The sequence below is a fragment of the Streptomyces sp. NPDC048415 genome, from assembly GCF_040651675.1.
GTDB lineage: Bacteria > Actinomycetota > Actinomycetes > Streptomycetales > Streptomycetaceae > Streptomyces.
In genome coordinates, this window is sequence record NZ_JBEZKJ010000042.1 from 1 (window position 1) to 57,671 (window position 57,671).

Below are 57,671 nucleotides of genomic sequence, written 5' to 3' on the forward strand. Positions count from 1 at the left end.
CGTCGCCGTCGCCGTCGCCGTCGCCGTCGCCGTCGCCGTCGCCGTCGCCGTCGCCGTCGCCGTCGCCGTCGCCGTCGCCGTCGCCGTCGGCGTCGCCGTCGGTGTCGCCGTCGGTGTCCTCGTCCTTCGGCCCCTGTGCGGCGGGGGCCCCCGGTGTGTCGGCGGCCGGTTCGGGGGCCTCCTGCCTGAGGCGACGGCAGGGTGGCGGGCAGCATGCGCAGTCCGGACGGGTCGGTGGTGGCGGCGAGCAGGGCCGGGAAGATGTCGCCGCTGGCATCCGCTGCCGATGCCGCTGCCGCTGCCGGCGCAGGGTTCGTGCCGGTGGCGGAGGCGGGCCGGGTGGATTCCTCGGGCTGGGGCTGGTGCACCTGGTCGGGCTCGTTGGGGACGGTTTCCCACGGGCCCTGCGCCGGGTGTGCCGGCTGCGAGGAGACCATGAGTGCGGTGGTGATCTGAAGGTAGGCGGCGTGCTGCAGGCGCTGCACTGTGATGTCGGTGCCGGCCGTATCGAGGTGCTGCGGGTCGCTGAGTGAGGTGTTGATGATTTCCGCCTCCGGGAAGTGCGCGGCGGCGGTGTGCGCCGGGGCGATGAGGGTGACGGGAAGGGTTCCGGCTTTGTCGATGAGGTCGGCGAATTCCCATGCGGTGTCCGGGTGCAGCGGCGATGCGGACAGCAGCAGGTAGGGCTGATGCTCGGTTTCGGGCAGTTGGTGAGCTTCCAGCAGCCGTTCGCTCAGGTCGCGCAGCGCGTGCTGGGCGTGGCGCATGTGCGCGATCCGTGCGGTGGGCAGCAGTTGCGGCAGGTCCTCGCCGAATCCCACCGTGACGACCTCGACGTTGCCTGCCCAGGGGCTCATCGCGTACTCCAGGGCGAGGGAGGTGCATACCTCGGTGATGTGGAGGGGATTGCCGTCCAGTAGAAGGGCGGGCAGCCGGGCGAGGTTGAGCAGTAGAAGGTCACCGCCTTGGGTGCTGCCGGCTGTGACCAGTCCCGGGTACGGTGCCGCCACGTCGCGGGCGGCCTCTTCGTCCAGCAGGGCGGCGTCGGCGGGCAGGACCCACCAGCCGGTCTTCCCCGCGACGAAGGGCGCCTGCGGCTGCTGGGCCAGGTCCTCGGGCAGTACCTCCAGGGTGCGGGCACCGATCCGCGCGGCCCGCACACCCGGCAGGACCGCAGCAGCCTCCTGCTGAGCAGCCTGGTGGGCCATGGTCCGCAGGGCTACATCCAGGCGGGCGGCGCCGCCCGGGTTCGCGGCCGCCGCCAACTGGGCCTCCGCCGGGGAGGTCTTTGCCGCGATGGCGATCTTCTCGCCCGGCTTGCGGCGGCGCCGCTGCAGCATCCGGCGCACGGCGAGAGCGCCGGTGATGGCGGCGGCCAGCAGCGCACCGGCGCCCACCACCGTGCGCAGGTTCAGCGGACCGTGCGCCGGGGCCGGCGCCGGTGCCTCGGATGCCGTCGCGGCGGGGGAGGGGGCAGCGGAGCCCGACGCCTCGGCCGACGCCGACGCCGACGCCGACGCCGACGGCGACGGCGACGGTGATGCGGTAGAGGGGGAGGCGCTGCTGGTGGGCTGCGGCGTCGCGGGAGCCGTCGCGGTGGGAGAGCCGGGGAGCTGCTCGGCGGGGTGGCTGCTCGGTGTGCTGGGAGCCGACGACTTGGGCGCGGGCGTCGTGTTCTGGTCCGGCGTCGGCGCGTCCCCTGTGCTGTCGCCCGGTGTCTGCTCGCCTCCGGGCGTCTGCTCGCCTCCGGGCGTCTGGGAGGCCGCCGGGGGAGCGGTCTCCTGGCTGCCCGCCTCGTCGCCGTCATTGCTGTCCTGCGGGGCAGCGGGCTGGGCGCCGGGCACGGTGACCTGCTGCCCCGCGTAAATCATGTCCGGGTTGGTGATCTCCGGCAGGCCGTGCGGCTGCGGTTGGCCTTGACTGGCCTCGAACAGCTCCGGCCATTCGTCGCCGTCGCCGAGCTCCTTCTCCGCGATCTTCGACAGGTAGTCGCCCGCGTGCACCGTGACGGCGTGCTCGCTCTCCTTGGACGCGGCGGGGGCGTTCTCTGCCAGCTGCGTACGGGCACCTCCGTCCGGGATGCCGCTGTTGGGCATCTGCAGCTGCCAGCCCGGCTGGAGAAAGCTGTTCGCGCGGAAGACCTGGCCGTCGGGCATGACGCGGCCCTCGTTCAGCGAGGCGATGTCCCGCCACCGCTCGCCGTCGCCCAACTCCCGTTCGGCGATGCCCCACAGGCTTTCCGCGGGCCGTATCTCGCGGACCGTGTACGACGTTGGGGACGCTGTGGAGCTCGCGGTGGACGTGGACGGTGGGGCCTGCTGGGTGGCGGCTGCCTGCGGGGCCTGGGCCTGGCCGGGAACGCGGGCCGCCGAGGTGGCCGGGGCGGCCTGGGCGTCGGAGGCCAGGGCTGAACTCGTCGGCAGCAGTACGAGAATGCTGCCGATCAGGAGAGCCGCGGCGCGCTGCGAGATGCCCATTCCTCGCGGGGCATGCCAGTGCCGGCCCCGCAACTGCGCGGTCAGCTCGCATACGGCGCAGAAGGCGAACTGCGCCCACCCGATCCACCCCACCGCGACGAGCAGCAGCAGGAATGCCCCACCGGTGTCCTGCCGGTCCAGCAGGTGAAGAAGGTCGTCACTGCTGGATGCCCAGATGACCGGGGTGAGCCAGGCGAGCAGCAGCGGCAGCCCGGCGACCGCGTGTTATATCGCGCTGGAATGTCGCGACGTTCTCTCATTTGAGTGTCACTTGATGGTCAGGGTGAACTGGGCAGTTGCTGGCCTGGCGTGACATCTAGTGAGAGATGATCTTGACAAGTCATGCGAAAACGCAGGACATTCTTGTGCCGCCCCCATAAGGGGTTTTGCCTCATTGAGGCGCTGGTCTGTGGTCTGCCGGATTGGTGGGCAAGCGCTCTGGCGCAGTCGACCCGCGGCGGTTCGACGTTGTATCTCTGCTTGCGCGGCAGGACCCTCTCCTGGCCTGTGGTCGACGCGGCCCATGCTGTCTCAGCATGCGTTGCGGAACGAACTATGGCCTATGGACTGACGTCACTGACGTGTACGGCTCATCTCCGCGTGTGCGGGAGGAACGTGGGCGGCGTCGATGATCCGGGTGATCATCTCGGGCTCATCTCCGCGTCCGCGACAGGAATTCCCCACTGGGCCCCAAGACCGGCTCATCTTCGCCTCGGCGGCAGGGAATTGAGATGGGTGGCATCGCAGAGCAAGTGGCCGACTCATATCCGCCCGTGCAGAGAAGACATGAACCACGCCCAGGCCACGGACCTGGCCGATGGCACGGCTCCGCGCGTGTGCAGGAGAAGCAACTGTCCGGCATTGCGACTTGGCTGAGCGACGGCGCATCTCCGCCTGTGCGGAAGGGACTAGATCCTGGGTCGCGAGTCCTCGATCTCGTGCGACACATGTTCGCGTGTACGGAAGGAACGGGCATCTGCGGCAGGTCCACCGAGGCGTACCACGACGCATCTTCGCGTGTGCGGCGGGAAGGGCATCCGGCGTGGCGCCATGCTGGCGGACCGCGAACCATCGCCCGCGTGCGCGGTGGGAACCTCTGATGGCTGCAGACCACTCCGTCGGTGCCGATGCGCGCAGTAATCCTTCGGCGTGCCGTGCGGTTGAGCGGCAGCTCAACTTCGTGTGTGTTGTTGGGAGGTGTCCGGTGTGATCACGATGGTCTCGCCGGGCGAAGCATCTCGGCGTGCGCGGGAGGCACGGGTGCAGCACGGGCACGATGGCCGACGCGATCGACTCAGCTCCGCGCGTGCGGGAGGAACGAGTTCGCCGTCTACGAGATCCGCCGCCTGACCGACGCATCTCCGCATGCGCGGCTGGAACGCCGTCGACAACTCGGTGTGGTGTGCCTCGTCCCGCTCGTCTCCGCGTGGGGGTAAGGGGCTCACACTTGCCTTTTCTTCCGTCTCCGCCTCAGGGCCATACCCACCGTGCGGCCGGTACCTCCCGTGCGGCGTCCTCGGCTGCCGCGTCGATCGGCACATTTCCGCTTGTGCGGAAGAGACTGATGCAGCACTCCAGGCTTGTCGAATGCGGCTGACTCAGCTCCGCGCGTGCGGAAGGGCCGATCGCGTCGGCGGTGGAGGCCCGCACGAAGGCGGGTTCAGCTCCGCGCGTGCGGAAGGGACGCCAACCCCCGGCCCGGGCTGCGCCGCTGGGTCGGCTCAGCTCCGCGCGTGCAGAAGGGACCCTCAGCGAGCTGCGACAATGTGTCGGCTTTGCCGAGTTGTGATGTGCAGGTGCGGTTGTTCACCGGTTCGCTTGCGTCTGTGCGGAGTGCGGCAGATCCGGGTAACGAGTCTGTCCTGCCTGGCCTTTGCCGGTGTGGTGGGTTTTCCGGGAGTACTGGCAGCCGGGTGGGGTGATGCTGGTGAGTCTCTTCGGTGGGTGCGGAACCTGAGCGCGGCGTCACGGCGTCGGGGAGCCTGCCCGGGGCGCGGGAGCTGGATGCATGGTCGCTCTGTGGTTCACACAAGTGGGCGGTACGCGGCGGGAGATGGGGCGTGGCTGGTGCTGTTCGGGTATAGGGAGCCCGTTCGGTTGCCGACCGGTGGGAGAGCGGGCGTGGGCGTGGTGGAGGAGGGCCGGCTCGGCGGGCTGGACCTGTGCCTGTGGGGGAAATATTGCAAACGGCACGGGGCGATCTACCCGGTGCTGTTTCACATGCTGGATGTGGCGGCCTTGGCGGGGGAGTTGTGGGACCGGCTGCTCGTCGCGTCGCAGCGCGCGGCGATCGCTGAGGGACTCGGCGTGAGTGAAGCGCAGGCTCGTTGTCTGGTGATGTTCTTCGCGGGCTTGCACGATGTGGGCAAGGTGAGCCGTTTCCAGGCGTGCGAGCCCGTCCCGTGGGCACGGGTGGGGGATGCGCTGCGGGCGGATACGCACGGCTGGCGGCTGATGCGGCACGAACGAGCCTCCATGCACGCTCTGCTGGGGCTCCTTGCCGAAATGGGCTACGAACTGTCGGGTGACGGCAGCCCGGCGGTGCGGGTGGCGCAGATCGCTGGCGGCCACCACGGCCGCTACCCGCAGGTCGATGTGTATGGCGCGGCAAGCCCGCAGCGGGTGCGGCGAGACCTGGGCGGACGGCTGTGGCAGGAGCTGCGCCGCCAGTATGCGGACCAACTGCGTCATCTGACCGGTGCTCAGGCGGTGCCGTGCCGGGTATCGGTGACGGCATCGGTACTGGTGACCGGGCTGGTGATGGTGGCGGACCGGCTGGCCAGCCAGCAGCGGGTGTGGCTGCCGCGGGCGCTGATGCCCGCCTACGGGGCGGCCGAGCACTTCTCCTGGGCGCGCTGGATGGCCAGACAGGCAGTGGAGCAGTCGCAACTGTCCCGGGTACAGCTGCCACGGCTGCCGTTCACCGCCGCTCACCCGCACCTGCCCGGACCGAACGCTCTTCAGGCATCCGTGATGCGGCAACTGCCGCCACTGGCCCGCACGAAGGGGCCCGGCATCCTGCTGGTCACCGACGGTACCGGCGCGGGCAAGACGGCGACCGCGCTGCAGGCGGCGCAGATCCTGAACGACGCCTGCAGCACCCAGGGCATCTGCTACCTGCTGCCCACCACGGCGACAGCCGACGCCGCCTACGACACGCTGCGCGCCTATGTGAGCGCCCACCGCCCCACGGCAGCGGTCCTGACGCTGGTGCACAACCACAGCTGGCAGAACGCTGCCTACACCGACCAGGCCCTGGCCCCCGGTGACGCTGCCACCTGCACCGGTGACGACCCGCACGAGGACGAGGACGCCTGGGACGAGGACAGTGCCGTCCTGCCCGACGAAGAGGACGGCGGGGGAGGCCGACGGTGGGTGCCCGATGGCTGGCTGCGCGGCTGGGACCGCGCGCTGCTGGCCCAGTTCACCGTGGCCACCGTGGACCAGGCCCTGATGGCGGCACTGCCGGTGCGCTACAACGCCCTGCGCATGCTGGCCCTGTCCGGGCGGTGCGTGATCGTCGACGAGGCGCACGCACTGACCACGTTCAGCCAGCGCATCCTGCAACGGCTGCTGCACTGGCTCGGAGCCCTGGGTACCCCGGTGGTAGTGCTCTCGGCGACTCTGCCCGGCCATGTGGCGGCAGAGCTGGTGTACTCCTACCTGGCCGGAGCCGGACACAAGCGATCCGAGCTGCGCTCCCGCCCCTTCACCGTGCCCTACCCCGGCTGGCTGTTCGCCGATGCCTCCACCGCCCATGCTGCCGTCATCGACGAGAGCCCCCGCGCAGCGCATACCGCTGCCCAGCGCCGCACCCTGCAGGTGCGGATCCGCCCGGTGCGCTACCGGCGTCTGGGCGATCATCCCCGCCGCGTGACGACGGGGGAGCGGCTGGCCCGCATCACCGCCGAGATCAGCCCCGTGGCACAGCTGGGCGGATGCGCCGTGGTGGGCTGCGCCACCGTCGCCGACGCCCAGGACACCTACCTTCACCTGCGCCACACACTGAACTGGCCCGACGGCCCCAAGGATGTGGTGCTGCTGCACGCCCGCTTCCCCGGCCGTCAACTCGAGCAGGCCCTGTCCCGGGTACGCGCCCAGCTCGGCCCCAACGGACCGCGCCCCGACCGGCTGGTGGTGGTCACCACCAGCCTGCTGGAGATGAGCCTGAACATCGACGCCGACATCCTGGTCAGCGACCTCACCTCACTGGCCCGGCTCATCCAGCGCGCAGGCCGGCTGTGGCGTTTTGAACAGGCGTGGCAGCAGGAACGGCCCCCCGGCGTCCCTGAGCGGCCCGCCTGGATCCAAGCACGAGGCGCCCGGCTGACCGTGCTGCACCCCGTCGACGCGGACCGCCGCACCATACTGCCCGGAGCCTGGGCCTGGGCCGACACCCCGTACCTGCAGCACGCCACCGCCCACCTGCTCACACGCCCCGACCTGCACCGGATCACCCTGCCCGAACAGGCCCAGCACCTGGTCGAACTCATCCACCAGTCCGGGCAGCCCGCCTCCTGGTCACCCGAGTTGGCCACCCTTTACGACCAGCAGCAGGCCGCCGACCGGGCCGAGGAACACGCCAGCACCATCCACCTCATCCCGCCGCACGACCGTGTCGCTTCCCTGGCCGACCTGCACCGCCAGCAGCTGACCGCCGCCGAGGCCGCCACCCGCCCGCACGATCGCCCTCGTCGCGTGCTCGCCTGCTACCGCCACCCCGGCGGTCCGGTCACCCTCGACCCGGCTGGCCGCCACCCGCTGCCCCAGGGCCCCAGCCTGCGCCCTGCCGACGTCCGGGCCGTCCTCCAGCACACCCTGCCCGTCCCCGCTACCTGGGTCGCCGCCCGCACCCGCCATCACCAAGGCCCCGACGCCTGGCAGCAGCACCCCCTGCTCGCCGACCTCGTCCTCCTCCCGCACGATACGGCCTGCCCGCAACCCGTACGGTTCAGCCGCCACCAGCTGCATGTGGACGATGAACTCGGCCTGATCCACGACGAGCTGCAGCCCGTCCCGCGATAGGACACCAGTCCACCCGCCGGGGGCACCCTGATGCCTCATCCGCCCCGCGGGCCCGGCGCCGCGGCAGACCGCCCGACACCGGCCCCACCACCGCAGCCTCCCCAAGACCGGAGCCCCCGGCGCGTGCCGGCCTTCCGGGGGCGTACACGGCCCTCTGCGCGCGCCCCGGCCCGCACGCCAGGCTTTCATCGCACTAGTTCGCAGGGACTGTACGACGGCTCGCCGCGGATGCTTTCCTTGATCCACGTCACGGTGCGTATCGCCCGTCACGGTTCGTGTCCCCTGCCGTCTCTGCGACGCCGTCCGCCGCCTCCCGTCTCAGGGCACCCCGCTCGGGCCGGCCTGGGCGGGGCGTGCTCTGACGCCGATTCCCGCTCACCCCAACCTCGTTGAGGCCTGAGCATGCCGCTCACGCCCCGTCGCTACCTGGCCTGCCCACGCGGCCATGTAAGAAGGGGAGTTCCTCCATGCCGCCGCCGAGTTATCCCATCGACAGCCGCGCCTGCATTCCGGTCCGCTGCGGCACCCGCACCGAATACGTCGGCCTGCGCACACTGCTGGTGAACGCGCACCGCATCGACGACCTGGCCCTGCCCCTGCCACCGGCGCAGTCCGCCCTGTATCGGAACCTCGCGCCGATCTGTGCCCGCATCACCGGCCTCGACGACCCGGAGATGCCGCTCGGCGCGTGGCTGGAGCACCGCAAGGCCCTGCTTAACCGCACGGACGGCTTCCCGGCCCAGCAGGTGCACGCCTACTTCGACACCGACAAATATGTCTTCGATTTGTTCCACCCCCACCGGCCGTGGCTGCAGGACGCGGCCCTCGCCGCACAGTGCCCCAAGCGCAGCGGAATCAACGCCCTCGTCTACGGCCGCCCGGCCGGCCGCAACCTGGCCTGGTTCAACGGCGAACACACCGACACCGACCCGCAGCCGCTGCCCACCCGGGAGGCGCTGTGGCACCTACTGGCCCACCACTCCTACGGGCCTGCCGGCCGCTGCAGGGTTCGCAAGGCCGGCTCCCTCAGCAGCGGCCAGGCCCAGGCCGGCCCACTGCGCTCCACCGTCTCCTTCCACCCCCACGGCAGCACGCTGTACGAGACTTTGCTGCTGCACCAGATCCCCTACCGCGGCGACGGCCAAGACCCAGACGCTGACAAGTGCCCCTGGGAAGAGCCCCACGCCCCCGACCCCGTGCGGGTGCCGCCGGAAGTGACCTGGCCGGGACGGCTGTTGACCGGCCGCTCCCTGCACGCGGCGCTGCTGATCCCCGACGCAGACGGCGAGCACGTCACCGACACCCACCTGACGTGGGCCACCCAGCACCCCAAACTCCCGGCCACAGACCCCTACCTCGTCTACGACCTCGACCCCGCTGCCCCGGCCGACCGCCGCCGCAGGCCGCGCCGCGCAGATGCCGACCGCGCCGTGTGGCGCGATCTGGACGCCCTGCTGCTGGCCGGCGACGAACACCGCCCCGGCTGCCGGCCCGAGGCCTTCACCACCCTCAACAGCCTGCCCGAATCGGTACGTGCCCGGCTGCGGGTGCGGGTGTGCGGCTTCGACCAGGACGGCAAGGTCAACAACCGGATCTGGTACACCGCGCTCACCCCGCCGATCTGGGTGTGGGCCCAGGAACACGATGCGGCCAAGGCCACCCGGATTGCCCACTGCCGCCTCGCCGCCGAGAGCCTCGCAGGCACCCTGCACAAGGCGGCCGGCCGCGCCTGGAAGGAAACCACCGGCCGCAGCCGTGGACAGGACAGCGGCGGCCTGTGGGCCCGGCAGGCGCTCGCCGGGTACTGGCCGCGGGCCGAGCGCGCCTTCTGGCAGCTGATCGACGACGAGCGGTCCGCGCGCGGGGTGTTCGCCGCCGAGGCCATCCGCGCCCTCCACCAGGCCACCGCCCCAGCCCTCAACCACTTCCACAAGGCCGGGCCCGCCCTGGCCCGCGCCGTGCAGGCCCTGCGGGCCGCCGGCGCACCCCCCAGCGACACCCGACGGCAGCCAGCAGGAGGCGCGCATGCCCAGCCGTGACGAACGCCGCCGCCACTACGACGACTTCGTCGCCCACGTCCGCAGCCTGTGCCGCACCCCGCGCATCCGCCAATTACTGGAGGAAGGCCGGGGCCGCCCTGTCATTCAATGCCCCGACCTGGACAAATACCTTGCCAAACCCTCCAGGGGCTTCGGCGCCCAGCGTGCCCACTACACGATCGCCTCCCTGATCGCCATGGAGCGCCCCGCGCCGGACTGGACTCTGACATCCCAGCCGGCCGCCCCGGAGGAACCCGGCACCACAGCCACCGCGTGGGAGGCGGCCGACTGGGCGGACCGCCCCAACCTCGGTGACACCCTCGCCCGGACCGCCTGCGCCCGCCCGCATGCTGCCTCCGGCCTGGAACGCGACCTGCACTTGATGGGCCGCCTGTCCGCCGACCAGCTGCACCGGCGCCTGCCCCACGTCATCGGGCACCTGCTGAAACTCGGCGCAGCGTGCGACTTCGCCGTGCTGCTGGACGACCTCGCCCAGTGGAACTGGGCCCGCTTCCAGGTCACCAGCGACTGGCGCAACGCCTTCTACCTGAACGTGCCCGATCCCCTTCTGGAGCCGTGATGTACGACCGCTACCTCGACCTGCACGCCGTTCAGCACTACACCCCGTCCTGCCTCAACCGCGGCGAATACAACGAGCCCAAAACCCTCACCATCGGCAACGCCCTGCGGGCCACCGTCTCCTCCCAGAACCAGAAACGGAACTGGCGCCTGGAACTGGAGGCCGAACTGGACGAGCCCTCCGCCCGGACCCGCATGCTCCCGCCCCGCGTGGCGGCCGCGCTGCGCGAGGCCGGCTGGCCCGACGACCTCGCCCACTTCGCCGCCGGACAGATCGCCCGCTCCGCCATCCCCAAGGGCCTGGACACCAACCCGAAGGAAGGCCACCGCACCCAGGCCATGCTCCTCGTCGCCGCCGAGTCCATCGTCGAGGACCTGACCGCCGTGTGCATCCGCCACCGCACCGCCCTCGAGAAGGGCCTGGCCCGCCTTGCCGCGCCCGCAAAGGAGAAGAGCGCCGACAGCTCCGACTCAGGCAAGAAGCCCACCGTGCCCGCGGCCGTCCTGCCTGCTAGCGAGGTGGCCGCCCACCTGACCCGTCGCACCGCCACCATCAACCTCTTCGGCCGCATGCTCGCCGGACTGGGCGACGCCGAGGTATCCGGAGCCGTACAGGTCGCTCCGGCCTTCACCACGCATACAAGTGACTTGCAGCCGGACTTCTTCACCGCCGTCGAGGACTGGCCCGCCTCCGGAGACCGGGGCAGCGCCCACCTGGACACCGCCTTTTTGACCACCGGCGCCTTCTACCGGTTCACCACCGTCAACCTCACCGACCTGACCCGCAACCTCGGCGGCGACCACGACCAAGTCCTCCACCTCATCCGCCTGTTCACCCGCGCGTTCATCATGACCGTGCCCCCGGCCAAGAAGACCTCCACCGCCCCGCACACCGTGCCCGACCTCGTGGCCTACGCCGTACGCGACCGCCGCCCCGTCACCTACGCGGGCGCCTTCGAACAGCCCGTCAAAGCCGCCCCCAACGGCGGCTACCTCGCCCCCACCTACCGCGCCCTCGACGCCCACGCTCACACCCTCACCCGGCTGATCGGCACCCGCCACCTCATCGGCCACGGATACGCCACCGCCCAGAACGAGGACGCCGAACACCTTGGCCAACGCCACGACGGCTTCGACACCCTCATCGACACCGCCCTCCACGACGCCGCCACACTGGCCCCGGCCGCAGCATGAGTGGCCTGCTGCTCCGCCTGGCCGGCCCGCTGGCCTCCTACGGCACCAGCGCCGCCTTCCACGACCGCGACACCGCCCCGCACCCCACCCGCTCCGCCCTGACCGGCATGTTCGCCGCCAGCGCCGGACGCGAACGCCCCCAGGCCCTCGAGCCCTTCGACGACCTGCCCAACGCACCCTGCTACCAGGACCTGACCTTCACCGTGCGCATCGACCGGCCCGGCACCCCGCACACCGACTTCCACACCGTCGGTGGCGGCTACCCCCGGGAGCAGCAGCTGCGCACCAGCAGCGGCACCCGCCGCCCACCCGCCGAATCCACTCTCGTCTCCCACCGCCACTACCTCGCCGACGCCGTCTTCACCATCGCCGTCACCGGCCCTGCCCCGCTCGTCGAACGCATCGCCGAACATCTCGAACACCCCCACCGGGCCCCCTACCTAGGGCGCCGCGCCTGCGTTCCCACCGAACCCCTCGTCCTGACCGCGCCCGTGCCCGACCCCGTGGCCGAACTGCACCACCGCGTCCCGCTCAGCCTCAACCGTCCACCCCGCCCCGGACAGGACACCGTCCCCATCGACTTCATCTGGGAACATCCGCCGCCCGACGCCGCCGCGACCACCGCCCAGTACGAACTCGCCGACATCCCCGAGGACTTCACCTCCGGCCAGCACCGCCACCACGTACGCGCCCTGTGGCGCACCACCCAGCACCTGCCCGCTGACCTCTATGCCGGCCCCCACCCCCTGGACAAGCTCGCCGCCTACATGCACCCGGAGACCACATGACCGCCACCGCAACCCGCACCGCGACCCTCACCCGTATCCGCCTCAACCCGGCCAGCCGGGCCGTACGCCGCGATCTGTCCGACCGCATCCAACTCCACAAGACCCTCATGCGCCTTGCGCCCGGCCTCTGCGGTCCTCACCCGCGCCGCGACGCCGGCCTGCTCTTCCGCCTCGACACGGACGCACGCCAGCCCACCCTCCTCGTCCAGACCACCAACCCACCCGACCTCACCGGGCTGCCCGCCCACTACGGCACCGCCGAGACCCGCGACCTCACCCCGGTCCTTGACGCCCTGTGCCCCGGCCTGAGGGTGCGCTACCGCATCACCGCCAGCCCCGTCACCCACGCACCCGGCCAGCCCTACGGCCGCAGCCCCGACGGCAAGGTGCTGCGCGAGCGGGGCACGCCCACCGCCCTGCACGGACCCCATGCCCTGGCCTGGTGGCAGCGGCGCGCCGCTGGCGCCGGCCTCGCAGTCGAAGAGGCCACCCTCACGCCGCGCGTCTTCGAACGCCCCCCGCTCTCCAAGCGGCCCCCAGGCCTGCATCACTCACTGATCCAGTTCGACGGGCTCGCCCGTGTCACCGACGCGCACCTGCTGGCCGTCTCCGTGTGCCGCGGCATCGGCCGCGCCCAGTCCTATGGAGCCGGCCTGCTCAGCCTCGCCCCCGCCTGACCCCAGCCCTACCAGGCTGCTTCCAAGCCCCATCTCCGGAAGGAAGCCACTCCTTGGCGTCCTCCTCCTACCTGCGCGACGTCGGCCTACGCCGGGCGGCCGTCAGCCGGCTCATGTTCCTCGCCCACGCAAACAGCCTCACTGCCGACCACATCCGCACGGTCGCCGAGACCTTCGACGTCCACCCGCGCACAGTGCGCCGCTGGATCGACAATGCCAACCAGCACGACGGCCGCTACACCGTCCAACGCCGCACCCGCTTGACCCTCACCCAGGAGATGCGCGATGCCGTCGCCCGCTGGTGCGGCAACATCGCCGCCGCCCACCGCGAACTCCTCAAGGAAAACCGCCTGGGCAGCAAACCCCCCTCCTACGCCACCTTCCACCGCGCCGTCACAGACCACTACACCCCCGGATTCCTCGCCGGGCTGCGCGGCGGTGAACAAGAACGCCGCACATTCGACGTCCACCACACACGCGACCCCGGACACCGCAACGAGGCCTGGGAAGCCGACCACGTCGAAGCCAGCGTCTGGGTCAACGTCCGCGGCCACCGCCGCAAACCCTGGATCACCTGGTTCATCGACTGCGCCTGCGACGCCATCTGCGGCCTATGCATCTCCGCCCAATTCCCCAGCCAGGAAAACGTCCTCGTCGCCATCCGCGCCGCCCTGCAACGCGGCGGAGAATACGGCCCCTTCGGCGGCCTGCCCGGGCTCATACGCATCGACGGCGGCAAGGACTTCCTGTGCAAGAGCGTCGAAGCCGCCCTGGGCGTCTTCAGCGTCCGCCGCGTCGACCTGCCCCCCAGACACCCCGAACTCAAAGGCACCGTCGAAGCCCTCAACGGCGCCATCAAGAAAATGCTGTTCCCCAGCCTCCCCGGCTACACCGAAGCCCCCCGCACCAGCCGCAGCAAACGCATCGACCCCGACGAACACCTCCTGACCTACGAGGCGTTCGTCCGGATCGTCCTGGAGTGGGTCCACTACTGGAACTACGAACACGTCCTGTCCAAGCAGAAACGCACCCCCTACCAGCTATGGAGCGAAGACCTCACCCCCATCTACGACCCCGACCCCGCCGACCTGCACACCTTCACCCTCAAACTCCACGACAAGCCGCTGACCATCAATGCCGACGGGGTTCACTGGGGACCGCGCCGCTACCTCGCCCCCTTCATGCAGGGCCGCGCCGGTGACAAGGTCCTCGTGCGCTACATGCCCCACCACCACCGCGAAGTCGAGCTCTACAACGCCAAGGACGAGACCTACCTGGGCCCGGCCACTCTCCAAAACGCCGCCACCGACGAGCAGAAGCGGGAGGTACGGCGTGCTGCCGCCCGGCAGGCCAGCCGCCTGAGCGCCGCCCTGGACCGAGCCGAACGCCAGCGCCGGGAACGCTTCGAAGCCGACATCACCCCCACCACACCCCGTCCCGTCAGCGACCTGACCAGCGACCAGGCCGAGGAACTCCTGCGCGGCCACCAACGCGAGGACCTCGCCCGCGAGGCCCGCCCCGATCTCACCCCGCTGCCCGAACCCTCCGCCTCCTGGCAGGACGGCGACACCACGCCACCCCCCGACAGCACGGCCGCCGACCCGCCCGGCACCATCCACCCGCCGCTGCCCGACCCCTCCCCGTCCTGGTACCAGCCCGGACAGGACCCTGCCCCCACGAAGGAGAGCCCCGATGACCACGACTGACACCAGGCCCCCCATCGACCACTACCTCGGCCTCACCGGCGCCCGGCTCATGCCCACCACCGCCTCACGCCTCACCCAACGGCACCTGAGAATGGCCATCCGCGCCAAAGCCATGATCTGCATCCACGGCGACGTCGGCCTGGGCAAGACCCTCGCCGTCAACACCAACCTGCGCGACGTCGCCCCGCAGAACACGGTCTGGCTCGAATGCCGCAAGGGAGCCACCCTCACCACCCTGTGCGACGCTCTATTCCGCGTACTGGACGTGCCCGGCGAAGCCCCCACCCAGGTCGATGACTACGACGCTGTGCTGCGACCCGTTCTCTCCGCCCAGCCGCGCGTGCTCGTCTGCGACGAGGCTCAGGGCCTGTCCAAGCAGGCACTGGACTACCTGCGCACCCTGTGGGACGACAAGCGCAACCAGCTCACCCTCGTCTTCGTCGGCGGGGAAAACTGCCTCCAGCGCATCCGCAGCCGTCCCGCCCTGGCCTCCCGGATGGCCCTCTTCCAGCAGTACCAGCCGCTCACCCCCGACGAAGTCCTGTCCACCCTGCCCGAGTACCACGCTCTGTGGCACGACGTCCCACCACCCGACCTCCTCTGGGTCAACGACCTCGTCTGCCACGGCAACTTCCGCAACTGGGCCAAGGTCACCTTCCACATCCAGGACGCACTCGAAGAAGACTCCAACATGGCCTGGTTCAGCCGCGACACCATCCGCATGGTCCTCAGCTACCTCGACAGCACCGTCCGCAGCCAACCCGGCGCCCTCCCCGGCTACCTCTAACCCCCCGCACCCGCAAAGGAAGTCCCGCATGAGCACACCCGCTCCCGCCCGCCCCACGGAATCCGGCTGGTACCTCGATCACACCAGCACAGCAGACGGCCGCTTCATCATCGTCATCACCGATCACCAGGCCACCGTTCTCGCTCACCGTTCCGTCACTCGCCTCACGCCGCAGGACCTGACCGCCACGCTTGCAGACGCTTGCGCCTCCCACCCGCCACCCCACCAGCTCACCGTCGACCACAGCCCCCTGTACGACGTGCTTCAGCAGATCTGCGACCAGCGGGGCATCACCCTCACCCGCCCAGCGCTCGGCACAGTCCATATGAAGGGCCCTGCTGAACAGGCCCTGAGCCGCCTGACGTAGCGGGCCCTGCAGCCCTGACCCGCCCCGTGGCAGGTCGTGTGACCCGCATCGCCATGCCGTGGCCGACGGGGCCTATCCGCCTGGGCAGGCCGGATGGGCCCAGTCCCTGACACCGCTCAGACCAGCGGCTTGGAGTGCTGGGCCGGGCACGCTGTCGGTGACGGTGCAGCGCCCGTGACGGTCAAGCATCGCCTGGAGCTTCGTGCCGCACCGCCGGTGCAGATGCTTCATCCCTCACCCCCTGGCAAGGCCAAGGGTGGTCGTTGATCCAGTTCAGGCCGCCGAGGTCGAGGTGTCGGCGGGCGCGGGTGACGGCGACGTACGCGAGGCGGGCGTCGGTGTCGCTGACGGGTTCCGGAACGGGGCGTCCCTGGTCGTCGTGTTGGTCGGTGTCCCTGGGCGGTGGGAAGTCGTTGCCGATTTGGACGGTGGGCCATTCGCGGCCTTTGGCGGTGTGGGCGGTGGAGACGGTCACATCGGCGTGGGCCTCGTCGGAGAGTTGGTCGACGGCGGTGAGGATGGCGTCGGGGCCGTGGGTGTCGACGAGGTCGACGAAGGGCTGCAGGTCACGACCGGCAGGATCGTAGAGGGCGTAGTCCTGCACTTCGCCCCAGGAGGGGAAGAGGACGAGTTCGGGGTGGGTGGTGCGGCGGCCGTCTTTGAGGTCGCGGGCCGCGAGGGCCAGCGCAGCGAGCTGCTGTCCGCCCCGGGTGAGGGCGACGCGGTGGCCGGCGGCGAGCAGGCGCATGACTTCGGCCATGGCGCCGATGTTGGTGCGGCACAGCACCGCGTCCGGCCGGTCGAGGCTGCCGACTTCGGTCGCGATGGTGTCGGTCCCGGTCAGACGGATGGGCGCGTCGGCGAGCGTGAGCCAGCGGTTGGCCTCTTCGGCGATCGGGGGGCCGAAGCGGAAGGAGCGGGTCAGGGTGAGGGGAGTGGCGTCGAAGCCGGTCATCACGTCCCGGGCGCCGCGCCAGCCGTAGATGGCCTGGGCGGAGTCGCCGACCATGACGAGCTGGGCGTGGCCGCGCTGGGCGGCGAAGACCTCTTCGAGGACCGGGTTGGTGTCCTGGGCCTCGTCGAGGAAGAGGAAGTCGGCTTCGATCCTGGGCTCGGTGAGGGCCCACATTTTCAGGTAGTGGTCGTGTTCGAAGCGGACCACGCCCCGCTCGGGATTGTGCAGGTCGGCCCAGGCTTTGAGGGCGAACGGCAGGACCTGGTGGGAGAGTTGGGCGTGCCCGGTGGGTGTGTCGAGGCCGCGCAGGCGCGGCACGTGGTGGCGGGCCAGGGTGCGGTCGGCGGAATAGCAGTAGTGGGTCACGGTGCGCAGCACGGAGTGGGAGAGCGCCCGGGGGCTGATCTCGTGATCGCCGATGTGGACCGGCCGGGTGATGCCGAGCGCCTGGCCGGTCTTCCATGCGGGCTGGCGGGGGCTGTTGAGGCGGCTCGTGAAGCGGTGGCCGACGGTGGCGTAGGCCGTGGCATGGGCGGTCTTGCACCGCACCGTGCGCGGGAAGCGGGTGGCGGCATTCCGGGCGATGTCCTTGTTGAAGGCGAGGTAGCGGCCGCGGCGGCGGGTGCTGTCGGCGAGCAGGCCGAGCGTGCTGGTCTTCCCCGTCCCGGCGCCGGCCTGCAGGACGAGATGGTGACCGGCCCGGAAGGCATCGACGGCATGGGCCTGTTCGTTGGTGGGCGTGTGCAACAAGGGCTCCGATGAAAAGAATCGAGGAACGGAAGGCGGGGTCTGCAACCGCTGTGCCGGGGGTGTTGCGGGGGAGGAGGAGTTACGACGCTGTGCGGGTGGGCTGGTGCTGACGGCCGTACAGGAGGCCGGCGACGCAGGCCAGTACTTCGTCGGGCGTGTGGTGGGCGAGCAGGCTCTCAAGACGGTCCTCCAGCTGCCGGGCGTGTTCCTGTTCCTCCCGGGTGAGGGCCGCGGTCACGCGCCGGCGGAGCACGTCCTGGGGCCGCTGTCCCACGACAGCCGCGTCCCGGCGCAGTGCCCTGTCGGCTGTGTGGCCGAGGGCGATGTTGAGCAGGATCTGACCGTGCCGGTTGGGGTAGCGCGTGCTCAGGACGTCGATGGGCAGCAGCGCGTCCAGCCGGCGCCGCAGTGCATGCAGGGCGCCGCCGGGGCTGCGCGCGCCATGGACCGCCATCAGCCGGGTACGGTCCGCGTTCGCGGCCAGGGGCACGCCGCAGCGCGCATGCCGGAGTTCGCCGGGGGCCGCGGGTCTGGTCAGGGTGATCTCGACGGCGTGGTGCGGCGTCACGGCCGGGCCCCCTGCCGAGCGCGGCCCGTAGACCCGGGGCGCCGGGCGGGGGCGGGCAGGCGGGCGTGGATGTGCTCGTGGTGGCGCAGCGGGTCGAAGGGCTCCCACTCGGCCACCGCCAGGTCGGCGGCCGTGGGCGAGGCTGCGTGCTGCGGGCAGCGCTGGGCGCGCCAGCGCAGCTGCTCGGCGTAGGGAACGCGGCTGAGGTCGTAGACCGCCATGACCTCAGCGGGCAGGGCCAGTTGACCGCTCATCGCGGTGGCGGGCATCAGCATCCAGGTGCCGCCGGGGGCATCGGGGGCCAGCAGTGGGCTGGTGCAGCGGTGGCGGCGCCGGGTCTGGGCGACACACTGGATCTCATCCACCGGCCGGGCAGCGAGGTAGCGGACGTACAGCAGCTGCACGATGGGCCGGGCCGGACGGCAGACGGACGGCTGGGGCGCCGGGCTCTTTGGCGAGTCCGGGGGAGGGGTGAAGACGCCTGCGTCGATCAGGCGGCGGGAACGCACGGCCAGCGACCGGCGCAGCCCGGCCAGCTCGCGGGGGGACGGGGGAGTGTCCCGGGCGGGACAGACGACGGCGTGCGGCAGACGGCACCAGCTGCTGCCGTCCCCGGCCGGGTGGGCGACACCGGAGCTGACGTGCCAGCGGCAGGCGACGGGCACCCTGGCGGCCGGCAGTTCGTGCGGATGGAGGCGTACCGGCCGGCGGTTGCTGCGGTGGTACCACTCGATCCGGTTGCCGCACTCGCGGCACCGGTCGCTCTGGCCGCAGCGCAGCAGCCGGCTGACGCCGTCGGGGGTGACCTGCAGGGAACGGCGCGTGCGGTGGGCGAGGGCCGGGCTGCCGTCCCAGTGGCGGGAGCCGGGAGGTGTGGAGCGCATGCGCGTGAACCTGCCAGCCAACACGCCGCATCCGGGGCGGCGCTGCCGCCGGATCCCCCGCTTGGCCGCATGCAGTGGAACTGGAGCGCGAATGGACGGTCGCGTGTTCGAGGCGGTCTCGCCGGTTCGGGTGATCCGTGGCGGCCGCTCGGGCGGGGTGTCAGTCTTCGCCGGACCCCGATAGGTCGTGTCTGCGGCACAGGGTGCTGAAGAGCTCGTCGAGCGGGGTGTCCAGGGCGTGGGCGAGGGCGTGCCAGGTCTTCAGGGTGCCGATGGTGCGGCCCTGCTCGATCTCGATGACGGTGCGTCTGGCCAGGCCGCTGCGGGCGGCGAGCTCGTCGTAGGTCCACCGGCGCACGGCCCGCAGACGCGCGAGTTCCAACCGCAGCGCGTCGAGGTCCGGATCGGGCGGCAAGATCGTCACCCGTCCATCCGACGGTGCAGACCCCTGCCCTGTCAGTGCAGACCTCTGCCCTATTTTCCCAGGTGGCAGCGGCCATCGGAGGGCAGAGGTCTGCACTACGGTGGGCGGTCGCCCCCCACCACCAAGGACGAGACCAGCGCGGAAGCAACCGGAGGAACACGCGCCCATGAGGCTGCGCACAGCATGTCCGGCGACACCACGCGCCTGGACCGTAGAACTGCGCTCGCACCCCAGCGGGCTCGTCCTCGTATGCCAGCACTGCCCCCACGGCACCACACCCATCACCGCAGCCTCCGCTCGCTCAGCCGCCCTCGCCCACCTCGCACGACACGCGCGCGGCGACCTCCGTCCCCCGCACCTGCGGATCTGCCAATGCCACGAACGCGGCTGCCGCTGGCACTCCCGCCACCGCGGCTGCACCGGCCCCATCCGCCTCCTCCTCGCATGCGAACACGGCGGACGGCTATGGCGACTCGTCGACGCCTGCAGCGCCTGCGCCGCAGCGACAGCACAGGCCGCCGTCGTACCCGACACCGCCCTCGCCCGCGCACCCCAGCAGCCGACAGCCGCTCGGCGACGCGGCAGACGCCGCCCCAAGGGCCCGGGTGAACGGGTCCGGGTACGCGAAATGCTCAGCTACCTCGCCACCGCACTCCCGGGGGACACCTCGGCCGCCGCACACCTGCTGGCGCTGCAGTGCGCGCTCCGCATGAACACCAGAATGCAAGTCCGGCTGCCCAAGGGTGTGTTGCGCAGCCTCCGCCTCAACACCACCTCGGCTCCGTGGCGCGAGTTGGAGCACGCGCGATGGCTGCGTCCAACCCCTGGGAACGCAGCCAACGAGATCACCGCTGAACTACTCGATGTCACACTGCTCAGCCAAGCCTCAGCCTGCCCCGACCGACGGCGTGCCGCGGACTGGGCACTGCGCGCCGGCTCCTCCTCTGCAACAGGGGCAGCCGAGCCGTTGCCCCGACTGGCAGGCGTGTACCTTGCGGCGCACACGGACCCGGAATCCGGCAGTGGCCTGGGCGAGCTCGACCAGATGGCGCGCGCCTGCGGTGCCCAGCCCGCGGAACTGCTCAGCACGCTTGACCAGTTGGCGGCAACAGGACTGCTGGGGTCATGGCAGGCCTGCCCGGACTCGGGAGATCTGCAGTGGACCCTCGCACGCGGCACGGGAATCCGCGTCGGCGATCCCCGGCGGGAAACGGTCCGAGGAAACGTGCGGGGGATGGGTCGGCGCCTCTGAATAAGAGGCCCTAACAGAAGCTGTCGATCATGTGACTGTCGGTCTCGTTGCTCGTTGGTCTGGTCGTGGGGAAGAGGGAGTCGCGTCCGTGGATCGTCTCGGACGAACTGTGGTCGCTCATCGAGCCGTTGTTGCCCGAGCCGGGGCCGAAACTGGTCGAGGGCAGGCCGCGGATACCGGACCGGCAGGCGCTGTGCGGGATCCTGTTCGTGCTGCACACCGGCATCCAGTGGGAGTACCTGCCGCAGGAGCTGGGCTTCGGCTCGGGCATGACGTGCTGGCGGCGCCTGGCGGCGTGGAACGAGGCCGGCGTGTGGGACGAGCTGCATCTTGTGCTGCTGGAGAAGCTGCGGGCCGCGAAGAAGCTTGACTGGTCGCGGGCGGTGATCGACTCCTCCCATGTGAGGGCTGCTCGGCGCGGCCCAAAAGCGGCCCCAGCCCGGTCGACCGCGCACGTCCGGGCAGCAAGCACCACGTCCTCACCGACGGGCAGGGCATCCCGCTCGCGGTGTCGCTGACCGGCGGAAACCGCAACGACGTCACGCAGTTGCTGCCCCTGCTGGACAAGGTTCCGGCCGTGGCCGGCGTCGTCGGCCGGCCCAGACGCCGACCCGACGCGCTCCTCGCAGACCGCGGCTACGACCACGACAAGTACCGCCGCCTGCTGTGGCAACGCGGCGTCCGCCCGGTCATTGCCGAACGAGGCCAGCCACACGGCTCTGGCCTGGGCGTTTTCCGTTGGGTGGTGGAACGCACGATCGCCTGGCTGCACGGCTTCCGCCGACTGCGGATCCGCTGGGAACGACGCGACGACATCCACGAGGCCTTCCTCGGCCTCGCTACCTGCCTGATCACCCACCGCCACGTCCAACGCCTTTGTTAGGACCTCTAAGCGACGGCTGCTACGACGGAACCAGGCTCCGCGGCATGTAGCCGTCACGCGTCTCCGCCAGCGCCCTGACGTAGGCGAGTGGTTCTGGATCGGTGACCGGCCTGATGGAAGTCCTCCTGCTTGCCACGGAACCTCGGTGACGACGCTCGGTCGGGAATGGAGCCCAGTCTTCCGGGCGCTCCCGTGCGCCGTGTGTGCTTCTTTCACGCCCTGCGTGCGCTGCAACTCCCTCTGTCTGAAGGTGCTTTGGGCTTCGTACGTTGGTCTGTTCGCCTGCAGGGGGCGGGCTCCGGTGCTCGGCGGGCCGGGTTCGGTGGACGAACCAGCCAAGGGGTGACTCGTGGATGCCATAGTGCGGCATGCCCGTCGGGAGAAAGTGGCGGCTGAGGCGCAGCGGTGGGCTGATGCGCTGGTCGATTTCGGGCCCTACAACACGCTGTTGCACTTCAAGGACACCAAGACCGCGTCGCTGGATGTGACCGACGCTCCTCCGTCGGCCCTGGCCTCGCTCCTGGCCGGCCGTAAAACCCGTCTGATCGGCCTGTTTCCCGGAACTGCCGACCACGGTGCTGCCTGCACCCGGGCACGAAGCCTGCGCCGCAGGATGGTGGAGCTGGACGAGGAACAGGGCATCGAGGCCGGCCGCCTGGCTCTTGGCCTGCTGCGGGTTGACCCGCCGCCCACGCGCGGGAGTACGCCGGTGCCGGCGCTGCGCGCCCCGTTACTGCTTCAGCCGCTGGTCATCCAGCCGCGCACCGCTTCCGAGAACGACTTCGTCCTCGAGACGGCCGGTGAGGCGGAGATCAACCCGGTGCTGCTGTACGCCCTCAGCCGCCAGTACGGCATGGACGGCGACACGGAGGCTCTCGCCGACAAGGTGTCCGCCGCTCTGGAGGAGTGCGCGGATCCGGCCGGTCGCCTCCGCGTCGCGTACGGGATCCTCGAGGCCGACCTCGCCCGCAGCAACCTGACCGTCGAGCTGGAAGAGCGCATCGTGGCGGGCGTCTTCAGTTTCGACCGGCTCCCTATGGTCCAGGACCTGCGCAGCGCCACCGAGTTGCTGGCCGACCACCCGGTCATCGCCGCTCTGGCCGGTGACCCGGAAGCAAACCGTGCCCTGGCCGAGGACGACACCGGCTCTCGTGCTCCAGCCGGCGCCGACGACATCCCGCCCCGGTCGGAGTACCTGGTTCTCGACGCGGACGCCTCCCAGCAGAAAGTCATCAGTGCCGCGCTGGCCGGCTCCCACCTGGTGATCGAAGGACCGCCGGGAACGGGCAAGAGCCAGACCATCGCCAACCTGATCGCCACCTTTTCGGCCCTGGGCAAACGCGTCCTGTTCGTCGCCGAGAAACGCGCCGCGATCGAAGCCGTCACCGACAGCCTCGCCACTGTGGATCTGGACGGCCTGGTCTTCGACCTCCACGGCAACAAACTCAGCCGCCGCCAGATCGCCCAGCAACTGCACGAGGCCCTGGAGCGGGCCGGCCAGCAAGCTCCGCCTCACCCGGCCGACCTGCACACCGGCCTGACCCACTACCGAGAGGAAACCCTCCGCCACATACAGGAGTTCCACCAGCCGCTCGACCCCTGGCAGGTGAGCCCCCATCAGGCGATCACCCACCTGATGGGCTGCCCACCCGCCCACCACACCCGCGTCCGGCTGCGCGGCCCCGCATTCCGCCACCTCCACGGCGAGCACTACCGCCAGACAAAGCAGGACCTGCGGACGTTCGTCGCCACGAAAGGACTGACGGTCCGCCGTGGCGAGTCACCCTGGTCCCGCACGCAGGCTCGCACCGAGGCCGAACTGCGCGCCGTGGTGGACGGCCTCGACCAGCTCACCGGCACGCAACTGAGCGATACGCGCCGGATTCTGGAGAACCTGGTGGACACCGCAGGCCTGCGCCGGGCCGACGACCTTGAGGGATGGCAGGCCCTGCTCACCCTGCTGCACGACGTCACTACGACACTGGCCCGCTTCGAAGCGGCCGTCTTCGCTCCCGGCCTGGACGATCTCATCACCGCCACCGCGAGCCGCGCCTGGCGCAAGGAGCACGACCGGCACGTCGGCTGGTGGTCCGGCCGGAAACTGATCAAACGGGCGCGTGGCCTGACCAAGGACGGCCTGCGCGAACGCCCTGCGCTGCACGCCGCCCTCGTGCAGGCGGCCGACCAGCACACCCGCTGGCAGTCACTGGCCGCGACCAGCAGCGCGAACCCCTGGACCGTCCCCGGACTCTCCCGCGCCCTGGCCGCCTTCACCGGCCTGCAGAGCCGTCTGGCCGCGATAGCCCTGTGCGTGCGCTGGGACGACTGGGAGACCGCCCCCGCCGACGACGTAGACAAAACCATTCAGCGCCTCGACGGTGACCGCGACACCCTGCTGCGCATGCCCGAACTCAACCAGCTCACCGACCGGCTCGAAGCCGCCGGACTCGCCGGCCTCCTCGACGAGCTGGCACACGCGGACGCCGACCCCGATACGGCCGTGGCCACCCTCCGCTATCTGTGGTGGTCGTCGGTGCTGGAGGAGGCGCGCATGCGCTCCGCCTACCTGCGGTCCTTCACCCGTCTCGAACACGACCACGTCGTCGAGCAGTTCCGCCTCCGTGACCGCGACCACCGGGACAGCAACCCCGCCCGTGTCCGCTACGAGGTCGCCACCCGGCTACGGAAGGTCCGCGACGCTCACTCCGACCAGAACACCCTGGTGCGCACCCAGGCCCGCCGCAAGTCCCGGCACCTGTCCCTGCGCAGGCTCGTCGAAAAGGCCCCCGACGTGCTGCTGGCCGCCAAGCCGTGCTGGGCCATGTCGCCCCTCGTCGTCAGCCGTGTCCTGCCGGCCGCCCGGCTGTTCGACGTCGTCATCTTCGACGAGGCCAGCCAGGTCCTGCCGCACGATGCGATGACCTCCATCATGCGCGCACAGCAGGTCATCGTCGCCGGAGACCCCCACCAGCTCCCGCCCACCACCTTCTTCCAGCGCGTCCTGAGCGGCACCCAGGAGCACACCGACGACGACCTCGACGACGATGCGCCACCCGACTACGAGTCACTGCTGGACCTGCTCTCCAGCCGGCTGCCCCACGTCCACACCCTGAAATGGCACTACCGCAGCCGCGACGAACGCCTGATCGCCTTCTCCAACCACACCATCTACGACGACCGGCTCGTCACCTTTCCCGGCACCACCCTCACCAGCCCCATCCGCCTGGAGACCGTCGACGGCCACGCCAGGCCCGGCCAGAGCGGTTCCGTCCCCGAGGAAGTCGAACGCGTCGTCGAGCTCGCCCTCGATCACGCCACCCACACCCCTGACCTCAGCCTCGGCGTCATCACCATGGGCCAGCGCCATGCCGACCGCATCACCCTCGCCCTGCGCGACGCCCTCCAAGACCGTCCCCAACTTGAGGAGTTCTTCAGCCCCGACGCCGGACCCCGACGGCGTTTCTTCACCAAGAACCTCGAACAGGTCCAGGGCGACGAACGCGACGCCATCATCCTCAGCATCGGCTACGGCAAAGGCGCCAACGGCCGGCTGTCCATGGCCTTCGGCCCGCTCAACAACGACGGGGGAGAGCGCCGACTGAACGTCGCCATCACCCGCGCCCGCCAGAAGATGACGGTCGTCAGCTCCTTCACCCACCACGACTTCGACCCCGGCAAACTCAAGAACACCCGCAACCGCGGGCCCGAACTGCTGCGCGCCTTCCTCGAGTACTGCTCCCACGGAGGAGACCTCCACCGCACCGGAACTGCGCGCACCGACTGGAATCTCAACCCGTTCGAACAGCAGGTCCTCACCACCCTCGAAGCCTCCAACGTCCCCGTCACACCGCAGTGGGGCGTGTCCGGCTACCGCATCGACTTCGCCCTCGGCCACCCCGAACGCCCCGGCCAGATGATCCTCGCCGTCGAAACCGACGGCGAGCGCTACCACAGCGCTCCCAGCGCCCGCGACCGCGACCGCCTGCGCCAGGCCCACCTGGAACGACTCGGCTGGCGCTTCCACCGCATCTGGGCCGCCGACTGGTTCACCAACCCGCACACCGAACTCGACCGCCTCATTGCCACCTGGCGCGACGCCGTACAACAGGCCGACGAAACCCCCAGCGCCCCCGCCGGCACGCCCCGCCCGGCAGCAACCCCGCCCCCGACGGCAGCCAAACGCCCGCCTCGCCCCGCCCTGCCCGCAGCAGACCGCATCGGCGACTACTCCGACACCGACCTGCTGACCTTGGCCTCCTGGCTGCTGAGCGACGGATTCCAACTCGACCGCGACACCCGCATCAACCAGGCCATCACCGAACTGGGCTTCAAAAAACGCGGCCGCGTCATCGTCGAACGCCTCACCCGCGCCCTCGAACAGGCCCAGCACACGGCAGACAAGGAGACCCCGCGATGAAACCCCTCGACCCCCTCACCCTCGAACGCGTCGCCCGCCTCATCGTCGACATCGACGGCCCCTTCGAACGCCGCGGCTACCAACTCACCCAGCTCCTGCAACGTGCTGCTTGGCCCCAGCTTGCCGAGTACGACGGCTCACCCCGCATCCCCTGGCTCACCGACACCCTGACCAGCACCGACGACCTGGCCGCCGTCAGCCGGCTGCTGTGCCGCATCTGCGACCCACTCGAATACGACGACGGCCTCGCCTCCGCCGACCTCATCCGCCAGGAACTCAACACCCACCTCGCCGCCGAACAGCTCACCGTCACCTACGTCTCCGGACGCCCCGTCCTGGGCCAGCCCGGCACCGACGGCCACACCACCGTCTTCACCGTCCCCGACGACCTCGAAGCCCGCATACGCCCCCTCGTCAGCAGTGAAGACTTCCTCCAGCAGCTCATGGAACGCGTCACCGAAACACAGATCTGCGAACAGCACGGCGCCTACGGCCTCACCATCATCGGCATCGGCAGCTTCGCCGAAGCACTGCTACTGGACGTCCTCACCCACCGCGACCCCACCCTGCTACAAGGCTTCCCCATGCCGAACGGCAAGCGGGTCGCTCCCGAACGAGCCAGCTTCTCCCTCCTGCTCGACACCGCCCGGACCCGCAGCTGGATCCAGATGGACGCCCACGACTTCATGAAGATCGTCCGCGACTACCGCAACTTCGTCCACCTGCGCAACCAGCAAGAACGAGGCGTCACACCCGACCGCGACACCGTCGGCATGTGCTGGGGCCCCGTCCTCGCCGTCCTCAACGACCTTGAGACCAGCCGCTAGGAGGTTCGGCATCGTCCTCTGCTCCGCCGTACGCCGGGCGACTGCAGGAGAATCCGGCGACCCCGCAGAACCACACCAGTCAGGAACTGGTGGGTTCTTGTTTGCGGCGTCGGCGGAGTTCGCGCTGGGCCTGGGCACGGGCGCATTCGCGGGAGCAGTACTTCACCCCGGTAGTGCGGTGCTGGCCGTATTCGGCGCGGCCGCGTTGGCGGACGAAGGCGCGGCCGCAGGGCTCGTTGGCACAGTGGTGGACGGTCGCGCCTTCGACGAGGTGGTTGTACAGCTGCAGGAACGCCACGGAGTAGACGGTGGGGTAGCGGTCGGAAAGATCACCGATGCCGATGCTGAAGAGCCCCAGGGCCCGGTTCAACACCTCCTGCAGCGAGGTGAGTTCGGAGTCGATGAGGATCTCCTGCAGCTCCTCGAGTGACTGCGGCCAGGGCTGCTCACGGTGCTGGCTCTGTGATCGCAGGTCGGCCAGCGTCTCCTCGGTGACGTGCGATCGGACGAGCTCTTCGAGCCCGCCCTCGCGCTGGCAGGCCAGCCATGTCGTGATCGCGTCCTGCGCGGTCCGCACGTAGATGGCCACCAGATCGCGGTGCACACCGAACGGGTAGGGCTGCTGCTCGCTGTCGGCTTCGGGGATGTCCTGCACCGCGTAGTACACGTCCTCATCATCGAAGGACAGATCGTCTCGGTCGGCGCCGAAGAGGGGTCCGTAGGCCGCCATCATCCGAGCTGCGCCCTCGAGGTCGTCGGCCGGCAGTTCCATCAGCTCGCGCAGGTAGAAGTCCTCGGGCAGCTCTACGGACGTGCGGTCCTCGAAGGGGGCGGGGGTCCACAGGATCCAGTCGCCCTTGACGCGCACGTTCTTGATGCGGCGGGTCAGGGGCGGGACCGGGATGGTGGATCCGGGCCACAGCGTGGGACGAAAACGTGGGTCAACGTACTCCGTCATGGCGGCATCATAGCCGCTACGGTGGTAATACAAAACAGTGGCACTTCGTACTACGCGAAGAGGCCGCGGACGAGGAGGCGCAGCAGTGGCCGACTGGCTGGCACGAAAGACCATCGGAGACCAGCACGAACACACCGTCAAAAATGCACTCGAAGCACGCGGTTGGACCGTCCACCCCTGCGGACAAGGCACCTACCCCGCACCCATCCAGCAAGCCCTGAGCCACACGCCCTCGGCCCTGCGCTACTTTCCCGACCTCATCGCAGCCCGCGGCAGCGAGCTCGTGACCATAGACGCCAAAGCACGCATGCCCAGCACCACCTCCCGCACCTACGCCATCTCCCACAAATGCGCCGTGGCAGGGGTGCAGCTCATGGGCGTCCAGGTACCCGTGCCGCTGTACTACGTCCTGGGCGACCTCCATGTCCTGACACCCGCGGAGGTCCTCTACGACACCTTCCACACCCTCCACCCCACCAACGGCGCCTACCACCTGGTCAGCAGCCGACTGGCCTTACCCTTCGACGACGTCTTCGGGACCAGCACCGCCTACGAGCGCGCTGCCTGACCCCGGCGGGTACCCGCAGAGCCCTCTTCCTGAACTGAGGTATCCGGGTTCGCAGTCCGCGCCAGCTCCAGCGGCCGTTGGCCAATGGTCGAAAACACCGTTGGGCTCGGCTCTGCTTCCACCGCTACGGGGGAGCAGGTCTGATGGAGCTTACCCTCCTGCCGTGTGATCAGGAGCAGGATAGTGGCAAGGCGTTGGCCAGGAGAGGAGAGCCGGTGGACGTGGGGGAGCGGTGGGCGTACCGGGTGGCGCCACACCACGGACCCGTCGCAGAAGTCGAGGTCCTGAAGATGGGCACGCAACGCCCGGTGCGGGTCAAAGTCCGCTTCGTCGCGGAGCAAGCGGAAGGCCGACAGGAGTGGGTGCCGCCGGCCCGGCTGCGTGTCGCCTGGCAGGACAAGGATGCCTGGCTGGCTCGCGAAGAGCGGTGGAGCGAGCTGACGCGGGACGGCCCGGACGACGACGACACCGCGTTCCGGGCGGTCGTCATCCTGTTCGACGAGCACCTGTGGGAGGGGCTGGTGTCCTTCGGCGTCAACTACCGTGACCGGGGCCTGCTGTACGTTGACGATGTGCCCGCGCTAGCCGCGCTCCTTGATGTCCCCGAAAGCTTCTTCTGCAGCGATCCGCGGGCGTTCACCGACACCGACGGCGCGCTGACCGCGCCTTGGCCCACCACCGTTCAGGTGGCACGGCTCCTGGCCCGCACCCGGGCCGACCACCTCATGGCCGTCGTGCACAAACACGAACGCCAGGCACGCCAAGACGCGATCTACGGCCGCTACTACCCAGGCCGCGGCAAGAATCCCGGAACCCACATCAGCCCCGAGATCTGCGCAGAGGTCGACCGCAGCTACCAACCCGCCTACAACCTATTGCGCCAGTGGTGCGGCGCGGACGTTGTCGAGAACTTCGAAGAACTCAAGGCCCTGCGTGACGAAGTCCTCCGCATCGGCCAGCTCATGGAGCAGGCTATCGGCTGCCTGCGCCAGGCCGGACAGGCCAAGGCAGCCGACCGCTTCGAGCGGGAACTCGGCATCCCCCTCGAGACGCTGCGACAGGCCGAGCGCGACGACTGACACCCCCGACCAACCGGGCACCAACGACAGGAAGATCCGTGGCCCGCACCAAGCTCAACGAGCGCCAACTCGACGCCCTGCGCCGCATCTGCCACGGCGATGCACCCATTACCTCCGACGACTCCGTCCTCGCCGCGACCGTCTATGCCCTGCGCAACCGGGGCCTGGTCACCACAATCCGGACCGACGGCCGCTGGAGCGCAGCCCCCACCGAGGCCGGCCTCCAACACCTCGCCCACACCGACGCCACACTCGCCCCACGCCCGAGCGCCTCTGCCCCGTCTACGGCACCCGACGCAGCGGAACTGATCACCAGACTCCAGCAATCCGGCGGCACCCTGCACATCGCCAACCCCACCCCGGACGAACGGGCCCGCTGGCGCCGCGCCCTGCACGCCGCACGCGCAGACCACCTGGTCCCCGACGGCCACCATCTCCAGCACACCGGACGCAACAAAGGCGACCTGGTCATCACCCTGCGCCCAGGGTCACCGCCACGACGCGCCGCGCCCCCAAGCGAGACCGTCCCCGTCCCCGACGACCTGCCGGCAGAACGCTTGCACCCCGCAGCCGCCACAGCGCACGTCCCGGTCTGCCCCGACTGCCAGCCCCGCGCCCGCCGCATCATCCACGCCCTCTGCCACACAGCCGAAGCCAAGAACTACACGGTCAGCAACCCCGAGACCGGTTCAGCAGCCAGCCTGGTGATCACCATCGGCGACAGTTCCTTCCCGCTCTCCTTCCACGAAGGCTCCTACGAGGTCCCCGACCCCAGCGGCGCGAAGTACGACTGGCAACGCGTGACCGCGCGCACCACACGCCCATCCCACGAACTCGAACTCAGCCTCGAGCACACCTACGCCCATCGAGGCCGACGCTCTCACTGGGGAGACAGGCAACGCTGGCGCCTGGAAGACAAACTCCCCGCCCTGTTCCGAGAGATCGCCCACCGCGCACAAGCCGAGTACGAACGACTGCAGGCCCAGCAGCGCAAGGAAGAAGAGACACGCCAACGTTGGCTGACTGCGATGCAGCTGGCTCGCACTGCCCTTCTGGAAGACCACCGGCTGAAGGCCCTGCGCACGCAGGTGCAGGCCTGGCAGGAAGCCACTGCCATCCGCGCCTACTGCGACGCGCTCGAAGACCACGGCGCCACCACCGACGTGGCCGAAGCAACCACTGCCTGGACCACCTGGGGCCGGGCCTATGCGGACCGTATCGACCCCGTACCTCAGAAGCCAGGACTACCGGACCCTCCGACGATCACACCAGAGGACCTGCGCCCGTACCTGCGTGGTTGGAGCCCGTACGAGGCCAAACGGGCATGACAGAGGGGTGTGTCGTGACAGGTTGGTCGGGGGCTTGTCGATCAGGTCGCGCTCGTGTGGTTGTTGATGTGGCGGACGGTATCGGCGGCTGCGCTGTTGGCTGTCCAACATCGCCTTCACCACACCCGAGCACCTCATCCAGACCATCTGGCACGGCATCGTCCCCACCTCATCGACGGATGCCTCACCGGGACCGGACTGTTCCTCACCCCAACGACTTCATGAGTCAAGCTCAGTAGGTGGAAGCGGGGGGGGAGGAGGCGGTCCAGAACGGCGTCGTGTTCTTGGAACACCACCCGCCCCACGTTGCGCAGTTCGCGGGCGAGCTGCGGGTCGATGTCTTCGGCGGGGAGCGGGCCCAGTACCACTGCGGACGGGTGGGTTCCGGCGTCGTGGAGTGTGGCCAGGTCCATGGCGACGAGTCTGGCGCCGTACAGGCGGGTGACGGTGTGCGCGATGCCGAGCCCTGGCCCGTCCAGGTCGCCTGCGTACTGCAGGGCCACGCCCTGGTCGACGGCGAGTTGCAGCAGGGCGTGGTCGACGGCGCGCAACTGTCCGCTGGTGCACGCCAGCGGCGCGGTGTGGCCGCATGCAAGGGCGGCTTCGAGGACGGAGGGGTTCTCCACCACGGTGAGCACCTGGATCGGGTCCAGACGTGGGGGAGTGCGGGTCAGGTCGAACAGGTGCAGCGAGACGGGCGCGACGGCGTCGCGTAAGCGCCGGTCGATCGGTCCGTCGCCGACTGCCTGAACGTGGTGGAGCAGCACGGTGGCGGTGAGCCGGTCAGGTACCACTCCGGTCTGCTCGAGCAGGACGCGGATCCGGTCCGGTCGTGTCGGCTCCACCTGTCCGGTCAGTTCGGCGACCAGTGTGACGAGTCGGCTGCCTGCGAGGGTGTCGAGGTCGAAGAAATGGGGGTCACCGGCGGTGTCGTGGGCGAGCTTGGGCAGCGAGACCGGCGGGTTGGCCGGCAGCCGTGTCGTCACGGCGGCGAGGGCGTCGACCAGCTTGCGCACCCCTGTGCCTTCGTTGACGCCGATCCCGGCGGCGCGCATCCGCGCGACCAGCCCCGGACACGCCGGCAGCTGCGCGGCCGCGTACTGCCACACATCCTGGCGTAGTGCCGCGTCGCTTATGCGCTGCTGCGCGCGGTCGATCACCGGCCGTCCCACAGCATGCTCCACCAGTGCCACCAAGTCCTGCGGTTCCAGCCGCAGTACCTGGCATAGCGCTCGCACCGGTACTCGTGCCCCGCGGGCGTCCATGACCACCGCGGAGGTGCCGCGCCGCAGTCGGCCCGCGTCGTCCAGCCACGCCCGCAGCGCCGCTACCCCCGCTGGCGGCAGACCGGCCACCCGCACACTCGCCACGGCCGCCGGATCCGTCCCGGCGCACAGCCGGTCGTGCACGGCTGCCCACAGCGGGGCCAGCGCCTCATCGCCCGCGACCCATTCCCATGTCGTGCCCATCAGTCGGCCATCCCGCCGTCGAAGTCCAGGTCGAGGTCCAGCGTCAGCGGCTGCGCCTCCCCGTGGCCCTGCCACAGCCACGGCACCGTCACGCGGTGCTTCCCGCTGGTGATGACCTGGTGGATGACCACCTGCCCGGCCTCTTTCTTGATCACCGGGGTCATCGAGGGCGCGGTCGCCAGCACATCGAACTCCCACCGGCGCAGCAGTCCCAGCATCTGCCGAAGGTTCGCGTCGTCGAACGCCGCGTCCAGTTCGTCGATCGACAGCAGCCGCGGCCCGCGGTACTCCCCGCTGTACATCGACCACGCGGCCGCCAGCAGGGGCAGCATCGTGGCCAGGCGTCGTTCCCCGGTCGACAACGTCTCCAGCGGGTTCATACCGCGCGGCTTGACCTCCTTGAAACGGTCACTGCCCCCATCGCTGAACGAGGAGTGGGTCACCGAGATCTTCCACTCGTGCCAGGCCCGGTAGTCGAAGGTGTGCGCGACCCTGTCCGCCCACGTGTCCCCGACGGACTCGTCCATCCGCTGCCGCAGTACGTCATACATCCGCTCGAACATCTCGTCCGAGGGGGGACTTTTCACCAGTTCCACCATGGCCTTCGCGTCCGCGTCTGTGCGCACCGCCCACTCGACCTTCACGCCCACCCGGGCCACCCCGGTACGCACATCCTCCAAGGTCTGGCCGATCTGCCGCACCAGTTGTTGCGCGAGATCTTGGCGGACCTGAACGTCGCGCTGTAGTTGGGCGAACATGCTGGTCTTGATGGCTTTCTTGATGTCGGCGCGCAGGTCTTGCTCCAGCTGGGCGACTGCCGCGCGCAGCGCCTCCACCGCTGTGCGCAGGTCCTGACCGCGGGCGGCGGCCGGGTCGGCGACCTCGGCACGCTGCCAACCGGTACCCGATATGTTGGTGAGGATGACCTGGCGGTTGAACCGGGCCAGTGCGCTGTTGGCGGTGCGGGCGGCGCCCTCGAGGGTCTTCAGCGCAGCGTCCCGGGCCCGGGACGCTGCGGCGAGCCGGTCCGCCCCCACTCCCGTGCCTGGCCCGGTGTGGCGGTCGGCCAGCAGGTGCCTGGCCCAGGCCAGTCCCGCGGTCAGGTTCGCGGGCCGGCCCTCCGGCCCGGTGGAGATGTCCTCGCCTACCAGGGCCAGGCCCTCGTCGACGAGTCGGCCCAACCGGGTAAGGCAGGCATCGCGGTGCTCCTCGGCCGCCTGGCGCAGCGGCGCGACCTCATCCAGCCGCGCCCGGGCCGACGCCGCGTCAGCAGCAGCCTCTTCCTTGGCGCGTTGCAGCTCCTCCACCCGTGCCCGGGCGCGGTCGAGCGCACCGGTGACCTCCTGCAGCGAGGCGCGCAGCTCCTCGTACTCGGCGCCGTGCAGGCGCCGCATCTCCTCGACAGCCGCCTTCTCGCGCCCCGCGTCCACGGCGGTTTGCTCTGCCTCCCGGGCGGTGTCGGCCGCCAGGGTCCGCCAGCGTTCGGCGGTTGCCGCGTCCTGGCGTGCCCGTCCCGCGAGGTCGATCACCCGCCCTGCGGCGCCCCGCCAGGCTTCGACCTGCCGGAACATCAAGGTGGTGTCCTCGCGGTGGGCGTCGGCCGCCTTCGGATCCGTGGGCAGCACGGTGCCGCCGCCCGCGTCGGCTGCCCGGTTCAACGCCCGCAGCGCCTGACGCACGGCCTCACCGGCCCGGCGGTGCCGCTCGCGTGCATCGGCCGTGCGCCTGATGGAGTGCTGCAGCTGCTCGCTCGCGTCGTCCTCCTGCTCCTGGGCCGAGAAGACCTGATCCAGCGGTGGGAAACCGGCCTGCTCGACATCGGCGTGGGCCTGGGCGTCCTTCGCCTGCTCCCACACGGCGTGGCTGGCGGCTGCGGTCCCGGCCGTCTCGCGCGCTGTGCTTTCAGCTGTTCGGGCTGCGGCCAGTGCCGTGGCCGCCACCTGTTCGGTGTGCCGTGCCTCCTGGGCCAGCAGCTCCAGCGCGGTGCGGCGCCGCGCGGCAGCCGCGTCCAGGGCGTGTAGTGCCTGCGCCAGCCCGCGTTCGGCCAGGCGGATGTCCTGAGCGGACCGGTTGCGGGTCTCCTGCAGCGTCTTGAGAAGGCCCTGCCACCTCTCGCGGGCCTGCTCCCACCCGGCGGTGGAGGGGAACCGGTCCCGCTCCATCGCGGCGGCGTTCACCCGGGCGCGAGCGCGCGCAGTCTCCTCGCGTGCCCGGTGCAATGTCCCCTGCGCCTGGTCGAGTTGCTGCTCCAGGTCGGCTACGTGCCGGAGCCGGGCGCGTTCGCGGGCACTTCGCCCGATGAACCGCGCCTGGTAGCCGGCCGGTGCGACCGCGGTCGCCACCGCGATCGTGACCTGATCGCCCGCCGACGGGTCCAGGGGAATCGACCGCAGCAGCTGGTGGACCCGCTCGGGGGCGATCCGGCCCTGCGCGTCGGGCCGAAGTACGTCCGCCAGACTCGCCCCCGACGCCGCCGCAGCTCCAGGGCGCAGGGTCACATCCCCTGCCACCGCCTGTCCGTCGGCACGGACCAGTGCGTCCAGCAGGCCACTGACCAGCAGAGCACCCTCGAGGCGATCTCTGGCCTCGTCCGTCAGGTGTTCGGCGAAGTCCACCAGCGCCCACAACGGGGTGCCGTCTACGGGCTGCCGGCTGCGCCACAGCGGTGCAGGTGGTACCGGCGCCGCCTGCTGGGCCTGCTCCAGCTGCTGCTCCAGGTCACGGACCGTTTCCTGCGCGAGTCCCGCCGCCTGGTCGGCGGCGTCCACCGCACGCTGGAGCCGCCCGGCGGCCGCTGCGTGCGCCCGCTCCAGGGACACCTGGATCTGCGCGACTGTCCGCGTGGCGTCGACCGCGGCCCCGTCCCCGGCCGGCTCCGGCACCATGCCGACGTCGATCAGTACCGCATCGCGCCGCCACACGCCGACCAGGCCCTGCCACTGCTCCCAGGCAGCCCCGGCTGCCGATCCGGCCCCGTCCGCTGCCTCCTGAGCCTGCGCGACGGCGGCCTCCGCCTGTGCGACCTGCCGCAAGTGAGTCTCCTGGTGCTGCTCCCGGGCCTCCTTCCCGGCCGCGTCCTGCTCCCGGGCCTCCTCCTGTGCCCCGTGCAACGCCTGCGAGGCGTGCTCGGCCGCGCCGCGTTCCTGCTCCCACAGCGTGCGTGCCTGCTCCCATGCGCCGGCCGCCTGCTCGGCCACCGCACGGTCCGCGACTGCCTGCCGGTGGTGCCCTGCCGCGTCGATCCTCGCCCGCGCCTCGCCCGCGACCTGAGCGAGCCCTGCTGTCAGCTTCCCGACGGGCAACCGCTCCCCGTCGCCGCGACCGTCCCGCACGAGCAGCTCTAGGGCGGGACCGCGCAACTCCACTGCCGTGTCTGCCCACTGCCGCATCTCCTCCAGCAGCGTGTCCTCGGCCCGCGCCCGCGTCCTGCCCGTCTGGTCGGCCGTGGCCCGGTCCGTTTCCTCGACCCCTTCGGCCTCGCGCAGATCGGCCGCCGCCGCGACTTCCATTCCCTGCGCCGTCGCATGGTCTCCGAGCGCGGCTTCTACCTTCCGCATCTGGGAGATCCGGGTGTCCACCCACGCCAGCGGTGCCGCGCACGCCTCGTCGACCACGCCTGCGGTCACTGCCGCGGCCTCGGCCGCCACCAGCCGCTCGTCGAGGGTGAGCAGTCCCTCCAGGGCCGCATCTGCGCCAAGCCGGCCCCCCACCAACCGCAGTGGCCCGGACACCGCCGACACGGCGCCCTGCGCCGACCGGACGCCATCCGCCGATTCCCGGGCGGCGCCCTCAGCCCGGGAAGCCTCGCCGCCGACCTCGTCCGACCGTTTGGCCGCTGTGCGGGCGGCAGCGGCCAGTTCGACCGCCCGCTGCTCACGCTGCGGAAGGACCGCGCCTGCGTGCCCACGCAGTTCCTCCTCCGCCGCGTTCTTCCGCCCCTCCAACTCCCCGATCTCGGCCCGCGTCCCGGCCAGCAGCTCCACGGCCTCGGCTTCCCGCGCCCCGGCCTGCTGCGCCTCCTCGCTCGCCTGGCGCTCACGCCTGGTCTGAGCGTCGAACCCGGTGTTCGCCGCGATCAGCGAGGCGGCCTCGACCACCGCCACCGCCTCCACATACCGGCGATACGCCCGTTCCGCGCCCTGCAGCAGCTTCTCTTCCGCCCGGGCACGCTCCAACTGGTCCTCGAGCTCAGAGATCCGCTCCATCGCCTGAGCGATCACCGTCAGCCGCTCACCGTCCAGCGCAGGCAACGCGCTGGACAGTAACCGGCCCATCTCCGCCGCGGAGATCGCTTCCGCCGTGCGCACACTGCGCAGGCTGCGCAGCACCCCCACCAGCGCGTCGAACTGCACCTCGTCCAGCGGGGCGAACAGCTCCTCGCGCACCGCCCGCCGGTAGTCGTGCTCGTCCCCGACCACCTGCAGATGCTCCGACAACCGCGCTCGGTTCGACGCCGCAGACGAGGCGCTGGAGGTGAAGGCCTGTCCCTGACAGGCAGCCAACTGCGCTGCGAGGTCACCGATCCGCACCGGCTCCCGGTCCACCTGCAGCCGCAGCTGCTCCCCGACTCGCCCTCGTGCCAGGAAGAACACCCGGTGCATCGCCTTGCCGACTGCCCTCAGCCACAACCCAGTCGTCACATACTCCACAGCCCCGTCATCGGTGCGCCGACCGTACTCCAGCCACCACATCCCTGTGCGGTCCTGCTGCTCGTCCCGGTCGGTGTGCCGGCTCAGCAACGTCCCGGCCGCCTTCCCTGACACCGACAAGGCGGTCTGCGACACGTCTGCGTCCAGCAGCACCGTGACCAGCATCGACGCTGACAAGGACTTCCCCGACCCGTTCGGCCCTGCGAGTGTCAGCCACCCGTTGCCGAACAGCAGCTCCTCCTCCGCCCAGGCCCAGGAGTTCACGACCCCGGCCCGCGTGGGCTGCCAGCGGCCCTCCGCGACTGGCACCCCGAGCCTGACGCCACCGGCCCTGACGGGCCCGTTTCCGGCGATCTTCACGCATCCCCCTCAGTCGGCTCGACGCCGGACGCCTCACCGGGCTCCGGCCCCGCCGTGCCGCGGGCGGCGTGCGCCACCCGCACTCGCCACAGGTGCACCCCAGGCGTCGCCTGCCACTGCTCTGCCTCGCCCACCACCGGCACGAGCAGCCGCGCGGCCGTCAGCTCACTGATCGCTGCCCGTGCCAGCGCGGGAAGCTGTGCCTTGTGACCGGCAGCCCAGTTCGGCATCACCGCCCGTACCCCCTCCAGCAGCTCCACTACGTCACCCACCTGCACCACCGAACCGGCCCGGTCCCGCTCGGACAGATGAGCCAGTAGCGCCAGCGCGGCCTGTCGCTCCATCCGCCGCCCGTTGGGGAAGTCCATCGCGGTTCCGAGCCCACTGGGATCGGTGACCTCCCACCAGTCCCGGCGCACTGTCACCCCCAACCCCAAGCCGGCCAGCAGCGCCAGCCCCCGCTCCCGGCCGGCCAGCGTGTGCAGGTACGCCGTCCCCGAGGTCTGCTCGTCGAAGGGATCCACGCCCGGGTCGTCCACCAGCCGCCGCAGCGCCTGCAGCCGCCGCCCCTCCAATGACGCCGTCTGGTCCGGCTCCGGTGCCACCGGGTCGAGCAACGAAGCGGTCGACAAAGCCGCCGCGTGCTCCTGCGGGGGCAGCACGTCTAAGCCGAGCAGCGCGGGGGACAGCGACGAGAACCGCGCCGCCAGCCGGTCCCTCGAAGCCGTCACCACCAGGTCAGCGTCCTCGTCCACCACGACCCGCTCCAGGTCGGAGTCCGCCTCCACCGAACCCTCGGCCTCCAGCACCTGCAACGCGTCCACCAGATTCTGCCGGTGCCAGCGGGCCTCCTGCTTCGACGTCCCTTCCCCGGCCACCCACTGCACCCGCGGCAGCCCGCCCGAGGCGGCCTCCTCCGCGCACACCTGCGCGAGCGCCTGCATCAACTCCCGCACGCTCAACCGCGGACGCCGCCACAACTGCTCACACACCAGACACACCAGCACCAGCGCCTCCTGCGACAGCAGCACCGGACGGCCCCCGCCGCGGGCCACCGAAGGCCCCCGGTCACCAGGGACATCCACACGCCGCTTGTGCAGCCGGACCAGCTGCGCCACCTCCAGTACCTCGAACGTCCAGCCCAGCTCCGACCGGAACAGCCCTGCCAACGCGGCCTGCCCCTTTACAGCCGCCCGGTACAGCTCCGGCTCAGCCTCGGCCCGAAGCCGTCCTCGATCCACCAGCACCCGGGCCGCATCCCGCAGATCGGCCTCCAACACCTCGCCGCTCATGCCGCCCCCTGGACAACCGCTTCGCCGGCCTGCTCGCTCGCATCGACACGGATACGCAGATCCGGGCCGGTCAACACCCCTTCGGCCAACTCAACCCGGACCTGCCGGTCCGCCATCCCCGGCCGCACCCGCACCACGACGTTGGCCCCCTCGGCCACCGCAGACCCGAACCCCAGCACAGGGTCGAACTCCTGCAGCGCCACCTCCACCGCCCGCAGCAAGATCACCGAGGCATCCGCCGCCAACCCCGCGAAATGCTCCAGCCCCACCTCTCCAGGAGTCACCAGCACCTGGGCAAACCGGCGGCGCAGCTGCGCCGCCTCGCGCGCCTGGGCCAGCGCGCTCTCCCGGTCCACGGTGGTGTCCGCCAGCTTCCGGGGCCTGCCACCAGGCTTCCCCACCCGCTCATGTTCACGCAGCGTCACCTCTACGCGGTGTACCGTGAGCCCGGCTGCCGCCACCGTCGCATGTGCCACGTCTTCCTCAGCCGGCCCGATCTGAGCGTGCCAAGCCGGCCAGTCCCCAAACGCCGCCCCATACACGCGCCGCGCCTGCTCCGCGCCGCCCTGCCGGTGCAAACTACGCGCCATAGAGCGGAAGTCAGCCCCCAGATCCGCGCCCCGCCTCCTGGCCGCATACCGCCGGTCGATCGCGATCAAGAGCGTGTGTACAGCACCAGTAGCCGAAGCGATCAACCGGTAGACCGTCCCGTCAGGCGTGAACCACGCCTCCAAGTCGGCCAGGCGACGCATCCGCTCGTCCACCCAGCGCTGCTGCTCGGCCGGATCCACCAGACCCGCGTGCACGGCCGCAGTCTCCACGACCGGACCGTGACCCACCTCCCGCAGCGCCACCAATGCGTCCCCCACCCGCCGCAACGCCCGCCCGTACTCCCGCGGAAACTGCCGCAGCGCCTCGAGCACCCGGTCCCGGTTCCTGCCGAACACATCGTCGTCAGTGACATCGGACTGGACCATCTGCGCCAGCGCACCGTAGAAGTCGGCCGTAACCCGCTGGAGTTCATCGATCCGGGTCCGCACATCATCGAGATCCCCTGGCAGCAGCCCAGGATCGTTCTGGAAATGCTCCAGCATCCGGCGGACCGTCTGCTCCACACCGTCCAGCAGCCGGCTCGGCAGCTGCAGCGCACGACGAGAGTCCAGCACCGCTGCCCGCACAGCGGCCACCAACGCCCGGCCTCGCAGTGTCAACGCCCAGGCTTCCTGCCGCGAGATCACCCCGCGGTAGTTGCGCACCGGCGCTGCATAGTCCCTGAACGGCTTGGCGAGCTCCCACTTGGCCAGTTGCTCAAGCGACGACAGCAACTGCTCCTCGGTCAGCCCATCGTGGTAACCCACGGTGCGCAGTTGCTCGAGAATCTGAGCCGGTGTCCACATCGGGCCGCGGGTAGACAATTCCTCCAACGCAGCCAGCAGGGCCGTATAGCGTTCCCGCACGAGGTCCTCGGGCAGGGCGAACACAGTCCAGTCGCTGGACAGAACGCTCCGCCACCACTGTCGCGATTGATCCATTCCGTCCCTCGCCTCGTACGTTCCCCACGTGTACAGAGCTTCCTAGCTTGAAGGCCATCGCTGACAGATCTCCCACGAATTGGGAACAACGGCCGTTTCCCACCAGGACACAAAGCGCCACCCATCAGTACTTCGCCGTCCCGGCCGCCGGTACTGACGAATCACAGAAAAAGGAATGGATTTTCGATTTCGACGGGAAAGCTGCATACCCGGGTCAGGATGTTGCCCGGGAGTCATGCGGCGACGCGGTGCTGGGAGAGTTTTGCCAGCATGACCTGATTGGCTTCCCAGCCGTCGGGGAATTTGGCCGGCACGGACAGGTGCACCGGATCCATCGAGGGGTGGCTGTCGAGGAGGTCGGCGATTCCTTCGCGGGCGACGACGATGCATGCCTGCCGGTGGCGGGAGGCGAGGACACACAGCCGTCCGGTCTCCAGGTGGAAGGCTGTGGCGTCCCGGCGGCCGGACAGCGGGTGTACGACGATGACGACTTCGAACTCGCGGCCCTGCAGCCGGTTCGCGGTGTCGACCGCCACATCGGGAGCGTCCGGGTTGCCGGTCCGGGTGAGTGCGGTACGGACCAGGTCGGCCTGGTCGCGGTGGGCGACGCCGATGGCGATGTCGCCGGCGTTCAGGGGGCGGCCGCCGCGGTGGCGCTCGCAGGTGGCGACCGCTCCGCGGTCCAGCAGCCGGCCGGCGAGGTCGGCGGCGGTCTGGATGGTTTCGGTGTCGGTGCGCGGGACGTGGCGGCGCTTGAGTTCGTGCAGGGCCCAGCCGGTGGTGAAGGCCATCGTGAGGGTCTCGTCCAGGTCCGTGCTGCCGAACCCGGCGGTGCGGAACTCCAGGGCGCGTGTGCCGTGGGCGGTTCCGGCGGTGAAGCCGGTGAACGGGTAGAAGGCTTCATTGACGGTGGGCGCGGCGGAGGACGGGAGGCGCCAGGACACCGGCAGCCGGTGCACGGGGATGCCTCGGTTGTGTTCCAGCATCACGCTGACGCCGTTCTGCGTCGGGTCGTGCGGCAGCCCGATCCAGCGTTCGGTGCCGACGATCGTGAACGGGTCCAGCTGGCCCGGGTCGCCGACGAACAGGCCACGGTCGAAGCGCTCGACGATCTGAAGCAGCATGTCCGAACGCATCTGGTAGGACTCGTCCAGAATCGCCCAGCCGAACGTGCTGTCGCGGACGGTGGCCCACTTGGCGGCGGTGCCGACGATGATCCGGCAGCCGGCCAGGTCACCCAGGGTGCGGCCGACGGTCGTGTTCGCCAGGGCACCCAGGGCCGGTGGCGGGCTGTAGTCGCTGGCGCTCAGGCGGCCGAGGGGGATGTCGGGGTGCGTCGTGGCGAGGCGCTCGATCAGGTCGTCGACCTGGTTGTTGGTCTGGGCGACGATGATCGGGCGTTCGCCGCATGCGGTGAGTTCCTGGGCGGCGCGGACCACCAGGGTGCTCTTGCCGGCGCCGGGCGGGGAGTCGACGACGACGGCCTTGTGCCGGGTGTCGGCCAGGTCGGCGAGGATCGCCGCGGTGGCGGCGTCTGCGGACGCTGCCGGGTCGGCTGCAGTGGTGTCGTCAGTCCTCATGGCCCCACTCCTCTGCGGCGGCGTCCTCGGGTACGGCGGAGTCGGTGTCCGGCTCGTCGGGGCCGGGGCTGTGTGTCCACGGGGTGTGATCGGATGCCGGGAACACGGGTGTCGGGCGCCAGCCCGGGTCGGGAAGGTAGGCGAGGTGCTGGCCGGGCTCCGGGACGGTGCCCGGGTTCGGGGTGCGGGAGCGTCCCATGCCGCCGGTGACCTCCACGGTGACCAGCGTGGTGTCGCCGTCGGGGTGGACGGAGGCGATGACGGCCTTGTGGCCTGTCGGCATGGACGGGCTGATCAGTTTGGTGCCGGCGGCCAGCCGTACGGGGTCGTCGGTGCGGAGGGTGACGTACGGGCGTGGCACCCGTCTGTTCTTGGCCGTGGTGACCATTCGGCCGGGCTCGCTCTCCTCGACCGTTCCCGCGAATGCCTCCCCGGCGCTGCGCCGGTCGGCCAGCACGAACGGGTCGTCGAACGCCATATCGGCTTCGAAGTCGGCCAGCGCTCGCTCCAGCCGGCTCAGGCGTTGTGCCGCGCCGATCGCGGTGTCCCGCTTGCGCTGGGGAAAGCCGCCGGCATCCCGGTAGTCGGAGTAGGAGGTGAAGGACACGCAGTCGCGTTCGAAGCGCTTGGCGGTCCGCGGTGCTTCGGGGACGGACCGCAGCAGCGATATGGCTGTCCACATCATGCGCCAAGTGGGCTTGACCTGTTCCGCGACCAGGTCGCGCAACTCGGCCTGGGCAGTGGTCAGTTCGTGCGGGTCGCCGAGGGTGTGGGCCGCGTCGAACCGTTTGATCGCAGGTGCCAGGTGCCGGTTGTCGAACTCCGGGGACGTCGCCGGGCCCGCCGGCGGGCAGATGTCCGGGTTCTCCGCGTCGGCCAGGGATTGCTCGACGCTCAGCCCGTCCGGGGGTGCGATCCAGGCCATGAGGGAGGCCAGGTTCTGGTCCTCCAGCGTGCTTTGGCCGGTGGCCCAGTGCTCGCTGAGCATCGCGGTGACGGGCAGCAGCATGGAGGTGCCGGCCATTTCGGCGGTGTCGACCAGGAACGTCAGCCACATGCCGAACTCGGGGACGACGTCCGGCACGGCGTAGGGGCCGGACGTCGAGCGGAAGCGGCACATGCGTCCGAGGTCGGCCATGGCTTTGATGCCGCCGTGGTTGGGGACGAGGATCTGCGGCGCGTCGCTGTAATGGGAGCGCTCGCCGTCGCCGCGGCGGTCCTGGCGGTAGGAGTCGATGTACCTCATCACGATCTGGCCCAGGTCGGCGGCGAACGTAAACCTCTGGTCGCGGTTGCGGGGTTGCGGCACGACCAGCAGCGTCATGTCCCTCTTGGCGGTGCCGACCATGGCCGCCAGCGGAGCTCCGGCTTCTCCGGCCATGGTCAACGGGATGATCACCAGTGGCCGGCCCGACAGGCGCCGGTGGCGGAACTCGGTCTGGTGTACCGCCTCCATGGTTTCCATCGCCTCTACATGCGCCAACGCAGACAGCATGCTCACGCGGCACCCCCGATTTCTCCGGTCAGCTCGGCGCGCAACCGTGCGGCGTGCCGCAGCGCGGCGGCCATGTCGCTCTGGTCAGCGGTCGGTGTCAGCTGCCCGCGGGCCAGTCCGAGGGCCATGGTCACGGTGTCGATCCCGCCCAACTGTTCGCGCACCGCCGGGCCGAGTACGTCCAGTGAGGCTTCCGCGCGGGCGCGGGCGCGGCAGTAGAACGCCATCTCGCAGTGGTTCAGGCAGTCCGGGCGGTACGTCGCGGGCACCTGTTCCAGCGCCTCGGCCAGTTCTTCGGCCGGGCGGCGGGGCTGCTTGTTGTCCTTGTCGATGTCGAGGTCGAAGGTGAGTCCTTCGGGCAGCAGGTCCACGAGGTCGCTGATGCGCTCGATGCGGGCCAGCTGACGGGTCAGGGCGGATACCTGCTTGCGGGCGTCGACGAACGCCGCGGTCGGGCGGTTGGTGAAGTCCTTCGGTGCGACCAGCACGATGGTGTCGGACACGGCCTCCGGGCCGATCCCGGCCTCCTCGAGGAGAGCGCGCAGCGCGATGACGTATGCGCACGCCTGTGTGGTCGCCGACCGCACAGGCGCCGGGTCGGCCTGCCCGTCGATGATCGGGAAGCTCTTGATCTCCACGATGTAAAAGCGGCCGTCGATACGGAAAGCCACCAGATCCGGCTCCAGGAACGCCTCCTGCCCGCCGACCTCGAGGTAGAGCATCGGGTGGTCGAACAGGGTGCCGTCGCCGGTGCCCTGGGCTGCCTGCAGCAGTACCCGGGCAGTGTGGTCGCGGCGGGTCTCGTTGCGGCCGTCGCCGCCGACGTCGTTCAGGTTCAGGTACGCCACCTCGGGCAGCGTCAGCTTCAGCGTCTCGCGCAGGACGCGCAGGAGTTCCGCGCAGCCGTTGTCCTTCACCATCGCCTCGAAGGCGTTGCCGCGGGCGAAGGCGAAGGCGGACTGGCCGAAGGGGGAGGGGTAGCCGGCGTGCTCGGCGATCGCGGCCTTGTCGGATCCGGAGGCGTCCAGCAGGGCCCGCAGCGTGCAGCGCGGGTTGTTCTCCAGGGCGGCCAGCGAGCGGGCGTTGTAGGGCCGGCGCTTTGCGGATCCGCGCAGCGCGGCCAGTCGGTCGTCGACGGGTGCTTTCACGGTGTCGGAGATCCTTGCAGGGGAGAGGGGACTGTTGTTGAAGGAGAGGGTCAGGCCCGGGCCCGCAGGTGTGTGACGCCCTGCGAGGGCGCGCCGAACAGCTGCTGGTCGTCGCTCAGTGACTTGCGGGCCCGCCGCGAGGCCTCGGCCCGGGCGGCTCGGTCGGCGTCGGCGTGCACGTCCAGCTCGGCCCGGGCGGCCTCGATCACCTGCTCCGGATCCAGAGCACTCTCGTGACCGGAGGCGCTTTTCGGCATCGCGTCGGGGATGTTCACGGCGAAGCGCCACAGCAGCCGTAGCGCCTCCGGGCTGGGCCCGCTTCCCGCGGACTGTGCCGCGGTGTGCACCGCCTCGGCGATGCGGATCGCGCCGGTGAGGAAGTCGACGCGTGGTGAGTGTGGTCCGATGATGCGCTGTTCCAGCGTCCAGGTGCTGATGGTGACGAGCGCCCGCACCGGTGTCAGCAGGTCGTGCGCCAGTGCCGGAGGGAGGTAGTACGGCCGGGCGCCGGGGCTGGAGCGGTAGGAGCGCTCCTCGTCCCGGCGCAGGCTGGACAGCTTGGACGCGGACAGCTCGCCCGGGAAGAACGCCTCGTGCACGCCGACGATCAGTTTGGGGGCGGCCGGGGTCCCGAGCAGCATCAGGGCGCGGTGGACGTGCTCACGTGCCGGGAGCTGCGCTCCCCGGGCGGCCGGAGCTGCTTCCGGCGTGGGCCGGGGCGGTGCGGGCGCCGGTTCGTCGGCGTCGAGGAGGGCGTCCCAGGCCCGCTCGGCACGGCGCAGCTGCGCCCGCAGCTCGCTGGCGCGCTCGGTATCACCGGCGGCGGAAGCGTCGCGGATCGCACGACGCAGGGTGCTGATGCTCTTCTCCAGGGCGTCCAGCGGATCACTCATGCCCCAGACGTTACCAGACTTCCAGAGTTTTCCAGACTCTTTCCTGAGATTCGGTGTACAGTCGGCGCCACTGAACCTCCGGCCGAGCGGCGCAGCCGCGGCCGCCCGCCGACCGTCCCCCTGGAGGCGCCCCCGTGACGGCACGCGTATTCCACACCTCCGACTGGCACCTGGGCCGCCAGATCGGCCGCTACCGACGCGACGCCGAAGTCGACGCCGTCCTGGACGAAATCATCGACATCGCCGACGAGTTCGCCCCCGACCTGATCGTGCACAGCGGCGACCTGTTCGACAGCTCCCGCCCGGGTCTGGACGACATACGCCGCGCAGCACAGGCACTGCGCCGCCTCGGCGCGATCGCGCCCGTGGTCGTCGTCGCCGGCAACCACGACACCACTCACGTTCTGGCATTCGTGGAGTACGTCCTCAACGACATGGGCAGCCGCGAACACGACCAGGCCCGGGTCCGCTTCGCCACCGACGCCCGCCCCGACCGGCTGCTCGTCGCCGACTACCCCGCCAAGGACGGGGACCTGACGCTGCGCATCGGCGCACTGCCCTACCTGCACCCCAACCGGTTCACCTACGACTTCGCCGATCCCGCCCTGACGACCGCGACCTACGCCCAGCGGATGCGCACCGTTCAGACCGATGCCTACCGTCGCCTGACCGCGGGCAGCGGCGCCCGGGATATTCTGGTCTTCGCCGCCCATCTGTTCGTCGAAGGAGCCGCCCCCTCCTACTCGGAGAGGAAAATCTCCATCGCCGACGACTACGCCGCCGCAGCCACCGACATGCCCGGCGTCGCCTACGGGGCCCTCGGCCACATCCACAAGCCGCAGCGCGTCGCCCGCGCCGGATTCCCGGCCTACTACGCCGGCAGTCCGCTGCAGATGGACTTCGGCGAGAGGGGCGACACCAAGAGCGTCGTGCTGGCCGAGATCGGCCCGGGCAGGGAGCCCCTCATCGAGACTGTGCCGCTGACCGCCGGCCGCCGTCTGATCCGCCTGGAAGGCACTCTGGAAGAGATCGCGCAGCGCGCCGGCCGGGTCGGAGACGCGTGGGTGAAAGCAGTGGTGAACGTCGAAGCCTTCAACCCGTCCCTGTCCAGCACCCTTACTGCGATGCTGCCGCACGCGACGATCGTCGACGTCGAAGAACGCCGCGCCGATGCAGCCCACCGCGTGCTGGACCGGGAGACCTCCACCAGGGAACTGCCGGGCATCGAAGACCTGCTGCGTGACTATCTGCCCGGCCGCGGCACCACCGGGCCGGCCCTGGACCGTGTCATGGCCGCCTTCGCCCAGCTGCAGGCCGAACCCGACCCCGACGATCCCGCACCGTGCTGCGAGGAGAACCTGCTGACCGCCGCCATCGCAGGCCGCCCCCTCGACAGCATCGACCGCTCCGGCCTGCTGACCGGCACCGACACCAACACAGCGGAGGCGGCACGATGAAACCGCTGGTACTCGCTCTCACCGGATTCCGCAGCTACCCCAGCCTGGCCCGGATCGATTTCACCGGCAAAAGCCTGGTCGCAGCCCTCGGCGACACCGGCGCCGGCAAAAGCAGCCTGCTCGACGCCGTCGTCTTCGCCCTGTTCCGCAAAAGCACCTGGGATGCCAGAGAACCCCGGCATCTCATCGCCGATGGTGCACAGGCCATGAGCGTCGAGTTCACCTTCCTGCACGACGGACAACGCTGGCACGTACACCGGACCATGCACGCCACTAACCCGAACGCCGCCCGGCACCACCTGAAAAACCTGGACACCGGCGAGGAGACCGACGGCGCCACCGCCGTCGACAACCGCATCAAAGCGGTGCTGCAGATGGGCTACGACACCTTCCTGCGCGTCGGACTGCTCCCACAAGGAAAGTTCGACCAACTCCTCACCGCCACACCCAAGGAACGCAGCCCACGGCTGCGGGAACTGTTCGGCGCCGAGTCACTGGAACTGGTCCAGCAGATGGCCGCCCGTCACAGCCACACTCTCCAGGCACTGCTGAGCGACGCGAGAGCCAAACGCGCCCCCATGCCGGACAACCCCAAGCAGACTGCCGCAGAAGCCGACGCAGCCGCCGACGCAGCCACCGCCCACGCCGAACGGCTGAAGACCGCCATCGAGCGCATCACCGCACTGCGGAGCGAGGTCTTGGCAGCCCGGGCCACCGCGGCGTCGGCCACCAGCACCGCCGAAACACTGTCAACGTGCGCAGTGCCCGATGCCGGAGCCGTCCTCGACGCACTCGAGCCCGTCGCCACCGACATCGCCGCACGCCACGACGCCCTGGACCAGCGCGCCGTACACGCCGCAACCCGTGAACTCGAACTGACCGCAGCGATCACCGCGGCAGACGCGGCAGGAGAAGGCCAGGACGCGCTCGCCCAAGCCGCCATGATCCTTAAGACCCTCGCGGCAGACGCCGAGGAACACCGCAGTGAGCGTGACCGGCTCGCCATACTCGCCGAACAACTCGCCGACGAACGCGACGCCATCACCGAAGCCGAGGCAGAACTGGACGAGGACGCCGAACACGCAAAACCGCTGGCCGAGCAGGCCGGTGCCGCCGCAAAGACGAGCAACCAGATCCGCACGTGCGTCACCACCGTCCGCACCGCGCTGACCACAGCCCTCACGGCGGCCCGCCGCGTCGCCGGCACCGCGAGCGCACACGCTGCCGCAGTGGACCGGCGCACATCCGCCCGTGACGATCTCGGCCCAGTGGAGGCGAAAGCAGAGGCAGCACGCAAAGCTGTCAAGGAAGCCGACACTCATCTGGAGGCGCTGCGACAACGCAACACGGCTGCTGCGCTCGCCGCCGAACTGCGCCCCGGTGACGACTGTCTCGTATGCCACCAGCAGGTCCCGGACAACTTCGCACCCCCGACGGATACTCATACGGCCGAGCTGGCCGCGGCGACGGACCGGCTGAGCCGGGCAAAAACCGCACGTGACACGGCCGTCGAACGGCTCGCTAAAGCCCGTGCCGATATGACCGCCGCCGAAGAGGCGGTCCTTGCACGCGAGAGAGAGCACCACAGCGCACAGCAGACAGCACAGGAGACCAGTGCAGACGCGGTGCGCGCCTTCGCAGACCTCGCTGCTCTGGCCGCCGAAACCGACGCAGGCTTCGACGCCGAAGCAGCATCACTCGCACTGACCGCTGCCACCGCAGCCCTGGCTGCCCCGACCGCTGATGGCCCTGCACCACTCGAGCAGAACACAGCACCGATCGCCGACGCGATCGCCGCATGCGAGCAGGCAGCCGTCAGGCACACCGAGCAACTGCAGGCCGAAGGGCATCGCCGCATCGCCGAGGTCGAAGCCGGCCGCAAGGCGCTGGACGAGCGCACGCGAGCCCATCAACGCCACACCGACGACACCGCGAAGGCCTCCGCGCTTCACACCCGTGCCGTGGTCAGGACCACCACCCAGGTCAGCACGCTCCCCTCCCGCATCCAAGCGATGCTGCCGCACGACGCGATCGACATCCTCGCCGATGAGGCAGCCGCTGCCGCCGCCGCTGTCACCACCCGGCAGGCAGAAGTCCAAGAGCTGTTCGACCAGAGGGAAAAGGCAAGGGCGGAGAAAGCCGAGGTACTTGGCGAACAGCGTGCCCTCGACAAGGACACTCAGGTCCGGCTGGAGCACCCGCTGAACCAACTGCGCGGCCGACTGGACGTGTGGGCGCAGGCCGTCACTCAGGCCCTCACGCATCTCGAGGCCTCCGACCAGCACCAGGCGCCGAAGGCCCCGGCCCAGTCAGAGATCGCCGAAGTCCGCACGTACGCCTCCGAACTGTCGACGACCACCTCAACGCTGGGTGACAAGCTCACCCAACGTGCCGTCGCCGCCGCAGACCACGCAGCCACTGCCGAGAACAGCCTCAGCGAGTGCGCCGCCGCACTTACCGATGTCGACGGCTTCGATACCCACGCCGATCTGACAACACCCGAAGCGCTCCACCCCCTCGTTGCCGCAGTCGGACAGGCAACCAAAGAAGCCAAAGACCAGCGCCAGAAGCGGCAGGAAGCGCAGGACCTGATCAAGCCGGCCGCTGACCTGGACTTCGCCATCACCGCGGGCAAGGCCCGCTGTGAAGCCCTGGAAGTCCTGCGCCGCGAACTGGTCGACGCCAAGTTCCTGAACCACCTCACCATGCTGCGTACCCAGGCACTGCTCGGTGTCGCCAGCGACCTGCTCGGCCAAATGTCCGACGGGCGCTTCGGCTTCGCCGACAGCTTCGACATCGTCAGCCGCAACTCCGGCGTCGCCCACCCCCCGAACCGGCTGTCCGGAGGAGAGAAGTTCCAGGCATCACTCGCCTTGGCCCTGGCGCTCGCCGAACTGCACTCCCGCAGCGGCCCGGCCCTCGGCTCCCTGTTCCTCGACGAAGGCTTCGCCGCCCTCGACACCACCGCACTGGACGCCGCCCTCGAGGTACTGCGCACCCAAGTCAACGGGAATCGCCTTGTCATGGTGATCAGCCACCTGCACGCTGTCGCCGAGGCCGTCGACGACGTGCTGCTGGTGGAGCGGACGCCTGCCGGATCGTCCGCCCGCTGGCTCACACCGACCCAGCGCGACGAACTAGCACAGGCCGATCTGGTCAGCGGCCTACAAGCACTGGCGCGGTAGCTGTGCCGGAACCTCTTCGACGAACACGTCGTCTCCGTAGCGTCGTGACCATCCACGACCCTCCTGTTGTCAGTCCCTCTCCGTAGGCTGGCCATGAGGCACGTGAGACAGGAGGGCAACGTGGCCCGCAACGGAATCAACAAGCGTGATCTGGACAAGTGGGCGAGAAACGTGGTCAAGGAGACCAACAAGAGCCTGGAGCGCGCTCAACGACGGAACCCTCCTCGTGTGTCCGCCCAGCTCGATGCCACCGCCAGCGCGGTCCCCGGCGGTGAGGTGATCGGGAGCAGCGGATATCTCGCCCGGCTGCTGCTGTGGTTGGACGGCTCCGCGAAGCAGACCCCGTCGGCGTACATCGACGTCGCCCCGTTCGTTGAGGAGCTCCAGCTGGAGGAGGAAGATCCGGCCATCCTTGCTCTCCAGCTGGAGCAGCACGGCTTGGTAGAGATCCTCCGGGTCATGGGAGGGAACAAGACCCACGTCCATCTCACCGACCCCGGCCGCGTCGCCGTGCGTCAGCTGAAAGACCTGCAGAAGGACCGTGCCGCCCGGATCCGGCACACGATGGACGCCTTGCTGAGGTGGCTCTTCGACACCGCCAGCGACCAGACGCCCGTCGATCCGGCCCTGTTCCTCGCGACGCCCGGCTCGTACTTCGCCGGAACCGAGATCAGCGGGAACGAGCTACACCAGGCGCTCGCCTACCTGACAGAGCACGGCCTCATCCACCACATCGACACCGACCCGGCCACGGTCGCCATCACACCCCAGGGCGTCAGCTGCGCCCTGGTAGGAGGAAGTGTGCAGGACCACATCAATCAGCCCCGCCCCGGCACCACGTACAACAACTACATGCCGAACGCCAAGGGCGTCATCATCGGCGAGCAGCAGCACTTCACCCAGAACAACACCGACGGTGTCGACCCGACGCTGTTCGCCCAGCTTGCCGGGTACATCGGCCAGGTCAGCACCACCCTGGGCATGTCCGACGCGGACCGAGCCGAGCTGGAGCGCGTCGCCCAGGACCTCCACACTGAGGCAACCTCCGAGAATCCTGAGCCGGGCCGCCTGCGTCAGTTCGCCACCCAGCTCAAGGACAAGCTCCTGGAGGCCGGTACCACCATCGCGGCCACGATGGGCGTCCAGATGGCGGAGCAGGCCCTCGCCGCGTTGACCCAGTAGACCCGCCTGCAACACCGAAACTCCCGGGGAGCAACCACCACATTCCCGGGCCCCCGGCTTGGGACCACGTGGTTCAACGGGCGCCGGCGTCATGGTGCGCCAACTGGTCAGGGCGACCGGGGCCGGAGGCCCGCTACCTCTTCGCCAGCAGCTTGGCCGTGCTCACGCGGTCCGCGTCGACGAACGGGTTGACGGTGACATCGAGGCCGAAGAGCGCGTAGATGTGGCGTAGTGCTTCGTAGGCATCGCGTTCCGGATCGCCCAGGGCCCGTCAGCTGTGGTTCCAGTCGTCGCTCGTGGCCGGCTGCGGCGCACCCCGGAACGGGAAGGTCGGGTCATCGCCGGCGGCGAGTACGCGTCCGGGCGACTGGGTGAAGTCCGAGGCGACGATCCGATGTGTCCATGAGCCGTCGACCAGCGGCAGCACATGCCGGTCGACCAAGCGGAAGTACTCCAGCGTGATCTCGGTCAGTACGAACACGCTGATCCTGCGTGCTCCGCCGTCGTAGTAGCGCTCCATTGCCCAACCCAGCATTTCCGAGGTCGCCGACGCGGCCCCAGTGACTGCCCCGTCCGACTCGACCAGCAGCCCGCGACGGGGAGCGTCGGCCAGCAGGAGACCGCCCTCGCGAGGCTCCGGACGCCTGTACACAGAAGCCCAGTTGAAGGCGTGGGCGTCCCGGAGCGTGTCCTGCTTGCTCAGGACATCCCGCAGACCACCGTCGGCATACATGCCGGGGACAAGCCCGCGCGGATGATCGGGCACGCTCTGGAAGAAGAGCACCGGCGTCTCCTCCATACCCAGTGCGGCACGCAGGTCCTCCCGGCTCTTGAAGCGGTCCGCGGCCGGAGCGGGCACGGCCGAGCCAGGTCGGCTATGCCGCACGCGCAGGCCGTCGTTCACGAGCCGGTACACCTCATCCGGCGGGACGAAGGCGGTGGTGTCGCCGTTGCGGATCGGGATCGTCCAGCTGTTCTTGATGAACTGGCCGTCGTCGTTGATCCCGCGCGTGACGAGTGCCCACCGCTCGGACTCGGGCAGCGCCGGTACCTCGAGCACGAAGTAGTGCCCGGCCGCCTCCGGGTCGCCTTCGGGGTGGTCGTACCAGAAGAACTTGACCTTGAGCAGCGGGCGTACGTACTCCGTGAGGACGTCCTTATAGGAGTCGGTGTTCACCACCTTCTTGTCGAAGGGCGTCACCTTCCCCACGACCTCGTAGAGCTCGTTCGGCCGCTTCTTCGCCTTGAAGCCGCACACGATCAGACCGCCGCCGGCGTTCGCGAACGCGGCAACATCCTTGGCGAGTTCGAACTTGCCCTTGTGGGTGCTCAGGTCGTACGGCCCGTTGGGAGGGACGCTCTTGAAGTCGACCCACTCGCTCTCCGGAGTGCCCACGATCTCGTACGGCTGCTGCGCGGTGAGGTAGGAGACGAGCTGAACCATGCTGTCGGCGGCCATGCCGCCGGAGCCTACGCGCTCGAGGCCATCGTCCGCACCGAGTATCGCGGTGCACCGACCTGCGACAACTGCCGCGTATACGGGCGCGACAACTGTTGCGCGAGCCGAATGTCCGCCTTGGCGTTCGCCCACGTCACCGCAGGCGTACGGGCCTTGTGGGGAGCCGGTCTTGCGCGTTGGCGTCGCTGCCTCTGCACCAGCCCGTGGCCGTCTCGACGCGCTGACGGGAGGGGCCTGTCAGCGGCGTGCGGCATCATCGGCAGATGGCCTCCACACCTGCCCCGCCGACGTACCTGGATCGCCTCCGGTCGGACCTGGACCTGATGGAAGCGGACTTCCTGCAGGTCCTCGCGGACTCACAGATCCGGAACGTTGATCCGAACCGCCACTCCAACGGCATTGTTCACTTCGGAGCGCCGAAGTGGGGCTGGGTACCCAGCAGTCCCGAACTCGAAGCCCGAAGGATGGAGCTGCTGGGGCGAGTTCGTGAATGGGAACCGCTGTTCCGGCTCCTGTTCCCGCACCCGACACCGGAGGTCACCAAACGCCTCGACAAGAGCCTTGCCCTGCTGCAGCGCTGGCTTGAGCGTCCCCGGGACACCACCATTCCTGCCGCCGTCGAAGGGGCCGCCGACAAGATCAAGGAAGCGGCGGCCACGCTCCGGAAGCTGGGCGAGCTCTTGCCCGAGGACAAATGGCCGGTGCGCGTGACGGTCGACACGAACGTGCTGCTCGATGACCCCGACGTGGCGATCTACACGTCCGTGCTTGGCAAGCGGTACATGGTCCACCTGTTCCCGGTGGTCCTGCGGGAACTGGACGACAAGAAGCTCGGCGGCCGCACCCCGGACCTCCGGGACGCCGCGAAGAAGGCGGACCGCCGCCTGAAGGGGCTGCGGACCAACGGCAACGTGCTGCGCGGCGTACGGGTGGCCGGCGACGTGCACGCCATCTTCGAGCACATCGAACCCAAGGGCGACACCCTGCAGAACTGGCTCGACCTGGACGTGCCGGACGACCACTTCGTGGCCTCCACTCTGTTGCTGCAGTCCCGGCACCCAGGTTCTGCGGTCTATGTGGCCACGAGAGACATCAATCTTCAGGCGCCTTGATGGAAATGGGTGGCCCCGGTCTGGGGGACCGAGACCACCCATGGCGGTGGGATCCGCGATCAGCTGCGCCGGGTCAGCGCTGCTGGATCCACCGGAGAATCCGCCGGTCGCGCTGGCGTCCAGGGCGCCGGCGGCACCGCGGACGATGCCGTGGCCCGCTGTACGGGCGAGAGAGCGCAGGCGATGGCGGCGCCGCCGTCCACGAGCTGCCGCAGCCGGGTCCGGGCTGTTCGTGTCGTGCCGGGTCGTCTGGCCGGGCCGTGGCTCCTCGATGGTGCTCATCGGTGGCCCGATGTCCGGCCCGGGTGTCTGCCGACCGCTGTGCCGCAGGAAGGCGGTACGGCCGGCAGACACCCGGGCCAGAGATCAGGTGGCGCGCAGGCGGCTCACGGTGCCGGTGAGGTCGAAGAGCTGGTTGCGGGTGCCATCGAGCCACTGCTGGGTCACGGTGCCTGTCGGGCCGAGGTGGAGCGCGTAGGCGGCCAGCGCCGTATCAGCGAGGGCCAGCTGCTCCGAGACGTTCGTCTCGTGCTGATCATTCGTGATGATCTTCCCGGGGCGCCGGTTGTGCCAGGCATGACGCAGCCACTTGTCGGTGGCGGGCACCGGTTCGCCGTTCTTGGTGACCGGCTCGTAGCGGGTGCCGTTCGGCGGCGGGCTGTCCTGGACGACCTGGGGCGGGATGACAGCACCCTGGAACTGCCAGTAGGTGGCGACGATGGCTTCGGCCTGGCGTCGGCCCCATGCGGCTCGCGGAGTGGCGCCGTCGGTGAGCATGCGGTTGACGAAGGCACTGGCCTGGCCGCGTGGCCGGGTGCTGGCCTGGGAGCCGTAGGCGGCCTGCAGAATCCCGCTGGCGGTTGCCGCGATCAGCGTGCGAACGCGCGCCTCGGCCAGAGCCGCCGTCCGCAGCCGAGGCGTCGGATTGACGGTGATGTCGTCGATCACTTCGTGGAACGATCGCTGCACGGGCTCCGTGGGCAGGCTGTTCGAACCGACCAGCAAGGATTGTGCCGCGGCCGCGTGGTACTCGGCCTTCGCGCGGGGCAGGCAACGCCGCACAAGGTGTGCGACGACCTCACCCCTGTTGTGCACCTGCGGGCTGCCGGCGCCGCCGTTCAGGCCGAGGTCCTCATAGACACGCTGGGCGGCGGCTGTCCTCCGGCTGAACGCCCACACCGCGAGCAGGGCCAGATACTCCAGCTCTAGTCCGTCGGGGCGGTCGGAGGGAAGTTTGAGGTACCGCGCGATCGTCCGGCCGTAACCGGGGACGGCATCCAGGACTCCGGCGTCGGCGAGTTGGTCCACGGCCTGCTCCGCGAGCCGCGCCGCCCCGGTCCCGCCCGGCAGCGAGGTGGCGTCGTTGTGGATCGACTCGTAGCGCCGGGTGATGGACGCGGAGAAGTCCGCGCGGTCCTGCTCCCGGTAACCGGCGACCACCACGGAGGCCGTGGTGGTCCAGCTGTTCACCGCCTCCAGAGCGAGCCTGGCCGGGATGCTGACCTCCCGGTCCCGGCCCTTGTGCCGGACGGTGAAGTCGACGGTGCCGGACGACGTATCCGTCTCGTTCAGCGCGGCCCGCGCGGCGCGTACCGCCGCGCCGAGATGGTCCAGAATGAGGATCTGCTCCTGGGCGGGCAGGGTCGTGAATGCCAGGACGTCATAGGGGAGACCGGTTTCCTGGCAGAACCGGCACAAGGCGTCCAACTTGGCGGCGACCCGGCCGTGGCCGTCGATCACCAGCAGGCCCCTTGCCAAGATCTTTCCGGAACTGTCCACGACGCGGGCCAGGGCTACGTCTGCTGGCCGGCGCTGACCTTCGGTGGTGACCGTCGCGATGGAGCGGCCCGACATGCTGAGCCGTACCTGCTCGAGCGCCCACCGCTGCCGCGCCGCGGTCCAGTCCAGCGCCTGCGGCCCGGAGGCCAGGAGCTCCAGGACTGCGGTCTTGCCCGGTGCGGTCGCAGCGGGGAAGGGCCGTGCGCCGAGGATCTCCTCGGCGCCGCTGTAGTCGCTCTGCTCCAGGTCCCGGATGTTGGAGACGAGTAGCAGATCGAGAGTGTAAAGCCGGGTACTGGGGGCGAGGACCTGCCGGACACCGGCCAGTACGCCGCCGTTGAGGAAGCCCAGTTCCTCCCCGGAGCCGGCGAAGTCCGCGGGGAACAGCGGGCGTACGGCGCCCGGTTCCACGCATGCTCGGGCGAAGATCGCGCGGCCGTCGTCGTCTGGAGTCCAGTCCGCCTGGGAGACGGCGGGACAGCCGCGGATGTTCTTCTGCAGGTGCTCGGTGGCGTCCGTGGGGGCACGCTCGGGGATCGTGGGCAGGACCATATTGGCCGTGCTGTCCATCGGAGTTTCTACCTTCGGTCGGCAGGACCGGAGCAGCACGTGCTACCCGGACCGTGACGTGGAAGGGCGCACAGGGTGAGTCCTGGGCTCCCGGCCAGATCGGATCCCGGCCGTAGCCGGGCCTGCGTCTAGGCCGGCCGCGTACGGAGGCATCAGGGTGCGATTCCGGCCTTGGCCGGACCTGGCGATCCCGAACCGTGCCCGTACGGGGCGCGATGAACGGTGAGCTTAGCGTAATAGCTGGGCTCCGTATTCCATTTCGGTCAGAGGGAGTTGAGCGTCATCGCGGAGGCGAGCGGGCAGGACCTGTCGCCGGATCCCGGACTTTGTCCTTCCGCTAGAGCAGCAACCATGTGGCACGTCGCTGTGATGGCTTATGGGGGAGTGGTCATGCGCGGCCGCCCAAGGCCCAGCCCCGAGCGAGTCGGCTCGGGGGCGACCGAGTCTCCAGCGTGTGCTCCTGACGATGAGCTCGAGGACGAGACCGAAAGGCAAAATGCAGACCGTCGAGCAGGCCGCCCTCCGCGCTCAGCTGAGGGCCATGGCAGAACCTGGCACCCCATGGAGCGGGCCGCCGCTCGCGCCTGACGGCTCCCGAGCTGAGGGCCTGCCGCCCTTCGCCCACCGTCACCCCCCGGAGGAAGGACCAGGCCCCGTGATCACACGAGACCCCGACCGTAGCGTTACATAACTCCGGCGAATATTATGTACCGTCAGCTAGACTGAGTGGCAGCGTTACATTTTTTGGCGGCGCGGTCGCTCCGCACCCGCTTGGCGGCCGACTGCCCCACCTGTCCCTCGCAACCCGCTTGCCGCTTCTGCTCTTGGAGTCCCCGGGTGTCCTCCTCGCGTTCATCCCACACCGCTGGTGAGGCGTCTTCCGGCGCTGCCGTGCCGGACAATTCCGCCCACACTGCCCCGCCCGCAGCCCCGACGGAGCCGTCCGACCCGGCTCCGCGCTGGGCGGGCCACTGGCCCCTGAGTTTCCCGACACCTCCGTCCACAGCGGCCGAGACAGCCTCCGAAGACGCCGACCGCCGACACGGCGAGGACACTCAACCCGAGTCAGTTGAGGGCCCGTTGGACGAGCCGGGAACAACCTCCACAGCCCCTGACGCGGAAGCACCACACGCCTTGGCGCGCACTGGCCCGGCGACGCTGCACGGGGCCCGCAACGCACTCAAGCAGCTGATCGACGCCGCCATCCAAGGGCACCCCACACCCCTGACGCGCGGCCCGCACCATGCATTGCTCACCACTCCCACCCACGCAACCGAACTGGGCTGGGACCTCATCCAAGCCCCCACCCACAGCTTCGCGGACGCCCGCAAACAGCTCGGGGATCTGATCCGGTACGGCGCCGAGGGCCACCCCCAGGTGCTGTGCCGCCACAGGACCCCCGTCGCCGTACTGCTCCCCGCAGCCGCGGACGGCACCCCCGCCCCGCCCGCACCTCACGCCGAGCCCGCGCCTGACACAGCGGCCCCGGCTGCAACATCAGCCGCGGACTCCATCCCACCCCCTGAGGGTCAGCAAGCAGTCCAGAACCCCCTTCCGGCCACACCAGCAGCCGAAGCCGCCAAAGACTCCGCCCCCGCGCCGGCAACTACCCCTGCCGAAGCGGCCGTTGCCCCCACCACGTCCTCGGAACCGCAGCCGGAACCGGCGCCGGCGCCGGCAGCCCACGAAACGCCTGCACCTTCCGATACGCCCCCCGCCTCGCCCGGCACCGCCCCAGCGCCACTGACCGCCCTCACCGGCTCGCCGGCCGCTACCGCTCCCACCCCCGGCACTCCAACGCTCCAGGCCCCGGTCACACCGCCGACCGCCTTCTCCGCACCCCTCTCGGCCCCGTCCGAGCCGGGCCCGTCGGCCCCCGCTCCTGCGACGCCTGGCACCGGTCGCGAGACCGTCATCCCGGCCAGCGGCCCACTGGTTACCCCTGCGCCGCGCACCCCGCGACGCCTGGCCGCACTC

Annotated in this window: 36 protein-coding genes; 20 read left to right on the forward strand and 16 right to left on the reverse strand. The window is 70.0% G+C overall.

All coding sequences use genetic code 11. From position 1 onward, the window contains the following. The coding region (locus AB0D27_RS25305; RefSeq protein ID WP_362512913.1) for a hypothetical protein at positions 1-2,570 on the reverse strand (2,570 nt) is incomplete at its 3' end. A 2,028-nt stretch (positions 2,571-4,598) separates the two neighbouring features. On the opposite strand from AB0D27_RS25305, the gene AB0D27_RS25310 reads away from it, so the two are divergent. From AB0D27_RS25310 to AB0D27_RS25350, 9 genes are all read left to right on the forward strand, one after another. Next, complete coding sequence (locus AB0D27_RS25310; RefSeq protein WP_362512916.1) at positions 4,599-7,502, forward strand: CRISPR-associated endonuclease Cas3''; 2,904 nt, start codon at positions 4,599-4,601, stop codon at positions 7,500-7,502. A 467-nt stretch (positions 7,503-7,969) separates the two neighbouring features. After that, the gene (casA, locus tag AB0D27_RS25315) at positions 7,970-9,541 is read left to right on the forward strand and encodes a type I-E CRISPR-associated protein Cse1/CasA (protein WP_362512919.1); all 1,572 of its coding nucleotides are present in this window, start codon (positions 7,970-7,972) and stop codon (positions 9,539-9,541) included. After that, the gene (locus AB0D27_RS25320) at positions 9,528-10,121 is read left to right on the forward strand and encodes a type I-E CRISPR-associated protein Cse2/CasB (RefSeq protein ID WP_362512922.1); all 594 of its coding nucleotides are present in this window, start codon (positions 9,528-9,530) and stop codon (positions 10,119-10,121) included. The genes casA and AB0D27_RS25320 overlap by 14 nt, the downstream gene beginning before the upstream one ends. Further along, positions 10,121-11,314, forward strand: coding sequence for a type I-E CRISPR-associated protein Cas7/Cse4/CasC (cas7e, locus tag AB0D27_RS25325; RefSeq protein WP_362512925.1), 1,194 nt, complete (start codon positions 10,121-10,123; stop codon positions 11,312-11,314). The genes AB0D27_RS25320 and cas7e overlap by 1 nt, the downstream gene beginning before the upstream one ends. Beyond that, a complete protein-coding gene (gene cas5e / locus AB0D27_RS25330) occupies positions 11,311-12,102 on the forward strand; it encodes a type I-E CRISPR-associated protein Cas5/CasD (protein WP_362512928.1) in 792 nt (263 codons plus the stop codon). The genes cas7e and cas5e overlap by 4 nt, the downstream gene beginning before the upstream one ends. Next, a complete protein-coding gene (gene cas6e / locus AB0D27_RS25335) occupies positions 12,099-12,779 on the forward strand; it encodes a type I-E CRISPR-associated protein Cas6/Cse3/CasE (protein WP_362512930.1) in 681 nt (226 codons plus the stop codon). The genes cas5e and cas6e overlap by 4 nt, the downstream gene beginning before the upstream one ends. A 53-nt stretch (positions 12,780-12,832) precedes the next feature. Continuing rightward, complete coding sequence (locus tag AB0D27_RS25340; protein WP_362512933.1) at positions 12,833-14,485, forward strand: Mu transposase C-terminal domain-containing protein; 1,653 nt, start codon at positions 12,833-12,835, stop codon at positions 14,483-14,485. Then, positions 14,472-15,272: an AAA family ATPase gene (locus AB0D27_RS25345; RefSeq protein WP_362512936.1), complete on the forward strand. Its 801-nt coding sequence runs from the start codon at positions 14,472-14,474 to the stop codon at positions 15,270-15,272. The genes AB0D27_RS25340 and AB0D27_RS25345 overlap by 14 nt, the downstream gene beginning before the upstream one ends. Positions 15,273-15,300: 28 nt before the next feature. Beyond that, complete coding sequence (locus AB0D27_RS25350; RefSeq protein WP_362512939.1) at positions 15,301-15,639, forward strand: hypothetical protein; 339 nt, start codon at positions 15,301-15,303, stop codon at positions 15,637-15,639. 181 nt (positions 15,640-15,820) lie between these two features. On the opposite strand, the gene AB0D27_RS25355 is transcribed toward AB0D27_RS25350, so the two are convergent. The 4 genes from AB0D27_RS25355 to AB0D27_RS25370 all read right to left on the reverse strand — a co-directional run bounded on the left by AB0D27_RS25355 (position 15,821) and on the right by AB0D27_RS25370 (position 19,220). After that, positions 15,821-17,341 carry a UvrD-helicase domain-containing protein gene (locus AB0D27_RS25355; protein WP_362513033.1) on the reverse strand — a complete coding sequence of 507 codons (1,521 nt, stop codon included), beginning with the start codon at positions 17,339-17,341 and terminating at the stop codon, positions 15,821-15,823. 82 nt (positions 17,342-17,423) lie between these two features. After that, positions 17,424-17,912: a hypothetical protein gene (locus tag AB0D27_RS25360; RefSeq protein ID WP_362512942.1), complete on the reverse strand. Its 489-nt coding sequence runs from the start codon at positions 17,910-17,912 to the stop codon at positions 17,424-17,426. Beyond that, positions 17,909-18,796, reverse strand: coding sequence for a DUF6083 domain-containing protein (locus tag AB0D27_RS25365; RefSeq protein ID WP_362512945.1), 888 nt, complete (start codon positions 18,794-18,796; stop codon positions 17,909-17,911). Before AB0D27_RS25365 ends, AB0D27_RS25360 begins: the two co-directional genes overlap by 4 nt. A 160-nt stretch (positions 18,797-18,956) precedes the next feature. Continuing rightward, the gene (locus AB0D27_RS25370) at positions 18,957-19,220 is read right to left on the reverse strand and encodes a helix-turn-helix transcriptional regulator (protein ID WP_362512947.1); all 264 of its coding nucleotides are present in this window, start codon (positions 19,218-19,220) and stop codon (positions 18,957-18,959) included. A gap of 166 nt (positions 19,221-19,386) precedes the next feature. On the opposite strand from AB0D27_RS25370, the gene AB0D27_RS25375 reads away from it, so the two are divergent. The 4 genes from AB0D27_RS25375 (at position 19,387) to AB0D27_RS25390 (ending at position 26,599) form a co-directional block, all read left to right on the forward strand. Further along, complete coding sequence (locus AB0D27_RS25375; protein WP_362512950.1) at positions 19,387-20,472, forward strand: hypothetical protein; 1,086 nt, start codon at positions 19,387-19,389, stop codon at positions 20,470-20,472. A 59-nt stretch (positions 20,473-20,531) separates the two neighbouring features. Next, positions 20,532-21,355 (forward strand): IS5 family transposase gene (locus tag AB0D27_RS25380; protein WP_362513035.1). Its coding sequence is split into 2 segments (ribosomal slippage): positions 20,532-20,898 and positions 20,898-21,355, totalling 825 coding nucleotides; the frame shifts between segments, so codons are not numbered across the junction. Positions 21,356-21,704: 349 nt separating this feature from the next. After that, complete coding sequence (locus AB0D27_RS25385; protein ID WP_362512953.1) at positions 21,705-25,772, forward strand: AAA domain-containing protein; 4,068 nt, start codon at positions 21,705-21,707, stop codon at positions 25,770-25,772. Continuing rightward, entirely contained in the window at positions 25,769-26,599 is an 831-nt protein-coding gene (locus AB0D27_RS25390) for a hypothetical protein (protein ID WP_362512956.1), read from the forward strand. The genes AB0D27_RS25385 and AB0D27_RS25390 overlap by 4 nt, the downstream gene beginning before the upstream one ends. Before the next feature lie 79 nt (positions 26,600-26,678). Here AB0D27_RS25390 and AB0D27_RS25395 read toward each other — a convergent pair whose 3' ends face one another. Beyond that, on the reverse strand, positions 26,679-27,557 hold the full coding sequence (locus AB0D27_RS25395) for a hypothetical protein (protein WP_362512959.1): 879 nt from the start codon (positions 27,555-27,557) through the stop codon (positions 26,679-26,681). A gap of 85 nt (positions 27,558-27,642) precedes the next feature. On the opposite strand from AB0D27_RS25395, the gene AB0D27_RS25400 reads away from it, so the two are divergent. From AB0D27_RS25400 to AB0D27_RS25410, 3 genes are all read left to right on the forward strand, one after another. Then, positions 27,643-28,125 (forward strand): hypothetical protein, encoded by a 483-nt coding sequence (locus AB0D27_RS25400; protein ID WP_362512961.1) that lies wholly within the window; start codon positions 27,643-27,645, stop codon positions 28,123-28,125. Positions 28,126-28,268: 143 nt separating this feature from the next. Beyond that, positions 28,269-29,204: a hypothetical protein gene (locus tag AB0D27_RS25405; protein ID WP_362512964.1), complete on the forward strand. Its 936-nt coding sequence runs from the start codon at positions 28,269-28,271 to the stop codon at positions 29,202-29,204. Between the two features lie 38 nt (positions 29,205-29,242). Next, the gene (locus tag AB0D27_RS25410; protein WP_362512966.1) at positions 29,243-30,532 is read left to right on the forward strand and encodes a hypothetical protein; all 1,290 of its coding nucleotides are present in this window, start codon (positions 29,243-29,245) and stop codon (positions 30,530-30,532) included. Positions 30,533-30,666: 134 nt separating this feature from the next. Here the strand turns inward: AB0D27_RS25410 and AB0D27_RS25415 are convergent, their stop codons facing one another. The 8 genes from AB0D27_RS25415 to AB0D27_RS25450 all read right to left on the reverse strand — a co-directional run bounded on the left by AB0D27_RS25415 (position 30,667) and on the right by AB0D27_RS25450 (position 44,950). Next, a complete protein-coding gene (locus tag AB0D27_RS25415) occupies positions 30,667-32,001 on the reverse strand; it encodes a TIGR02679 domain-containing protein (RefSeq protein ID WP_362512969.1) in 1,335 nt (444 codons plus the stop codon). Then, positions 32,001-37,010 (reverse strand): SbcC/MukB-like Walker B domain-containing protein, encoded by a 5,010-nt coding sequence (locus tag AB0D27_RS25420; protein WP_362512972.1) that lies wholly within the window; start codon positions 37,008-37,010, stop codon positions 32,001-32,003. Before AB0D27_RS25420 ends, AB0D27_RS25415 begins: the two co-directional genes overlap by 1 nt. Then, positions 37,007-38,302: a DUF2398 family protein gene (locus AB0D27_RS25425; protein WP_362512975.1), complete on the reverse strand. Its 1,296-nt coding sequence runs from the start codon at positions 38,300-38,302 to the stop codon at positions 37,007-37,009. The genes AB0D27_RS25420 and AB0D27_RS25425 overlap by 4 nt, the downstream gene beginning before the upstream one ends. Continuing rightward, positions 38,299-39,783 carry a DUF2397 family protein gene (locus AB0D27_RS25430; protein ID WP_362512978.1) on the reverse strand — a complete coding sequence of 495 codons (1,485 nt, stop codon included), beginning with the start codon at positions 39,781-39,783 and terminating at the stop codon, positions 38,299-38,301. Before AB0D27_RS25430 ends, AB0D27_RS25425 begins: the two co-directional genes overlap by 4 nt. 284 nt (positions 39,784-40,067) lie before the next feature. Beyond that, a complete protein-coding gene (locus tag AB0D27_RS25435) occupies positions 40,068-41,414 on the reverse strand; it encodes an AAA domain-containing protein (protein WP_362512981.1) in 1,347 nt (448 codons plus the stop codon). Continuing rightward, the gene (locus tag AB0D27_RS25440) at positions 41,404-42,909 is read right to left on the reverse strand and encodes a hypothetical protein (protein ID WP_362513037.1); all 1,506 of its coding nucleotides are present in this window, start codon (positions 42,907-42,909) and stop codon (positions 41,404-41,406) included. The genes AB0D27_RS25435 and AB0D27_RS25440 overlap by 11 nt, the downstream gene beginning before the upstream one ends. 2 nt (positions 42,910-42,911) lie before the next feature. Continuing rightward, positions 42,912-44,057 carry a hypothetical protein gene (locus AB0D27_RS25445; protein ID WP_362512984.1) on the reverse strand — a complete coding sequence of 382 codons (1,146 nt, stop codon included), beginning with the start codon at positions 44,055-44,057 and terminating at the stop codon, positions 42,912-42,914. 50 nt (positions 44,058-44,107) lie between these two features. Next, entirely contained in the window at positions 44,108-44,950 is an 843-nt protein-coding gene (locus AB0D27_RS25450) for a hypothetical protein (RefSeq protein WP_334490548.1), read from the reverse strand. A 134-nt stretch (positions 44,951-45,084) separates the two neighbouring features. On the opposite strand from AB0D27_RS25450, the gene AB0D27_RS25455 reads away from it, so the two are divergent. From AB0D27_RS25455 to AB0D27_RS25465, 3 genes are all read left to right on the forward strand, one after another. After that, positions 45,085-46,407: an exonuclease SbcCD subunit D gene (locus AB0D27_RS25455; protein WP_362512987.1), complete on the forward strand. Its 1,323-nt coding sequence runs from the start codon at positions 45,085-45,087 to the stop codon at positions 46,405-46,407. Next, positions 46,404-49,592 carry an SMC family ATPase gene (locus AB0D27_RS25460; protein ID WP_362512990.1) on the forward strand — a complete coding sequence of 1,063 codons (3,189 nt, stop codon included), beginning with the start codon at positions 46,404-46,406 and terminating at the stop codon, positions 49,590-49,592. The genes AB0D27_RS25455 and AB0D27_RS25460 overlap by 4 nt, the downstream gene beginning before the upstream one ends. Positions 49,593-49,712: 120 nt before the next feature. Continuing rightward, entirely contained in the window at positions 49,713-50,774 is a 1,062-nt protein-coding gene (locus AB0D27_RS25465; protein ID WP_362512993.1) for a hypothetical protein, read from the forward strand. Between the two features lie 271 nt (positions 50,775-51,045). Here the strand turns inward: AB0D27_RS25465 and AB0D27_RS25470 are convergent, their stop codons facing one another. Continuing rightward, entirely contained in the window at positions 51,046-52,233 is a 1,188-nt protein-coding gene (locus tag AB0D27_RS25470) for an ATP-binding protein (RefSeq protein WP_362512995.1), read from the reverse strand. Between the two features lie 263 nt (positions 52,234-52,496). Here AB0D27_RS25470 and AB0D27_RS25475 point away from each other — a divergent pair, with 263 nt between their 5' ends. Next, positions 52,497-53,345: a PIN domain-containing protein gene (locus AB0D27_RS25475; protein ID WP_362512998.1), complete on the forward strand. Its 849-nt coding sequence runs from the start codon at positions 52,497-52,499 to the stop codon at positions 53,343-53,345. 366 nt (positions 53,346-53,711) lie between these two features. On the opposite strand, the gene AB0D27_RS25480 is transcribed toward AB0D27_RS25475, so the two are convergent. Then, positions 53,712-55,694, reverse strand: coding sequence for a hypothetical protein (locus AB0D27_RS25480; protein ID WP_362513001.1), 1,983 nt, complete (start codon positions 55,692-55,694; stop codon positions 53,712-53,714). Between the last annotated feature and the right edge of the window lie 1,977 nt (positions 55,695-57,671).

What these genes read in the sequence shown, in the direction of transcription:
- AB0D27_RS25345 (WP_362512936.1), top strand. Translation starts at nt 14,472, where the DNA reads ATGACCACGACTGACACCAGGCCCCCCATCGACCACTACCTCGGCCTC.
- cas7e (WP_362512925.1), top strand. Translation starts at nt 10,121, where the DNA reads ATGTACGACCGCTACCTCGACCTGCACGCCGTTCAGCACTACACCCCG.
- AB0D27_RS25480 (WP_362513001.1), bottom strand. Translation starts at nt 55,694, where the DNA reads ATGGACAGCACGGCCAATATGGTCCTGCCCACGATCCCCGAGCGTGCC.
- AB0D27_RS25470 (WP_362512995.1), bottom strand. Translation starts at nt 52,233, where the DNA reads ATGGCCGCCGACAGCATGGTTCAGCTCGTCTCCTACCTCACCGCGCAG.
- cas5e (WP_362512928.1), top strand. Translation starts at nt 11,311, where the DNA reads ATGAGTGGCCTGCTGCTCCGCCTGGCCGGCCCGCTGGCCTCCTACGGC.
- AB0D27_RS25435 (WP_362512981.1), bottom strand. Translation starts at nt 41,414, where the DNA reads ATGAGGACTGACGACACCACTGCAGCCGACCCGGCAGCGTCCGCAGAC.
- cas6e (WP_362512930.1), top strand. Translation starts at nt 12,099, where the DNA reads ATGACCGCCACCGCAACCCGCACCGCGACCCTCACCCGTATCCGCCTC.
- AB0D27_RS25440 (WP_362513037.1), bottom strand. Translation starts at nt 42,909, where the DNA reads ATGCTGTCTGCGTTGGCGCATGTAGAGGCGATGGAAACCATGGAGGCG.
- AB0D27_RS25395 (WP_362512959.1), bottom strand. Translation starts at nt 27,557, where the DNA reads ATGACGGAGTACGTTGACCCACGTTTTCGTCCCACGCTGTGGCCCGGA.
- AB0D27_RS25450 (WP_334490548.1), bottom strand. Translation starts at nt 44,950, where the DNA reads ATGAGTGATCCGCTGGACGCCCTGGAGAAGAGCATCAGCACCCTGCGT.
- AB0D27_RS25425 (WP_362512975.1), bottom strand. Translation starts at nt 38,302, where the DNA reads ATGAGCGGCGAGGTGTTGGAGGCCGATCTGCGGGATGCGGCCCGGGTG.
- AB0D27_RS25405 (WP_362512964.1), top strand. Translation starts at nt 28,269, where the DNA reads ATGGAGCTTACCCTCCTGCCGTGTGATCAGGAGCAGGATAGTGGCAAG.
- AB0D27_RS25365 (WP_362512945.1), bottom strand. Translation starts at nt 18,796, where the DNA reads ATGCGCTCCACACCTCCCGGCTCCCGCCACTGGGACGGCAGCCCGGCC.
- casA (WP_362512919.1), top strand. Translation starts at nt 7,970, where the DNA reads ATGCCGCCGCCGAGTTATCCCATCGACAGCCGCGCCTGCATTCCGGTC.
- AB0D27_RS25320 (WP_362512922.1), top strand. Translation starts at nt 9,528, where the DNA reads ATGCCCAGCCGTGACGAACGCCGCCGCCACTACGACGACTTCGTCGCC.
- AB0D27_RS25375 (WP_362512950.1), top strand. Translation starts at nt 19,387, where the DNA reads ATGAGGCTGCGCACAGCATGTCCGGCGACACCACGCGCCTGGACCGTA.
- AB0D27_RS25415 (WP_362512969.1), bottom strand. Translation starts at nt 32,001, where the DNA reads ATGGGCACGACATGGGAATGGGTCGCGGGCGATGAGGCGCTGGCCCCG.
- AB0D27_RS25475 (WP_362512998.1), top strand. Translation starts at nt 52,497, where the DNA reads ATGGCCTCCACACCTGCCCCGCCGACGTACCTGGATCGCCTCCGGTCG.
- AB0D27_RS25390 (WP_362512956.1), top strand. Translation starts at nt 25,769, where the DNA reads ATGAAACCCCTCGACCCCCTCACCCTCGAACGCGTCGCCCGCCTCATC.
- AB0D27_RS25460 (WP_362512990.1), top strand. Translation starts at nt 46,404, where the DNA reads ATGAAACCGCTGGTACTCGCTCTCACCGGATTCCGCAGCTACCCCAGC.
- AB0D27_RS25350 (WP_362512939.1), top strand. Translation starts at nt 15,301, where the DNA reads ATGAGCACACCCGCTCCCGCCCGCCCCACGGAATCCGGCTGGTACCTC.